The following is a 57,671-nucleotide window of genomic DNA, read 5'->3' on the forward strand; positions in this document are numbered from 1 at the left end:
GTTTTGCGCTGCGTGCCGGCAACTGGCTGGATATGCAGAAAAAAGCTAAATCAGGTTTGATTGACGGGTTAAGCACCGGGGCAGTTCAAGAAGAACGGGAAGACTATCTTAATTTTTCAAATTCATACTCGAGCACACAGAAGATGATGCTTGTTCCTCTAGGCAATCCTAAAAAGATTATGTCTAATCGTGATCTTGATGGTAAAACAATAGCTATTCATAAAGGGAATATGGCAGATGAAAAGCTCGCTACTGACTTTAAAAACTCCCGTATTTTAGAATGTGCAACATTAGAGGAAGTGATTGAAGCTGTTGCAAGTAACAGAGCCGATGCCACTTTTGGAAATGGCGGGACATTATACTATGCAAATAAACTCGGTCTTCCATATATACAGGTTGCTTATCCGTTAGGTAATGAATTGAAGCTTGTTTTTGCTGTTCGCAAAGACTGGCCTGAAGCAATAGGTATTCTTAATAAAGGGCTTGCGGCAATATCTGAGAATGAGCTTGTTAAGCTACGTAATAAATGGCTTCAACCTGATGAAAAGATGTTGCCGGAACCGATGATATCTCTCAATGAATCTGAACAAGAATATCTTTCGTCAGTTGATTATATTTCGATGAGTATAGATCCTGGCTGGATGCCATATGAAGAGCTGAATGAAGAGGGGCAGTATGTTGGACTGACAGCTGATTATATGGATATCCTCTCTAAGCGTATAGGTAAGAAGTTTCGATTGATCCCTACTGATTCTTGGGCGCAGACATTGACTTTCGCTCGGGAAAGAAAGTGTGACATTGTTCCTTCCGCTATTTCGACTCCAAGTCGGCGAGAGTATTTAAATTTCAGTTCAGCTTATTTGCCATTTCCACTTGTTGTTGCAACTGGGCTTGATAAAATGTTTATCGATAATTTTGATAGTGTTGCGGATCAGACCTTCACTGTAGTCAAAGGGTATGCAGCTATTGAACTGCTTCGTTTAAAATACCCGAAGATAAAAATTGTTGAGGTGAAAGATGCGCTTACAGGTCTTGAAAAAGTTCATGAAGACGGGATTTTAGGCTATATTGATACGATTCCTGCAATCAGTTATCAAATCCAGAAAAATGGTATTTTTGATGTTAAAATTTCCGGTCAAGTCGGTTTAAAGTACGACCTGACTGTCGGAGTTAGAAATGACAGCCCGGAGCTATTATCAATTATCAATAAGGCGATAGCTTCTGTTACAAAGGAAGAGCGATTAAATATTATGAATCGCTGGGTATCAGTTCGCTATGATAAAGGGGTTGATTATTGGCTTATTGGGAAAGTCTTAACCGCATTGGTCGTTATTATTCTGTTGTTGCTGTATCGGTATAGTTTTGTTTCGAGGTATAATAAGAAACTTCTTTTAATGAATTCTAAACTAGATTTACTCTATAAGACTGACAGACTTACACAAGTTTACAACAGGTATATGTTAGATAGTGAAATGGAGAGGGAACTTGCAAGGGCTGCTAGATACGACTCTCCTTTTTCTGTGATTTTGCTGGATATAGATCATTTTAAAAAAGTTAATGATAATTATGGCCATCATGCAGGTGATACTGTTCTTGTCGCTATTTCATCACTGCTTTCAATTAATGTGAGAGAGACGGATGTCCTTGGGCGCTGGGGAGGGGAGGAGTTCTTGGTTATTTGCCCTGAAACTTCGCTTGAAGGAGCCGCACTTCTTGCAGAAAAACTTCGCACCAAAATTGAAGAATTACATTTTCCTGCGATGAAAGAGAATGTCACAGCAAGCTTAGGTGTAGCTGCATATGTAAAGGGAGAAACAGGGGAAGACCTTGTTAAGCGAGCGGACGATGCCCTTTACAGCGCAAAAAATATGTCTCGTAATTGTGTGGTAATTGCCTACGATAAATAAACAAATTTTGGCCAGGTTAATTAAATTAAAACGGCTATCCCCATTAAAGGGGTAGCCGTTTTTTGTGTTAAATTGCTTAATAAATGTATTAAAGAGTTTGCTTTGTAATGTAGCTTTAAGTCTTTAACTCAGGTATGTGTGATCAAATGAATCTTTTTTAAATAGAGGCTGGTTGCATATGAGTACAGATAATCAATGGATTAATAATAAGATCAAACTGGGGATTGCTAAGTGTCTTTTAGGGGAAAAGGTCCGGTATGATGGTTCGCAAAAATTGGACCGCTATTTGCGTGATGTTCTCGGTCAATACGTAGAATGGGTCCCCGTGTGCCCTGAGGTTGAATGCGGCATGTCTATCCCGCGTGAGGCTGTCCGCCTCGTGGGGGATTTGGAATCGCCAAGGCTTGTCGGGCGCAGTTCCGGCAAGGACTGGACCGATACGATGCATGAATGGGGAAAAGAAAGATTGGACCGTTTGGCAAGCGAAGGTATCTGCGGATATGTTTTTAAATTCGGTTCTCCGTCAAGCGGTATGAACAGAGTGAAAGTTTATCAGGAAGGGAATCGAGTCCGCCATGACGGAACCGGAATGTGGGCGCGCATGGTCATGGAAAAGTTTACGGATCTGCCGTTTGAAGATGACGGAAGATTACATGATCCGGCTTTGCGTGAGAGCTTTATCTCACGGGTTTTCACGCTGAAACGCTGGCGTGACGCCATGTCTGAAGGTTTTACTGCAAGAACTCTGGTTGAATTTCATACACGGCATAAAATGTTGATAATGGCTCATAATGAAAAGATTTATAGAGCAATGGGAAAAATTGTTGCTAAAGCCGGAACAGATGTTCCTGAGCGTGTTTTTCCTGAGTATTTTGAAATGCTTTTTAACGCTTTGACTTATAAACTTACAGTCAAAAAGCATATAAATGTTTTGATGCATGCTTTCGGCTATTTTAAAAAGGATCTGAATGCAGATGAAAAGCAGGAAATGCTTGAACTGCTGGACCAATTCAGCAAAGAATTGATCCCGCTGGTTGCTCCTGTTACATTGCTTAATCATTATGTAAGGAAGTATTCAAAAGAGTATTTAGCAAAGCAATATTATCTGAATCCTTATCCCGCAGAACTTATGCTGAGGAATCATGTCTAAATTACAACATGAAGTGAAAACCGCACAGTTGTCGGGGAATATCCCTTTCAACGAACGGGGTAAGTATACAATCTGTGTTCTTGGGGCTACCGGTTATGTCGGCGGACGCCTTGTTCCTGAGCTTCTTGAAAAAGGGTGGAGGGTTCGCGCTGTAGGGCGTTCGCTTTCCAAATTAAAATGCCGTTCTTTTGCTTTGCACGAGCGTTGTGAAGTAGTCGCGGCAGACTTATTTGACTCCGCATCATTGTTAACTGCACTTAACGGCTGCCTTGCTGCGTACTATCTTGTTCATTCCATGCAGGCCGGAGTCGGAGACTTTGTGGCAAAAGACAGAACCGCCGCGCACAACGCAGTGCAAGCCGCACAGGATGCAGGTCTTGAGAGGTTGATTTATCTTGGCGGACTTATCCCTGATGATCCACATATCAGCCATCATTTGAAGTCTAGAGCTGAGGTCGGAGATATATTATCAAGTGGTAAAGTTCCCTGCACGGCTTTCAGAGCTGGAGTTATTATCGGTTCCGGCAGTGCTTCATTTGAAATGATACGGTACTTGGTTGACCGTTTACCAGTTATGATTACGCCTAAATGGGTACAGACAGAAACTCAACCCATAAGTATCCGCGATGTTCTGTTCTATCTTTCGGACTGTCTGGAATATCCCGTAACAACAGGCAATTCCTTTGATATTGGCGGCCCGTATATTGAAACATATGAGCGGCTTTTCCGTGTTTATCAGGAGGAGGCCGGACTCCGCAAAAGGATTATTATTCCAGTCCCTTTTCTTACGCCGAGACTTTCGTCTCACTGGCTTGGTTTAGTTTCGCCGATACCTGCTGCACTGGCTAAACCGCTGGTGCTCGGGCTACGCAATCGCGTGGTTTGCAAAGATTATCGCATTCGTGAGATTATGCCGCGTGAATTGTCCAGTTGTCGTCTCGCCATCCGCAGGGCTTTAGATAAGGTTTCGCAACATCTGGTCGACAGTTGCTGGTCGGATGCAGGCGTGATCCGTTCTCCTGAATGGGCTGTTTGCGGTGATGCCGGATATACCGGCGGAACGGTGTTTCATACTGCTTACCGAATCAAATTACAGATATGCAGTGAAAAATTATGGGCGAGTATCTTAGCTATAGGAGGCGCGAACGGTTGGTATGGCTGGAATGCTTTATGGAGCGTTCGCGGCTGGATTGATAAACTTGTCGGAGGAGTGGGACTGCGGCGCGGGCGGAGGAATCCTACCAAAATCGCAGTGGGTGATGCCCTTGATTTCTGGCGGGTGCTTGATGTTCAGGAAAATAAACGGTTATTGCTCATAGCTGAAATGAAACTTCCGGGGGAAGCCTTGCTTGAATTCTCACTGGAAGAGGAAAACTCAGGTAAATCTGTGCTGACCATGACGGCACTTTTTCTGCCGCGCGGCGTTGGCGGATTGCTCTATTGGTGGGCTGTATATCCATTCCACAGTGTTGTTTTTAAGAGCATGGCAAAGGCTATGGCTGAAAAAACAGCGTGTAAAATCTTGGAAGGCCCGATGCTGGTAAAGGGAGAAGCTCCGATGTGCCGGATTCCAAAATCTTAACAATCACTCTGTAGGGAATTTATGCGGGTTCATGCTAGACGTATTCATAGTTTAAACGGTTCTCAGCCAAATATTCATGATGGTCCTGTGATCTACTGGATGAGCCGTGAGCAGCGCGTTCAGGATAATTGGGGACTCCTTTACGCTCGTGAACTGGCAGGTGCGACACAGCCGCTTGTGGTCTGTTTTGCGATGTCTCCGAGCTTTATGTGCGCTTCTTTTCGTCAGTATGACTTTATGCTTAAAGGGCTTAAGGAAGTGGCTGATAATCTGGAAAAATTCAGTATCCCGTTTACCTTGCGAATAGGAGCTCCTGATTGTGAGATAGTGCGTTTGGCAAATGACATAAGGGCCGGAGTTGTTGTTACTGATTTTGATCCTTTGCGGAACGTACAGGGATGGCAGAAAAGTGCAGCCGGTGAACTTAAGGTCCCTCTCATTGAAGTTGACGGACGGAATATTGTGCCTGCGCGAATAGTTTCAGATAAGCAGGAATATGCTGCCCGCACAATACGGCCTAAAATACATCGTTTATTGTTTGAATACTTAGAAGAATTTCCGAAGCTGATACCGCAATCGGTATCGTTGCCTGAAATAGCAACACCTGATTGGAACGGAGCTTATCGCGCTGTTAATGTGGATAGGTCTATTTTACCCGTGGAACTTGCTTCCGGTGAAAATGCCGCGCATAAGACGCTCGCATCATTTCTTAAGTCCCGGCTTAAAAATTATGCTGAAAAGAGTAATGATCCTAATGGAGAATCCACATCCGTTTTGTCCCCCTATATTCAATTCGGCCAGCTTTCAGCGCAGCGGATTGCTCTTGATGTTGCGGCTACAGGAGCAGGGGAGAGTCAGGATAAATTTTTGGAACAATTAATTGTGCGACGGGAATTATCAGATAATTTTTGCTTGTATAATTCTGATTATGACTCATTAAACGGTGCTCCCGACTGGGCGGTTGCTACGCTTGATGATCACATGGATGACAAACGTTCGTATACCTATACACTTGAAGATTTTGACAGGGCTGAAACTCATTCCCACCTTTGGAACGGAGCACAGAATCAGATGCGCAAAACAGGGTATATGCACGGATACATGCGCATGTATTGGGCCAAAAAGATTCTTGAATGGTCAATTTCACCTGAGCAGGCTCTTAAAACTGTGATAACTCTTAATGATCGCTATCAACTGGATGGACGTTCTCCTAATGGATATGTGGGGTCACTTTGGTCTGTTGCCGGTCTGCACGATCGCCCTTGGAAGAAGCGTCCGGTATACGGAGCAATACGGTATATGAATGAGCGAGGATGCCGCCGTAAATTTAAAGTTGATGAATATATTTCCAGATGGATTTAATGATTTTAGACTTGTTTTTTAAGAATAAGGTATTGTTGAATTATTTTTTTATAAAAAGGTGCACAAACTAAAACGTATGTGGTATTCTTAAAACGTTAATAACTTTAAACCGTTTGGAGGACTGTTATGGCGAATATGGATTACCCTGGCCCATGCCCCAGTTGTGAAGGTATTGACGGCTGCAGCACTGAAGATGGAAAAAAGAAAGCTGTAAAGAATTATTGCAGTGGTCTTGAAATGGAACTTAACTCGTGGAAAGCCCGCTTATACGATGTTCTGGCTGATGACAAATCTTCAGATCTCGGCGATAATATTATTCTGATCAAATCAACAATGAAAGAACTCGAATCTGTTATTGATCAGATGAAAGAGATTTGTCCGGTAAATATTGGAGATCAGGAAAAGATGATCACCGGTAAGCTTGAAGATTTGCGTGTCCATTACACCAAAGCCTTAGAAGTTCTCTCTCCCGGTTGGTTCGGCGGTTGATCGGCTTAGAAAAAGCTGAAATGTTAGTAAAAAAGCTCATGCAGATTAAAAGCTGTATGAGCTTTTTTTTTGTTAGCCGATGGCATAATAAATTATCGGCTGTAAAAACAGGCAGTAAGTTATGATATAAGTATAGTGTTCATACTCTTTTGATAAAAATGGTACTAATTATTCGAAAAATATCTTATAAATATAAGCTAGAATGGCATTTAATTCTTTGGGGGAAATGTGAGCGACCTTGAATCTATGACTAAAGAAGAATTGATTGCGGAACTTACGAAAGCTCGCGCAGAGGTTGAACAGTTAGAGGTTAACCGGGCAGTTTCTATTGCCCTGCCTCCGAATCTGTCGGCTTTGCTATATTCTATCAGCCTCGATCGACTGGTTGAAGGTATATGGATAATTGATAAAGATGCGAATACCGTATTTGCCAATAAAGCTATTGCTTCGATGCTTGGATACACTACGCAGGAAATGTTAGGGCGGCATCTGTTTACTTTCATATCCGAGGAAAACATAGAAGAGTGTAGAAAAAATATTTTAAAACGGAAGCGTGGAATTGAAGAAGTTCATGATTTTGAATTTATGAGTAAAGCCGGACAGACAGTTTACACTCGTATTTCTACTTTTCCAATTTTAGGCGAGGATGAGGCTTATGCCGGGGCCGTCGCGAGCCTTGTTGACCTCAGTGATCTCCACCTCATTCAAAAACAGGATCAGAATAATTTTGAGAATGCGCCTATAGGCATGGCGCATATTGATTTGGATGGTCACTTCATTAAGGTTAATAATCAGTATTGTAACCTGATGGGCTATTCGGTTGAAGAGTTGAAGGCAGAGACTTTTCTGTCAATGACTTATCCAGATGATAGACAGGGATGTGTCGCTTACAAAGATCAGATTTTGGCTGGTGAAAGACGGCCTAAATTTATCAAAAGGCAGATTTCACGAAACGGAGAAATAATATGGGTAACTCTTTCTCTTTCTGTTGTTAATGATTCGGCTGGAGAGCCGCATCATTTGATTGCAGCTTTAGAAGACATTTCAGAACAGAAACGATCAGATATGGTTTTGCAGGCCCGTTTAAAGCTTATGGATTTTTCTTTTGACCATTCACTTGAAGAAGTGCTTATTAAAATAGTTGATGTTATTGAAGATTTAACAAACAGCCAGATCGGGTTTCATCATTTCCTTTCGTTTGATCAAAAAATTCTGACACTTCAAACATGGTCAACACGGACCTCTATGGAAGTATGCAAAAGAGAAGGAAAAGATACAGTTTATTCTCTTGAGAGTGCTGGGGTTTGGGCGGATTGTATTCGTAGTAAAGGTCCAGTCGTGCATAATGATTATATGTCACTTTTACATAAAAATGGATTACCTGCCGGACACGCTCCGCTCATTCGCGAACTTGTGGTCCCAATAATTCGTAATGACAAAATTGTCTCTGTGTTGGGTGTGGGGAATAAGTCTACAAATTACACTGATTCAGACATCGAAACAGCGACATTTTTAGCTGATTTAGCATGGGATATTATCGAGCGGAAAAAAGTAGAAGAAAAATTATTACTTAGTGAAGAACGATTCAGAAGTTATTTTGAATTAGGTTTAATCGGGATGGCTATTGTTGATACTGATAAAAAGTGGATAGAAATTAATGATAAGTTTTGTGAAATTATAGGATACAACCGTAAGGAAATAGAAAAATTAACTTGGCCTGATTTTACTCATCCAGACGATATCGATAAAAATAAAAATCTTTTTGAAAAAATGCTTTCCGGTGAACTTGATAGTTACACTATGGATAAACGTTATATCAGGAAAAACGGAGAGGTTGTATACGTTTCGATACTAACAGGTTGTACGAGAAATAATGATGGATCGCTTGATTATCAGATAGCTCATATTATGGATATAACCGACAGGGTTAAGGCTGAACAGGAAGCAGAGTGGAATTTAAAATTGAATTCAACGCTTGCAGGGTTATATCCTTCCCTTGTGGCCTTTGAAGCCAACCTTGAAGAGACCTCAGAGATTATACTGAATGAAGCTATACAGATCACCGGAAGCCTTTTCGGTAATACCCTTACGATTGATGAGTTTGGAGCTACAGTCAAAGCATGTAGTAATTTAACTAATGATTGTGCTGTGTTGAAAAATGATACTCTTTTATTTTCTGTCGCTGAAGATGGAACATATCCTGCCCTCTGGGGGCATTCCTTAAATACACGAAAACCTTTCTTCAGTAATAACCCTGTCAGTCATCCTAAATCTAAGGGGCTTCCATACGGGCATGTAAAGTTAACCAGTTATTTATCCGTTCCAGTTCTTCTCGGGGATAAACTTGTCGGGCAGATTGCAGTAGCAAATAAACCTGACGGTTATAGTCAGCAAGATGTTGATGCAATGATGCATATCGGTTCCTACTACGCTCTTGCTATTCAGCGAGTGCGTTCGCAGACGGACCTTGTTGCCAGTACGGAATTAATGGAAAATATTTTGGATGGTATTCATGCCGGGATTCTTATTATTGATCCTGAAACTAAGATTATAGAATCCATCAATAACGTCGGGTTGGAAATGTTTTGCGCGCGGAAAGAGCAGATTATAGGGCAATCATGTGATATTTTTTGTTGGAGAAATACCAAAGGGAAAATTATTAAAGAGTGTCCTGCAGCAGTAAGTAATCTGCACGAGAGCGAATTCAGGATATATCGGATGAATGGAATCAGTCTTCCTGTGTCAAAAACTGTTCTTAAAAATAAAGTTAATGGTGAAGATAGATTAGTTGAAATTATTTTTGATATTAGCAAGCGCAAAGAACTTGAGCGTCGCTTGAGTCTAGCGCAAAAACTTGAAGCCATAGGAAGTCTTTCGGCTGGAATAGCTCATGAAATAAATACTCCAATACAGTATCTGTCTGATAATTTGATATTTTTGTCTGAATCCTTTGAGCAAATGTCATTAGCCCTCAATAAACATAAAGAGATTTGCCAACCATACAATAATCCAAAATGCGAAGAAGCTTTTCTCTTTTGGAAGAGCATAGATATGGATTACCTTTTAGGGGAGATTCCCTTAGCCCTTACTCAATCACTTGATGGTGTCGAGCGCATAACCCGTATAGTGCAGGCTATGAAAAGATTTTCTCATCCCGGAATGGACTCCAAGCAAATGGCTGATATTAATTTAGCACTGGATAATACGGCAACGGTTTGCAGAAGTGAGTGGAAATATAACTCGGATATTATTTTTGATTTGGGTCCTGACCTCCCGCTGATTCCTTGTTTTATTAATGATCTCAATCAGGCTTTTTTAAATATTTTAGTTAATGCTGCTCACGCTATTACTTCAAAAGTGAAAGGTTCCGATGAAAAAGGGACAATAACTATCCGGACGCGCTTTGCCCGGCCATGGATTATTATTGAAATTGAAGATACAGGGGAAGGTATTCCTGATGAAATTATGCCTAAAATATTTGATCCGTTTTTTACAACTAAAGAAGTTGGGCTTGGCACAGGACAGGGGTTAACGCTATGCTATTCAATAATTACTGAAAAACATGGTGGAACAATAGAATTCAGCAGTGAAATCGGCATTGGAACAAAATGTACAATTAAATTGCCATCAGAGGAAGTTTAAGCAAATGACAAGCAGTAAGATTTGTGTATTATTTGTGGACGACGAGCCAAATGTTCTAGCGGCCTTAAAGCGCATGCTCCGCGGCAAGCGTGATGAGTGGGAAATGAGCTTTACGGACTCCGGTTTTGCAGCTCTTGCTTTGCTTGAAGATTCTAAATTTGATGTGATAATCTCAGACATAAAGATGCCCGGAATGGACGGAGCTGATCTTCTTAACAAGGTCAAAGATGAATATCCAGGAATGATCAGAATGGCGCTTTCCGGACAGGTCTGCCTTAATGAAGTTATGAGAAGTATACGGGCCGTTCATCAGTACATATCAAAACCATGTAAGGCTCAGGAGCTTATTGATAAAGTTGAAGGAGCGATTAAGTCACGTGATATCTTGGTCGATCCCGCAATGCAAAGGCTGGTAACAGAAATTGAATCGTTACCGGTTATTCCCAGTGTCTTTGAGTCAATCGAGAGAGAACTTAAAGCAGATAATCCGTCCATTAAAAAAATTGCGGAATATATTTCGATGGATGTCGGGCTTGTTGCTAAGATTCTTAAACTTATCAATTCTCCTTATTTTGGGCTGTCCACACATGTTGACTCTATTTTTCACGCTATAACAATGCTCGGACTTGAAAGTCTTAAAGCTCTTATCCTGTCCACTCATTTATTTTCTATGTATAATGAAGAAAAACTTCCTAATTTTTCTTTGAATCGACTTTGGGACCACAGCTTCCGGGTATCAAATATTGTGCGGCTTATTTGTGAATGTGAGAATATTGATAAGAATACTGCTATTCAGGCGCGGATGACAGGGCTTTTGCATGATATAGGTAAACTCATTTTAGCAAATTATTTTTCCGATCAATATGCAGAAGTTATAGAGAAAGTTTCAAAAACACATAAGTCGATATATGATTGCGAGCTGGAAGTGTTTGGAACAACTCATGCCCATTTAGGAGCATATCTTATGGGGTTGTGGGGAATCTCCGGAGATATTGTTCACGGAATTGGAACTTATCATCAGTATACGGATTTTGATTTAAGCATTCCTATGTTGGTACGTACGGCCGACACAATTGATCATCAGTGCGTAGTTATCAACCCTGACTATGTCCGAATAGCATTTCAGAAGAATATACTCCCGGAAGGAAAGCATGGACTGTTAATCGAAAAATGGGTCAACTATGTTAAAGACCATTGGGATGGTCTTGACGAATTTCGCGCTTTGGACGCTGACCTGCTTGCGCAACTGAAAAATTAGGGAATATTAATGAAGTTTAAAATATTACTTGTTGACGATGAACCGAATGTTCTTTCTGCGCTCAAAAGACAGCTTCGAGGTGATTATGATGTCGAAACTTCAGAAGATCCAACACTGGCTATACGTGCGCTCAATAACAAGGTTCCATTTGCGGCTGTTATTTCTGACTTCCGTATGCCTAAAATGAACGGTATAGAATTTTTAAAAGAAGTCAGAAAGCGCAGTCCTGAGACAACCAGAATTATGCTTACAGGTTATGCTGACCTTGATAATGCAATACGCGCTGTAAACGATGGTCACGTGTTTCGTTTTTTAACAAAGCCTTGCGAAAATGAAGTTCTGCTTGAAAATCTGAAGGAAGGCGTTGATCAATATGAATTAGTAACCGGTAAACGTATTTTACTTGAGAAGACGCTTAAAGGAAGCGTTGAACTGCTGGGTGAAATTACTTCGCTGGTTAAGCCTGAAGCCGGAGCCCGTATAAACAGGGTCCGCCGTTATGTTCGGTATCTGGCTGAAAAAAAAGGAGTAAAAGATTTCTGGAGATATGATATTGCTACTATGCTCTCTCAACTGGGGACTCTCATACTTCCACCTGGTACATTAGATATACTGCTCGAAGGAAAAGAGCTTAATCCTGAACAGCTTCAGATGTTTGAGATGCACCCGGTTATAGCTAAAAGTCTTGTTGCTAAGCTGCCTAGACTTGAAGCAATTGCTGAAATGATATCATATCAGCTTAAGGGGTTTGACGGTTCAGGAACCCCGCGTGATGCCGTTAAAGGAGAAAAAATACCTTTAGGTGGGCGTATTCTCAGAATTGCTTTGGATTATGATTTGCAATTACAGCATGAGGATAATCCTAAGAAGGCATTTGCAAATATCGAGGAAGTTTCAGAGCTGTATGATCCAGAACTGTTGTATTATTTAGAAGGCATGCTTGGCGTCGAAGCCAGATATGTGGTTAAAGAGCTTGGAATTGATGAATTGTACCCTGGAATGATTTTGTATGAGGATGTTGCATCAACGCAAGGGGCAATGTTGCTTAGAAAAAGTTTAGAACTTGATAAAGATAAAATTGACCGTATTCATATGTTTGCATCCAAAATAGGTATTAAATTACCTTTGTTAGTTCTGACTTCGAAGTAGAGGGATTTTATGCCTGAAAATATAAACTATAATGCAGAACATGTTCTTTTTGTTGATGATGAACCTAACATCCTGCAAAGTTATTTAAGAACTCTTAGGTCCAAATTTTCTGTCAGTATAGCACTTGGAGGTAAGGCCGCTCTTGAGTTGTTGGAATCATCCCCACCGTACACGGTTGTTATTTCTGATATAAAAATGCCTGGAATGGATGGAGTGGAGTTGTTATCCATCGTCCGTGAGCGGTATCCTGATACTGTCAGAATGGTTTTAACTGGCTATGCGGACTTAAATATTGCAATGAGCGCAGTAAACCAAGGTGATATTTTCAGGTTTTTGACTAAACCTTGTCATCCTGATGATTTGACAAAAGCCATAGTTTCTGGGGTTAAGCAGTACAAAATGACGCAGGCTTCAAGAGAGCTTGTTGCAGTCAGACGGATGAAAGAAGCTTTGGAAGGATCATTGCGGGCCTTTACCCGTCTGGTAGAATTTCGCGATCCATATACAGCAGGGCATATGGACCGGACAGCAGAAATATCCTCGCTTATAGCAACTAGGCTCGGCCTGAGTCCTGATATTATCCAAGGGTTACACTTAGCTGCTTTGGTCCATGATATCGGCAAGATAGCTGTTCCGTCAGGTGTTCTGAATAAACCGGGGGTCTTAAGCGATGCAGAATTCGCGCTCATTAAAACTCATTCACTGGTGGGGGCCGAGATTTTTGAAACATTGGCAACTGACTGGCCGATTCAGCGGATTGTTCTTGAGCATCATGAGCGCATAGACGGCTCAGGATATCCAAACGGCTTGAAAGGTGATGAAATTCTGCTTGAGTCAAAAATAATTTCTGTGGCTGATTCTATTGATGCTATTTTGACGACACGCCCCTATCGAGAGGCTTTAAACAAGCAAAAATGTATAGATCTTTTGGAGAAAGAAAAAGGGATCAAGCTCGATACGTCCTGTGTCGATGCCGGTGTTGCTTTACTTAAAGAAGGGGTTATTTTTAAGGATCTACCGTTTTAATTAAGTTGTTGTCCCGCACCTTCTAAAGGCAGTTTGACCGTAAAGGTTGTTCCTATGCCTTCTTCAGTTTCCAAATCAAGCACGCCATTATGCATGTTCACAATCACGTTATGGGCAATAGCTAATCCCTGACCGGTTCCTTTGCCCACTTCCTTAGTAGTAAAGAACGGATCAAAAGCCCGTTTAGCGACATTTTTAGGCATCCCGGTTCCTGTGTCGGAAACTTTTAGAACGGCCCAGTCTTCTTCTTTGTAAGTTGATATGGTAATTTTTCCTTTATGTTCAGTATTTTTACCAAGTTTAGATTCAATAGCGTGCGCTGCATTAATAATGAGGTTAAGCATTACTTGTCCTATTTCGCCTTTTAAACAGAGTAGTTCCGGTAAATTTTCGTCGATATTTAATTCAATTTCTGAAACGTATTTCCATTCATTAGTTGAAACCGTTACCGCGTTGCGAATTATATTGCCTAAATCATAAAGTCCTTTTTTTACCTCACCTGGATGGGCCAGTTGCTTGACTGATTGAACAATCTCAGAGATCCGTTTTAGTCCTGTTTCTGATTCCGAAATAGCGTTTGGAATATCTTCCTCTAAATAGGTAAGCTCATCGTCATCAAGTCCGCTTTCCGCTCTTTTCAGCAATTCATCTTGAGATTCTCCTGACTTGACCGCTGTAATAAGTTCTCTGTAATTATTAGTAATCGCAAGAAGCGTAGTGAACGCTTCCTTCATAAACTGATTGTTTGTACTGACATATTGTGTAGGGGTGTTAATCTCATGGGCTATTCCGGCAGCAAGTTCACCGATTGACTCAAGTTTCTGAGCTTGTCTCAGTTGAGCTTCAACCACTAATTGTTTGCTTATGTCGCGGGATACACACACAAAATTTATGATTTTACCTGTTTCATCTCGGATTGGTCCGATGGAAGCTTCTTGTGTGTAGTGTTTTCCATCTTTTTTGATATTAACAAATTTTCCTTCCCATATATGACCGGCTAAAATTGTGTCCCATAGCTTGTCATAGAAAAGGCTGTCTTGCTCTCCGCTCTGGAGGAATCGTGGTTTTTTACCTATGGCTTCTTCAGCCGAGTATCCTGAAATTTTTTGAAATGCCGGATTTACATAAGTTATTATACCGTCAGTATTCGTGATCATGACAGATTCCGCAGCTTGATCAATAGCAGCAGTAAGTCTTGTGTGTTCTAGTTCTGTAGTTTTGATCTGAGTAATATCTGTCATAGTTATGACATATCCGATCATTTGTTCGTTTTTGTCATTAAGCTCAACGATTTGTCCGAGTATCCATAATGTTACGCCGGAGTTATGGACAATCCGAAATTCTAATCTATTTTTACTTATAAAATTAGCGTTATACCAGTTTGTAATTAAGTTTGATTTATCCTTATTGTGGATATTGTTCATCCATGACAGGCCTGTCTGATCAGTGTAATTTCTTCCAGTAAGTTCCATCATCCTTTCATTTGCGTAGAGAAGACTTCCTTTAATATCGGTAATGATGATCCCTACAGGAGAAGCCTTTGCAATTCCTCTGAAGCGTTCTTCACTTTCTGCAAGGTTTCTTTCAACGTCAATGCGGTCAGATATATCTTCAAGTGTTCCGATTACTTCCGTTGATGTTTTACCTGATCTAACTGGATTAAATACAGCCCGTACATAGCTTGTTTTATTTCCAGTAACGGAAGTATAGAGATCTTCATAAATGCTTGACTCTCCGGCTAATGCCTTTTTAATAGCTTCTTGCATTTTTGGTGAAGCATTCTGCGCCACATTAAAGCCGACTAATTTCTCTCTGGTAGAATCTAATATTTCAATTATTTTGCTGTTACAGTCGAGAATTATTCCTTCAGGGTTGAAGCGGACCATTCCTAAAGGAGAATTCTCAAATATTATCCTATGTCGTGATTCACTTTCCTTTAAATTTTCTCTCGATATATGAGTTGTGGTGATGTCATTGCCTATGCAAAGAAGTTCTTCAACCGCTTCATTTGAGTCCACAATTTTTCTGACTCTCCATGAAATCCAAGCAATCCTTCCATCATTAAGATGAACTGATTTTTCGTGAGGTCCTTCTCCGTCACCCCAAAAAGCTAGAATACTGCTTAGAGAAGATGAGTTGTTTGCATACTCAGATTGCGAAGCAAGCAGTAAAATTGCCGGAAGGCCGACAATATTTTTACCGTCGTGGTTGAAAAAGTTTTTGGAAAAGCTATTAGCAAAACTGATTATGCCCATCTTGTTTATGCGAAGAATAATACTGTTTGATCCTTCAACTAAATTGCGATAGTTCTTTTCACTTTCTGTTATTTTTAAAAGTAGTGGTCCGCTAATTTTAATGAAGAGAAAAAGCCCGATAGTAGTAAGTATAATTCCTAAACCGAAGACTATAAAGTTCGTTTGGATAAAAGGTTTTTTGATTTCAGATAAATTAATCTTTGCGACAAGTCCGATAGTTTGGCCGTCAATATTGAGTGATGTGTACGCTGCCAGAACGTTATGGCCTGCATAGTCCAGAGCGGTTATTGTACCGGATTTTCCTGATAGAGCCATTTGCATGGGGATGCCGCGGTCGCTACCGAAGTGGATAAAGGCTGCTTTTTGACTTGTGGAAACTATTTCTGCATTCAAAATAAGAAATTGTATATTCTCGTCAGCTTTGATTCCTAAAGTGAACTCACCACTTTCCCTGTTAATTTTGTACTTTTTGTATGCATTTGCTAAGTGGTGGAGTAATGTTTCAAGATGTTTGGTTTTACCTATTTTATGATCAAGATTTGAATTTGTAATACTTAATTCGCTGATGAGGATGGCCTGACTTTTAACTAATTCACTAAGTCTGGATTTTTGCTCGATAATGGAGGTTCTGTATAGTAAGCTTGTGCTGATTATGGACACAGCCCCGACAAGCAATACCATTATCATAGCCAGTAATATAAGACGTTTTTTTTGCTGGAGCATGCATTTCCTCTTTTAATATTTATCGTATACACTGACTACGATGGTTTTGTCACTTTTTTGTTAGAATTACTGCTCCGTGATGGAAGGAATCTTTCATCTTTTTAAAAAATATAATTGCATATATTCCCAAGGTGTTCAGAATTGTGTATGTTAATATCTGTTTTATATGGATCAGGTCATAAATTAATTAACAATTTAAAATAAAAGAAAAATTATGAATGCAACTGGCGGAATCATAGGGAAAATATTGGTAGATTCTAATCTGGATAAACAGCTGGATTTTCTTCAGCCCGATTTTTTAAGAGGTCTGCTTGAACAGAGTATCGGGTTTGTAAGTCTTTACGGAGTAAGACTACTTGTCGCTATTTTGGTCCTGTTCGTAGGTAAGCTTTTTGCCCGTCAAGCTTCAAGTTTGATTAGCCGAGTTATGGGAAAGGCTAAGGTTGACGATATCTTAACCTCATTTATTCAAAATATAGTTTACTATGTAATGCTTGCAGCGTTTGTTGTTGCTGCGCTTGGGCAGGCGGGTATCAACATAACTTCATTCCTTGCTGTGTTAGGTGCTGCAGGTCTTGCTGTAGGTTTGGCCTTAAAGGATACTCTTTCTAATTTCGCAGCCGGAGTTATGCTCATAATTCTGCGCCTTTTTAAGAAAGGGGACTATGTAACAATTGCAGGAACATCTGGAACAGTGCAGTCTTTGTCCGCATTTTATACAGAATTATCCACACCTGATAATCAGAAAGTTGTTGTTCCTAACTCTTCAATTCTTAATACCGTAATAATTAATACTACCGCTCATAAGACAAGGCGTATTGATCTGGTTATCGGCATCGGGTACGAAGATGATATTCCAAAAGCCAAAGAGATTCTTGCACAAATTCTTTCTGAAAATACGACTATTCTCAAATCTCCTGCACCTACAATTGTTGTAGGAGAACTTGGCGATTCCAGCATAAATCTGCTTGTCCGGCCATGGGTAAGAACTGCTGATTACTGGACCGTGCGTTGGGATTTGCTGGAAGGTATTAAAATTACTCTTGATAAGGCCGGTATTTCGATCCCATATCCACAGACTGATGTTCATTTGTACAAGGAAGATAGCGAAAGTTAGATTTATTAAAAAATAGAGTTAAAAAAGGGAGCAGACGCTCCCTTTTTTTTTGAGACAGATTCAAAATAGTGTGATTAAATTTAATTAAGAAAGTTGCGCAAAGGTCTCGGACGATCCCGCTTTGATTCTGCTCCGGAAGGGGATTGAATAAAGTTAATGACTTTGGCAACTCCATTAAAATTTTTAAGCGAATTAAGTGCTTTTTCCTGTTCTTGTTCGGTTAATACTCCAAGGGCTACAACTACATTTTGAACTACTTTCACTGTGAGTTTTGATGAAGGGTAGTCCGGCTCCAGCATTCCTTTGATTTTTATTTCAAATGCCGAAGATGTTTCGTAATTTTCACCATTTTTTTTAAGTGGAAGATAGTAGCTGATACCGTTTAGTCCGCTGACATTTTTGGCCGCGTCTACTAGGCTCCTACTCTGCTCTTCGCTGCTTACTTCCCCCACAAGAAAACCGTGTCCAAGATAAACAAATGTACTTATGGCTAAAATGTCAGACGGATTCTCTGCCAATATAGCTTTATGAAGTTGTAATTGAAGTCTTGTATCACTGGCTTGCACCACATATGCACGGTCATCTTTTGCCGCTTTGTACATTCTCCCGAAAGGGAGAAATCCGGCATGGGCAGTACTCTCATGAAACGTGCAGTTAAGAGATAGAGAAAACAAGAGCACAAGGCTGATAGATGATAATATCTTATTCATAAAACGTCCTTAAGTTTTGCTCTTGTTCGGTGTTTATTTTTGATTTTATTCAGGAATTCCATCAATAAAATCATAGAATTCGAGGATTGGGTCTTCTGCTATCAAATCGCTGATTTGTGCGCCGAGGTTTGAGCAGTATTCAGAGGATGAGTGGGCCTCAAACGCTGCCTGATCTGAGTATTTTTCATAAAACAAAAAACTTCCTTGGTTGCTTGTTGATTTATGCAGCCGGTACTCCATTGATCCTGTTTCCTGAGCTGTTTTGAAAACCATGGCGCGGAGTATTTTTTCGAGTTCTGCTTCTTTGCCTATTTTAGCCTTAATTGCTGCGGTCAGGATAATCATTTTAAACCTCTTTGTGAATTGTTGGTAGTATGTGTAGTTAAAAAATATTTGCTTATAGTAACTATGATCGTTAGCCCTGTACATGATGAATTTATAAAGTAATTATTTAAAATTTAATTCTACATAATGCTGAGTTTGGAATATTAAATGCAATAGTCCGTTAATGACAAACAAGCATAACATAAAGAGTAGTAACATACTTGAAAATCGCATCTTTTCGGACAACTTGTCCGGTCAGATTATTGGCACAGGACATAAGCATGATTCTGGGGAGAGTCGTGCGAACTTGTTACCATTTGAATTTTTTGAAAAGAAGAGGGCTGATTCAACGGTACTTATTCTTCAGGGAATATACAATACACAAACGGTAAAGTATTTAAAGACGCGCTTATATGAGTTAGCCGGAGAATGGGATGGCAAGCTTATTATTGATCTTAAAAAGATATTGTTTATAGATGTTGCGTGTCTGGCCGCTTTTTTAAAGGCGCATAAGCTGGCTGAAAGCAGAAATGGGAAGGTCGTTTTTATTAATAGAAACGAAAAGATCAAGAGGGCTTTTCAGATCGCTAAGATTGACAGTATTTTGAATATTGCTTTCAGCTTGGAAGAGGCCGATGATTTATTAAATGGCAAGGTTCATGCTTCATAATTTTGTGTTGGCGCAGGACTCTTTTTAAATAGATTTTGCAGCCGGACTTCTCTTTAGAAGTTCGGCTTTTATTTTTTATAAAATAAAATATCTAAAATTTTTATAGAAGTTATTAGCATAATTTTTAGTGTTTTTATGATATTAATGATACAGTCTGTGATGATCGGTAAAGTGACTCAGGCGATCAGCTAAGGAGGAATCAAATGTCATACACTATACTAGTTCTTGATGATGATCTGCATGTCAGAGAGAGTATGGTAATTGCTCTGGAAGATGAAGGATTCACGGTATATCAGGCTGAAAGCTCTGAAGTAGCCTTCAGGATGCTTGATACTGTTCAGATTGATTTAGCAATTGTTGATTTGCGACTTCCGGGAATGGATGGGGTTGAGTTTATCGCTACGGCTATAAAACTATGGTCTGATTTGAAATTTATTATTTACACAGGGTCTCCTGAGTACGATATTTCCCCTGAGCTTAATTCGGAAATGAACGTGTCAAAAATTATTTTTCTCAAACCACTGATGGATTGCAGGACTATTTTTACGGAAATACATAAAATGCTTGGTTAGTGTTTTTTAAACAGCATAAATTTATACTCTAATCAAGCATGCCGTTTTCTCTGAACCATCTGATAGCGTCTTCAACAGCCTCAATTGCTGGACGATGAGTATAGCCAAGTTCTGTCTCGGCCCTTTTAGAACTGTAAAACATTATCTTGCTGGCCATGCGAATGCTGTCCAAAGTGGCTGCAGGTTCCTTAATAAGATTGAGATTGGCGAGGAATTCGCTGATTACTGCAATCGGGTAGAGTGCCGCTGTCGGAATTTTGTATATTGGACCAGGCATCCCGGCAGCCTTGGCAGTTATCTTAAAAAGTTCTTTCAGGTGAAGGTTGTCACCTCCGAGAATATACCTCCGGCCGATAGTTCCTTTTTCCAGTGCCAGCAGGTGTCCGCGTGCTATATCTTGAACATGGGCAATGTTCAGCCCTGTATCCGCGTAGAATCTTCCACCGTCACGGGCTGTGCCAAGTATCATGGAACCTGTAGGAGTAGGACGGGAATCTCCGGGCCCGACGGGGGTAGATGGATTAACAATGACTGCAGGAAGCCCGTTTTCACGAACCATTCTGGATACAGCTTTTTCAGCTAAAAATTTTGATTTTTTATACGGGCTGATCATGTCCTTAAGATTGGAAACAAGTTCTTCATTAGCTGGAATTCCATCAGATCTGCAACCCAGCGTGCAGACACTTGATGTATATACAATACGCTGGATTCCGGCTTCGAGAGCTTTTTCCATGAGCAGACGGGTTCCGTCTACATTGGTGAGATACATCGATTGAGGGTCAGGAACCCATAGTCGATAGTCTGCGGCGAGGTGAAAAAGAAATCTGCAACCTTTCAGTGCAGTTTCAATTGCTTTTTCATCATTTAAATGCCCGGTATATATTTCTACATCATCATTTAGAAATAGTTTAGCTTTTTCCGGATCACGAACAAAAGCTCTGACTTTGTACCCCTGCTCGATTAAGATAGGTACAAGATTAGAGCCGATAAGTCCGGTTGCGCCGGTGACAAGTGCATGCATTAATGGAACTCGTGTATAAGGAGTTGATATAATGAAAACGGCATAGTTTAATAGGTGTAACAGATTTTGCAATACTGTTAAACTTTAAAATAACGCAGTTTTAGATTTCTTTAGAATGTGATTGTTTAAAATAAAGACCATTACTAAACGGAACAATAGTAAAAAGCTGACTGTCCCCAGCTATTTACTTCTGGGCAATTACTTATCTAAGGATGGGAATATGTCAAGAAAAGCTGTTTTGTGGTTGGTTTAAGAATAGTGAAGATCTTAATTTGTGGAAATTGATTTATAATTTAACGTGTAACTTTATTTAGTGTTTTTCTAAGTAATTCCCATTCAAATGGCTTGCTGATATATCCATTCATTCCCGTTTGCATTGCAATATCTCTGTCTTTATTTGTTGCGTGTGCAGTTAACGCAATTATTGGAATGGACCTGATTGTACGGAATTCTTGAGATGTTCTGATGATACGGGTTGTTTCAAGACCGTTCATTACAGGCATCTGGATGTCCATTAAGATTGCATCAAACGAATGCTTTCGAAGTTCGTCAAGGGCCAGCTCTCCATTTTCGGCGCATACAACTTTGTGGTCAATTTTTTCGAGAAATCTCTGAGCTAAAAGTCTGTTCACTTTTTCATCTTCAACCAAAAGAATGTGCAATGGAGTGTTTATAAATGTTTCTTCTGCTTTATTCGGTTGCTGGAGGGCTGGCGGTTTACCGTTTTCTAAGTAAACGCAGACGATGATTGTCGTTCCGGCTCCTATTTGGCTGTGAATGGATATGTTTCCACCTATCAGGTTTATTAGTCTTTTAACTATGGCAAGTCCCAATCCTGTTCCCTGATATTTTCTGGAAAGTGAGCCGTCTACTTGTGTAAAGGACTCAAATATATGCTCTATTCTGTCGTCAGGTATTCCAACTCCTGTATCTTCAATTGAGAAAAACAACCTTTGTATGTTCGGTTGCTGATGAGGACGTGAAAAAACTCTTATGGTGATTGAGCCGGACTCGGTAAATTTGATTGAGTTTCCTATGAGATTAAATAAAATCTGCCTGATTCGACCCTCGTCTCCAACATAGAAATCAGGAGTGCCCGGGTCAATTTTAGCGGACAGTAGCAGTTTTTTTTCTTCAGCTTGGATTTTAAATAATTCGAGGCATTGCTTAATAAGTTCTGTCAGTTTGAACTGTTCGTTATATAGTTCCATTTTTCCAGCTTCAATTTTACTGAAGTCAAGAACGTCGTTCAACACTTTAAGCAGATTTCTTGAAGATTGAAGGGCTGTAGTGACACAGAATAGCTGTTCGTCATTCAGTTCTGCAACTTGCAGCAGTTGCAGCATTCCCATAACTCCATTAAGCGGGGTCCGTACTTCATGGCTTATATTAGCAAGAAATTCATCTTTGGCTTTGTTTGCTGATTCTGCAGTTTCTTTTGCTTCCGAAAGGGCTTTTTCATTTTCCAGCCTTTCGGTAATATCATGAACAATAGATATCAGTTTGGTTTTTCCATTAACTTCAAAAGGACCGGAAAAAATTTCGACATTTCTGAATTCTCCGCTGGCAAGTTGGTGTTTTCCTATTATGCTGGATATTTTATGTTCAGATATATCTTTAACTATTGTAGATATTTGTTCTTTCGATAAGTTGTTTATATCTGAAATTTTCATGTTAAGAAGCTGCTCGCGCGTGTATCCATAATATTCTGCAGCAGCTTTGTTGGTATCAAGAATTTTTGCGTTATCAGTATCCAAAATATACATGACGGAGTGGTTGTCTTCGAAGAAAGCTCTATACTGTTCGTTACTTTCCAGTATAAAATTTTCGGCACGTTTTTGTTCAGTTATGTCTTCAAGAGCAATTCCCAGTTTATCACTCGGCAGCAGAAATGTTCGCACACGATATGTTATGCAAAATTGATCACCGTTGTATACAAGCTCATCGGCTATGAAGTCTTGCCCGGTTTTGAAAGGGGAAAGGAATTGTTGCAATATTTCTTCAGAATTTGTTCCTTTCCAGAAATCTAAAAATTCGTGCCCCTTCCACTTGCTTAATTCTATTCCGCTAATTTTTTCCGCAGCCGGATTTGCATCCAATAATTTAAGCGAATCCGGTTTTGTGTATTGGTGAATAAATAATCCGGATGGAATGTTCATAAAAATATCACGCGCTGATTTAGAAAACTCATGATTATTTTTGCGTTCAATAGCTAAAGAAATCTGATCCGAGCAAGCTGCAAAAAGGTGTAAATCCTCTTTAGAGTACGCGTTTGGAGTGTCATAATCCTGAACAACTAAAACTCCTATAGGAACACCGCGGGTTCGCAGCGGAATTCCAAGCCATATTTCAGGTATATCTTCACATTGTTCAATTATTCCAAAGTTTGTTAACCTTATAATTTCTGCTTTGGACATATGGACAGTTTCGTTTCTTTTTATAGGTAAAAGATTTAACCTTTTACGTGAAGTCGTGCTGATGTTTTCAATAGTGGAGCATGATATTTTTTTCTTATCAACACAGTATTTAAACTTTAAGGAGTCTTGATTCTTATCAATAAGGGCTACATAAAAATTTTCTGCGCGAAGCTCCTTAATCATTATCTTATGTATTGATTGAAGCAGCTCTTTTAGATTGTCGGTAGATTGAGCATGACTGATTATATCGTACAAAACATTTTGAATATGGCGGGAATGTTTAAGTTCTTTTACTTGTTTCACCAATTGTTCATTAACGATATTGAAATCGTGCATTCTTTCAGCTACTTCGGATTCAAGCTGCTTCAGGTAAGTTATTTGTGTTTTTTCAGCTTCTTTCCTAACGGAAATATCTCTTACAATTGAAAGGATCATAGGTGTACCGTCGTAATTAAATTTTCTGGCACTAACCTCAACAGGTATTTTTTTACCCTCTTTAGTCGTATGAATTAATTCAAATATTTTAATTTTTTTTTGAGAAAAAATTTCATCTACACTTGGTATTGCCAGATCTGAATCTGTGGTACTGAACTCCTCTACAGTCATTTTCAAGAATTCAGCTCTGGTATAGCCTAGGCGGTTGCAAGCTGCTTTATTGACATCGCGAATTAGTCCCCGGTTTCCATTCGGCAAAACTTCAAATACAAAGACGGAATCGACAATTGCGTCAAAAAGTAGATGAAAGTGATTTTTGCATTGGGCAAGATCAGCTTCAAGTTGTTTGATTCTATCCTTCTCATTCACTGGATCCCTCAGCGTTTGCCATTTAGATAATTATATAGTGCGTATTGTTATTGTTAATACATCAGTCTTGGGATTTATGCTACAATCAGTTAACTGCTATTTGAAAAAAATCGTGTGATTGTATTGTATACTTAAATAATCTGGTTGTTTAGGGTGTGGACTGTAAATATTAATGTTAAAACTAATTAAATAAATCAGTTTATAACAATTTGAAGTTCCCATTAATTACACATAAAAGATAGGAGAGTTTTATGACGAAATACTGGCTTATGAAAACTGAACCGGGATGTTACTCTATTGATGATCTTGCTACTGAAGATAAGCAGATAACTCCTTGGGATGGCGTTCGTAATTATCAAGCACGCAATTTTATGAAGGATGATATGGAGCTTGGTGATATGGTGCTTTTTTATCACAGTGTTACAAGTCCTTCGGTAGTCGGACTTGCTGAAGTGGCCAGAGAGAGTTACCCTGATCATACCGCCTGGAACCCTGATGATCCACATTTTGATCCGAAATCTCCTGAAGATAATCCGCGCTGGTTTATGGTGGATGTTAAGTTCGTAGAAAAATTTTCAAATCCTCTACCTTTAAAATTTTTGCGTACAGTTAAAGGTCTTGAGGGAATGGAACTCCTTAGGAAAGGATCAAGGCTTTCTGTTATGCCTGTTACAGAAAGTGAGTTTGATATTATCTGCAGGATAGCAAGAGAATCATAAATTTAGCAGTCAGTTCTATGGTCCACATTTTTACAAGGGACTATTTTGATAATTCACTTAAACTCTAAGATCCAGACTGTTTCAGTTTGTGTTATGTTAAGCACTGCCTGCATTGGCGGGGCTGATGCTCGCAGGCAGCTTTTTGAAGGGGTTGGTTGTTGTGCTCCACTTGTTCTATGGAGAAATAATGTCCGAAATCGTGATGCTGAGTAGTAGCTGCGGTTTCGGTTTTTTATGTAATATTTTCTTTTCCCATTGACATGTGGTATTATTATATTACTTAACTAATAGTAATAGTTATTATTGAGAGGTTTGCAGTGAAAATTAATAAAGTGGAATTACTCAGTTTATCTGTATTCATAATATTAGCCCTCGGTATTTTTTCGCCTTGGCTTGTAAGCAGTGTGGAGTCTAAAATGGAAAACGAATCGAAACTTGAAGTTGCTACAGTTGCCGGAGGATGTTTCTGGTGCGTGGAATCTGATCTGGAAAAAGTTGCAGGAGTTGAAGAAGTTGTTTCAGGATATGCGGGAGGAAATGTTGATAACCCCACATATGAACAAGTCAGCTCTGGAACTACTGGGCATCGGGAGGCTGTACAGATCTTCTTTGATCCCAAGCAGATAAGTTATGAAAAAATTCTTGATATTTTTATGAAGCATCATGACCCAACTGATCCTGGTGGATCATTTAATGATCGTGGTTTTCAATACACTTCCGCAATCTTTTACAGCGATGAAAATCAGAAAAAGATTGCTGAAAAGGTGCTTGAAGAATTTGATAAATCTGGTCGATTTGAAAAGCCTGTTGCAACACAGTTGATACCGCTCACTAAGTTTTTTGATGCTGAAGGGTATCATCAGGATTACTATAAAAAGAATCCGGTGCGTTACAATTGGTATCGGTACCTTTCCGGCCGGGACTCCTTTATCAAGGATACTTGGGGAGATGAGGTTAATGTAGCCACTCCTCCTGTTCAGGAAGGAGCCTATACAAGGCCGGGCGACAACGAACTTGAAAAGGTGCTTACTCCGATTCAGTTTGAAGTTACGCGCAAGAGCGGAACAGAGCCGGCTTTTAAAAATGAATACTGGGATAACCATAGAGAAGGTATTTACGTAGATATTATATCAGGTGAACCTTTGTTCAGTTCTACGGATAAGTTTAAATCCGGCACTGGGTGGCCGAGTTTTATTCGGCCAATTGATAAGGAAAATGTAATTGAACGCGAAGATAATACCTTTTTTACGAAGCGTACAGAAGTCCGCTCAAAAGAGGCTGATTCGCATCTTGGACACGTATTTGCTGATGGCCCTGCTCCGACAGGACTTCGTTACTGCATTAATTCAGCTTCATTGAAATTTATTCCGAAGGAAGAATTGAAGGAAAAAGGATATGAAAAGTATTTGAAGTTATTCAAGTAAATATATAGTTAACAGTTTAAGCCGCCTTCGGGCGGCTTTTTTTATTGAATTGTAGCTAAAGCTGCATGTAATTAGTTCTTGTGATCAGGTAGATTTTTTTGTCTGTTTATTGCGATAATCGCGGATGTTTATTAGGTATCAGTTCTGTGGTGTAATGAATGTGTAATAAGCCGTAACAAACATTAGTTTCCATATCAGGCAATTTATCTATGACGCTACTTTCGATCATTATACCAAATTATAATTACGGACGGTTTGCCGATCGATTTTTCCGCTCTGTCATAGCTCAAACTATGGATCTTCAAAGTGTAGAGATACTTTTTGTAGATGACGGCAGTACAGATGACTCAATTAAACAAGCGCAGAAATGGGCTGAGAAGATTGAATGTGATAAGTTTGAAATATTGACCCCGCCAAGAACAGGAAAACCGGGACTTGTCCGTAATTACGGTCTTGAGCGTGCGAAGGGTGATTCTTTAATCTGTATTGACCATGACGATATCCTCCATCCTGAATTTCTCTCTACATGCCTTGAAACTCTCAATAATAATCCTGAAATAGGTTTTGTTTATACTGACTATCTTGAAAACTCCTTGGAAGGTGCGCGGGAAGTTCATCTTCCTAAATTCTGCAAAGCTCATTTACGAACACAAAATACATTGTCACCTTCTGCTATGTATCGCCGCGAATTATGGGACAGCGGAATAAGATACCGAGCTAATACAGCTTATGAAGACTGGGATTACTGGGTGCAATGTTTAATGACCGGAGCAGCGTTCCAGTTAATCCCGAAGGTTTTGTACAATTACGAAGTTCACGGAAATAATTTTTCTATCGGGGCCGTTAAAGATGACGGCGTAGCCAAGGCTCAGATTGTACTCAATAATCCATCTTTTTTTCATCCTATGGTTGTGCACTGGGCAGAAGATCACTTGCGCGGCAGGGTATATGCTGCTGCATTTCAACGCGGATGCATCCCTAGACCGGAAGATATTAAGGCTCTTTTAAATAAAATTGAAGCCGGTATTCGTTGATTTTGTTTTTATGTTTACGAATATATGAAAAATTTAGTAAAAATTATCCGATAAATTTAAAATTTGTAAAAATATTTAATAAAAGTTTAAAAATACCGCACAAAAATTATCTTTCATGTAATATTTGCAGCTACCTTGACACAATAATTCTCGCAGTGCAGTATTCTTGCAAGTTTTGGCCATATTAGTGACATTGCCGAAATTGTAAATTAAAATGCAGGAAGCTCATATGAAGATAGGATGCATCGGCCCTTCAGATTCGATTGAACTCATTAAAGAAGTTGTCGGTCGATGCTGCCCTGAGATCACCCTTTTAACATATGTAAGAGAACGCGCTGCGGATTCGTGGGAAGTTCTGGAAGAGTGTCAGCGAGAAACAAAAGGGATACTTTTCAGCGGAATAGCTGTTCAAGAAGCGGCTAGAGCTCACGGTGGCTTAACACATCCTTATGAGCATATCCCGCGCGGTGGTTACAGCCTGCTGCGTGTCCTTTCCGAAATGCTTCGGCTGGGCATAAAGTCCGGTAAAGTCAGCATTGATGTCGTCAATGATGATATTCTTACCGAAGTTGTTAAAGAATTCGGTGTTGAATTTGAAAATATCCACTCTATGCCTTTCGCTCTTCATCACGGTGAACAGGATTATCTTGATCGCCACGTTGAACTTTATGAAACCGGGCAGACGGACGCCATAGTAACCGGATTCGGATATATTTATAAAGAGCTGAAGGATAGGGGACTGCCTGTTTTCAGGCTCTATGCCAGTACTCTCCAGATTCGCGATTCTCTCGAAAAACTTGTAGATCGCATTAATTCCCGCAGCTTGCGTTCTGCCGGCATAGCTATTCAGCTTATCAAGCTTAAATCAATCACCCGCAATTCTATTAATCAGTATGATGATATGAAAAACGGCGGGATATTCTATCTGGAACTGCTTGAGTATGTTCGAGCTATTCAAGGCAGCCTTTTTAATTTCGGCACCGAAGAATACGTTATCTTTTCTACCCGCGGTATAATCGAAAGCCAGCTTCACCTGAATCATTTTAAGAATCTTCTCGACTGGGGAAGAGAGCGCAATATTATATTTTCTTCAGGCATCGGCATCGGTTCTACAGCGTTTCAAGCTGAAAAATCCGCCCGTAAGGCTCTCGATAATGCCGTTAAGCTGAATAAAGGCGGTTTTTATATTGTTGAAGGAAAGCATATCCGTGGCCCTGTAGGCGAATGTGATGAGCTTAAATACAAGACTCACATTGTAGATTCTCAGTTTCTTAAAATGTCCAGAGAAATAGGCATCAGCCCTAGTTACCTTGATAAAATTAAAGCGATCATTGCCGATAGTCATAAGGACACCTTTGATTCTGCTGATCTTGCTGCCTGTCTCGGTATCGGAGAGCGCAGTGCCAGACGCGTGCTTAAAAAATTTTTGGACAGCGGCTATGGTGAGCTGAACGGAAAGGAAATGTCCACTCAGGTGGGGCGGCCTAAAAAAATGGTGCGTATTTTGATTTAAGATACGGTTTTAATTTTGGCATAATTACGGACATAATTATGTCGTGTCCGTAATTGTATGTAGTTTTTGGATTTTATTGTTTTATGGTGTGTAGAGGAACCGTTGTTAATTGACGGAGTGAGTCTAAGATACGCAAGTTGTTTAATTTTATTATGCAATTTGCCTTAATCGGAGTTAATTATGAATGATGCTGTGAAAAATGTGAAACTGCACCTGCTTGTGTTGGCATTGGTGGTAGTTTCGGAGTTAATCGGAATTATTACATTCAAGGTCGGGCCGGGGAAACTCGTTCTTTTGCCTCTGTTGTATGCAATGTTTATGGGTATTTTTACGGGGCCTAAATTTTTAAAACTTGCCAAAGAAAAAGATATGTTTCAGGCAAGTACACTTGTCGGTCTTGCTTTGCTTTTGCTTATGGCAAAATACGGAACACTTGTCGGACCTAAGTTTTATGACATATTGGAAGCCGGTCCTGCGCTTATTTTGCAGGAATTCGGTAACTTGGCGACACTGTTTTTAGGTATTCCTTTAGCTATGTACCTCGGCCTTAAGCGTGAGGCTGTCGGTGCGGCGCATTCGATTGCCCGTGAACCTAACGTTGCACTTATCGGCGATATTTATGGACTTGATTCAGCAGAAGGTCGCGGCGTAATGGGCGTTTATATCTGTGGTACAGTTTTCGGTACTATCTTCTTCGGACTGATGGCTTCTTTTCTAGCCGCATTTCAAATTTTCCATCCGTATGCGTTGGCGATGGCTTCCGGTGTAGGTAGTGCGAGTATGATGACAGCCGCAGTCGGAACTCTCAGTGCAACCTATCCTGCAATGGCCGGGCAGATTCAGGCCTTAGGCATAGCAAGTAACACCCTTTCCGGTCTTGACGGGGTGTATATGTCTCTTATTATTGCGCTCCCTCTCTCTAATAAGCTCTACCGCTATATCTACAAGCTTAAGTATAAAACCAGTCCGGAGAATGTATAATGACTAAACATACACTTATAGAATCAGTTGTAGTGCTCATAATTGTGGCCATTATGACTCTTATCGGAAATTATGTCGGCTTTCATAACAATATGGTTGAGGCACTGCCTGGTATGGTAATATTGTTGCTGCTTTGTATCGCTGGCGTTGCAACAAATATGTTCCTGATCAAAAAAATACCTTCAGTCTTATTTGTTATCACATATGGTGTAATTATCAGCCTTCCTTCCTTTCCGCTTTCAGTAGTGACTAATGCCTACCTCGCAAAAGTCAGTTTTCTTGCACTTACCACTCCTATTCTTGCTTACGCAGGTGTTGCTATCGGTAAGGACCTTGCTGCATTCAAGAAAAGCGGATGGCGTATTGTTATTGTAAGTTTGGTTGTTATGTTCTCAACATATATCGGTTCTGCTGCTATTGCTCAGGCCGTATTGAAGTACATGGGAGCAATCTAAATGGCATTAAATGCGGATGTGATTGCATTGCTGGATGAATTTAAAGACATACGTCATAAGATTCATCAGCATCCTGAAGTTGGTCTTGAAACAGCTCAGACTGTAGTTTTGATTAAATCAAAACTGGATGAGTACGGTATTTCTTATGAAAATATCGGAGTTAATTCTCTTGTTGCTGAAATCAAAGGCAAAGCAGGGGACACAACTGTAGCTTTCAGAGTGGACATGGACGGGCTTGAGATGAGCGAAGAAAACGACTTCTCTTATAAATCTCAGGTTGAAGGTCGCATGCATGCTTGCGGACACGACGGGCATTGCACCTCGCTGATTGCGCTTGCCGCTTATCTCTCTAAGCACAGAGATTTCAACGGTACGGTTCTGTTGCTTTTCCAGTCCGGAGAAGAAGGGTATGAAGGCGCGTTGCGCGTCATTGAAGATTCATTTTTCGACAAATATAAAGTCGATTATATGTTCGGTTTTCATGCATGGCCGGGGCTTGCTTCCGGTAAAATTGCTGTTCACAACGGCGCATGCATGGCTTCTGAAGACCGTTTTGAAATTATGGTGACCGGTAAAAGCGGTCATGCATCTATGCCTCATGTCTGCAACGAACCTTTTGCCGCAGTAGCGGATATTATTAAAGGTTTGCAGACAATAGTAGGACGCAAAGTTCCTTCGCATGAACGCGGAGTTGTCAGTATAACTCAGGTTCACGGCGGCAGTCTGCGTAATGGAATCCCCGATAACGTAATGGTTCAGGGTAACGTTCGTACTTGTAATGAAGATGTGCAGGATTTAATTGAAGAATCAATAGCACAGACAGTTGCAGGAGCATGTGCCATCTATGGAGTGAAAGGGGTGCTGGACTATGTCCGTAAACATCCTGTACTTATAAATTCCACTCCTGACGTTGCAAGAAAAGCGGCTGAGAAAGTAGTTGGCCCAGAAAATGTTGTAACAGATTTGGAATCATCAATGGCTGCCGAGGATTTTGCCTTCTTTATGAAGCATACCAAAGGCTGCTATGTGTGGATCGGAAACGGCGTTGATTCGCCTCCGCTGCACAACAGTAAGTTTGACTTCAATGATGAAATACTGCCCGTTGCGGCAAGCTTTTTCATCGCAGTGATTGATGAACTTTTATAAGTCTCATTAATCGGGTTTGTGTAAATTGCCGGGATAATCGTAAATCTCTGATTCTTTAACGAGAGTCAGGGATTTACGTATTTTAGAGTCTAGGCATTTAAGTTACTGTATTCACATTGTTTGGCCTAGTACTGCGTAGACAAACACGCTCGCTATGCGTAACAATTTAGCCTTATTAAATAATAATATCAGAATCGGTTACTGCAGATATGGAGCTTGGCATGAGAATTATAATGATCGGCATTTTAGCCGCATTTTTTTTCAGTACAACTTTTGTTTTGAATCGGGCAATGAGCCTTGATGGCGGGCACTGGGTCTGGTCGGCAAGTCTGCGGTATTTCTGGATGCTTATATTTTTGTCTGCGGGGCTTTTGGCAGTAAGGCGGAAACTTTTCATTGAAACTTTGAAATTGTATTTCCGGCATTGGTTTTTCTGGACTATAGCCGGAGGAATCGGTTTCGGGCTGTTTTACGCTTTGCTATCCTTTAGTGCTTCTTACGCCCCCGGATGGGTGGTTGCCGCAACATGGCAGACAACTATTCTCGCCACCCCGATAGTACTACTGCTTTTCGGCAAAAGGATTCCGCTGCGGGCCATGCTTTTGACTTTAATAATTTTTGCAGGTGTCTTGCTCGTAAATGTTGAACAAGCCGGATCAAATCCAGTAAGTGAAATTCTGCTGGGAGCTATTCCCGTTTTTATCGCAGCTTTCGCCTATCCGTTCGGGAATCAGATGGTATGGGAAGCCCGGCAGAGTGGTTCGCGTTTTATTCCTCACCTTGAGAGTCCTGCCATGGATGACCCGTTTTGCAGAGTGCTGCTTTTGACATTAGGATCGCTTCCGTTATGGGCGGTGCTTATAGTCGTATTATCGCCACCTGCACCTGCTATGAATCAGATTCTCAACACTGCTCTAGTCGCGATTTTTTCCGGAGTTATTGCTACGAGTCTGTTTCTTTATGCCCGCAACAAAGCCACTTCTGCCGCAGAACTGGCTGCGGCAGACTGCACTCAGTCCATGGAAGTGGTTTTTTCTTTGCTCGGTGAAGTCTTTCTGCTTGGCGGAGCATTGCCGGGGCCGATGGGCTGGGCTGGAATCGTGCTCACCATGCTCGGCTTAGCGCTTTATATCCGAGTGCAAAACGTCCGCTAATTTCAGCCTTCAGCTATAAGCTCTTCTGTAGAAACCATCTTTGCGTAGACAGAACCAAGAGCAGCCATGAACGATGCGTGTACTTTGTTTGATGATACTTTTACTCCGTCAAATTCAAGCACTGCCGCGGCGCAACCGTCGTGAACTACAGTGCAGGAATATCCTAAATCAAACGCGGCTCTGGTTGTTGCATCTACACACAGATTGCTCATCATGCCGACTATGGTTAAGTCTGTAACCGCAAGCGAACTTAGCACTTCCCCCAGTTTTGTTTCACGAAAGCTGTTCGGAAAATGTTTCACAATTACATGTTCCCCTTCATCAGGTTTAACCAGCGAATGAAATTCCATTCCATATGTGCCGGATATAAAAAATGTTGATCCTTCACGAATCGATTCATGTTGCACATGAATGATCGGAAGCTTTTTTTCTCTGAAAAAATTTAAAACTTTAGCTGCATTTTTTCCGGCAACTTTGCTCTTTTTAAGTTCCATTTTGCCACCGGGGAAATAATCATTTTGGATATCAATAAGGATAAGTGCTTTTTTACTCATTTTGACTCTCTTTCAAGTTTATAAGGTGTTTTCTAAATGCGTCCTGAAAAATAGAATGCACTTTGGTTGCAAAAATGAATAGTGTCGCTATTGACAATATACATGCTAAAAACGACAGTAACTCCATGCCATCAATTACAATACTGAACTTAAAGAATAGCCTGCTCTCAGGAGTCCTTGGACCGCTGGAAATATTCACGATTGCTAACACAATAGCACAGCAAGAGAATTTAAGCACTGCCGGGAATGTAGCGCTACTAGAACCGCTGGAATTAGCCTCCATTGATGGAAATGCGGTCAGCGGATTTACAGGAGTTTCGCTCGCAGTTCATAAATCTATTTCACAAGTTAAAGCTGATATTGTAATAATTCCACCCATATTCGGTGAGCTTGAGTCCGCTAGAGAAAATAAATATCTCATACAACAGCTTGGTAGAATGAGCAGTGAAGGAACAATTATAGCAACTGTTTGTGCGGGATCATTTTTGCTGGCAGAGACAGGTTTTCTGGATGGGAAAATTGCAACAACTCATTGGAAGCTAACCCGTGAGTTTGAGAATTGCTACCCCAAAGTAGATTTACATTCAGAGCAAATGTTGATTGACGGCGGAAATTACATTTGCGCAGGAGGCGCAATGGCATGGCAGGATTTAGCCCTGCATATTGTTGCCAGGTTTATGAATAAGGAAATAGCCTCAAAGTGTGCTAAAACTTTAGTGATGGACAGTACCCGAAACGTGCAGACTCCTTACTTTATGTTCGATCAACACCTCAAGTCCGGTACTGGATTTACTGATCGCAATATTGAAATCGTGCAGAAATGGATGCAGCAAAATTATTATCGACACGTCGAACTTCTTGAGCTTGCTGAAATCGCTGAAATAGGAGTGCGCAGTTTTCTACGCAGGTTCAAACGGACGACAGGTCATACTCCTGTGCAATATTTACAGCAGTTGCGGATTGAATCGGCAAGGCATCTGCTGGAAGTCAGCAATATGAATATTGAAGAGATTACTGAAAGAGTCGGATACGAAAACGGGTCCTCATTTAGAAGATTGTTTAAAAAGAAAACAGGTCTGACTCCTCTTGAATACAGAAAGAAATTCAGTAGAATTGTTTAAGTGGTGTTTTGAAAATTTTTTGTACGGGAAAATGATTTGTCCTTATATTTCACAGAATTTCTTATAACTCATCGTGATTTATTTAGAAAAGGGTGATTAAAAAGTTGGTGCATTAACGCTTTAATATATGTACATTTTTTTCAATTATATAATTCACTGTTCTTAACAGTAAGTATGGGCCGATTAAGTCATAATCCGGAGTACAAAGGAATGAAGATCAATTTACTTAGTAAAAAGGTTACATGGATGGTTGTGATCGTTATCGCTCTACTTCCATTGCCTTCTATTGCTAATTATATGCAACGGTTTGTCGTTCGCAATGGAATCGTCACTGCATTTCGGTATGAAGTTCATGCTCCCATTGACGGAGTCGTTGAAAATTTATCGGTCAGACCGGGGTCTGTTCCGGGAGTTAAGCCTGTTCTGCTGCTGGGCAACAGGCGAATGACAGGGCAACATGAAGCTTTGGAGCAAGAACTTACTTCTCTTGAGCAAAGCCTTAAACAAAGCATAGAGATTCGCGTAGAATATTTGGATAGAATCTCAAGGGATCTTGATCAGAGCCTTGGCATATTACGGGCCCGTTTGATTGGAGAAAAAGCCGCGCAGGAAGAATCTGAACATCGTCGTGACAGGACACTGAAACTTGTCAAATCATCTGTTGCAACTAAGGAAGATGCAGACAGGGTTGAATCTGAATATCGAAAAGATGAAGCAAAGGTAAAAACTACTCAACTGGAAATAATACAACTTAAGGAGCGTCGGCAGATGCTTGATAAGGGGATGATTCCACAAGATTTGTCTGATGGAGTACTTCAGGTTCAGAGTAGAATTAATATATTGCAACAGTCTATTCTTGCATGCAAAAGGCGGATGAGTGAAACCGAGACCGGCATTATCGATAATTCAGTTCCTTCTAAAGATTCTAAGCAGAATATAAACAATCGATCTGCCAGAGCCTCTGTTATGATACCTGACACATCCGTTATATGGGAAGTGGATGTGCAAAATGGTATGGAGGTCTCCAAAGGAGACCGGATTTTGTCTTATATTGATCGCAGCAGACTTATGGTTGAAGTTTCGGTTGATGATGCTGTTTTGGAGCTTCTTAAACCGGGGCATCCTGTTAAAATACGTTTGTTCGGTAAAACAAATTTTATTGAAGGAAAGGTCAGCAGGATAATGGGTTCAGCTGGGATTTGGCATTCCAGTTTGCTGGCTGCAAGCATCAAGCAGAGGGCTGTCCGTGACGGTCGTGTTCTTGTTCAGATTGAAGATAAAGAGCTTTATAATGATGTTGAGAAATTTTGCGGTGTCGGGCGTACCGCTTATGCTGAGTTTGAGGGAATAGGACTTCTGGAACAGTATTTCGGAGTATTTCTGCGATGAGCCGCAAAGTCTACACACTGTCTCAGCAACAGCTGGATAAAGAAAGTGCTGTATTCTGGGCAATTATTCTGGATACGACAATTCTGACTTTTTTAACGATTGTCGGAACTCTCTCCGGATCAATGACAGCATTATCGGAGATTGTACGGTTCGCATTGCTGCTCTCAATAGAATATATTTCTTATGTAGTGCTGAGGCGGGCCCACAGAGGTAAATTCAGTGAATTTGAATTCGGAATAGGTAAGATAGAACGGATTACTAATTTAGTAGTTGCTTTCGGGTTGCTACTGAGCAGTATGTATATTTTTTCAAAAGTAATCTCAATGACTGAAAGTGCTCCTATATCCACAAATAATCTGATGCTTACAATTGTCGGAGCAGATCTTAACCTTCTGGTTAATTACTATTTTTCTATCATGTTCATCCGCTCCAATCAGACTGAAAGTTCGGTCATCATTTCATCTCAAATTTCTGCGCGTATTGCCAAAACAGTTGCCTCATTTGTTGTTTTAGGTGTTTTGATGCTCACACTGTGGATTCCTGATCCTAAGATGGCTAGAATGGTTGATTTGTGCGGATCATTATTTCTGACAGTGTATATGGTAATCATCGCCTACGGCCTGATCAAAGAAAGTCTTCCTGAAATTCTTGACCGCACTATTCCGGAGCCTGATCATTATCAAATACTCAGAATACTAGCTGAAAATTTTGATCAGTATGACGGCTTTTCCGGATACAAAGCCCGCAGAGCAGGTAAGGATTTATTTATACTTTTAAAATTGTGCTTTTTCTCAACACAGACCCTTGAGCAGATCGAGGCTCGTCTTCAGCCGGTACGAAAAGCTTTTGAAGCTGAAATGCCCGGATCAAGTATCACCATAGAAACTGAAATGATGTGTAAAAAGTAATTTGTCAGATTAAAATAATCTTACGCGATTACGCTTGAACATATAAATAAATTCAGCAGGACTTATAAGGAGATATTAAAACCTTCAGTCCTTTTCAATATCCAGCTTACGCTTGGTGGAATAGAGGAAGCGTATAAGGTCATATTCGAATGGTGAACCTGTCTGATAGTACTTGAAAGGAGTGTTGGCTCGTAAGTTCAGTCCGCGTATGGTAGTATCAACAGCCCCGATAAGAGTTCTTCCGTCTTTTATTTGGAGCAGATTGTAGAGTTGCACCGTTTCCACCCAGAGTAGAGCAGAGTCTGCAGCAAGCCCTACGGAGTCACGCACATTGGAAGGTCCGAACAACGGCAGAACTACATACGGTCCGTCGCCGATTCCCCATACTCCAAGTGTGTCAGCTGTACTTGTCACAACTCTTTCAATTCCCCAGCCGGTAGCCACATCAAATATTCCTAAAATACCGAATGTTGAATTTATAATCACTCTGTAGCAGGACCTTAAAGCTTTTTCGCCTCGCCCTTGCAGGGAACTGTTCAGAATAGCATTAAGTTCATTCATATTATTAATGGTGTTGCTGACTCCCTTGCGAACAGGGGTAGGCAAAACCGTGGTATATAAATCTGTGGCAGGAAGGAAAATGATTCTGTCAAATATGGCATTGAACGCGTATATATTGCGGTTCATCGGCCCCCATGGATCGTAAACATCAAGGAAACCCAGATCGGCCTCTTCGCGCGCTATGTTTGCAGATGTAGGAGAGTGTGACACTGGTGTCATAAAGCGTGTCGGCGGCAGTGTCATCATAGGATCGTCTTTTTGAATAGTCGCGCAGGCAGGGAGAAGCGCGAGAACCACGGTCAATAATAGCAATTTTATGCGGGTAGTCATAATTTCAACATCTCCTGCGCCTTAGCCGCAAAAGGCTTGAACATGATGTTCCCGCAATGCCCGCCGTGAGCGAAAAATACAGCTCTGCTGCCGAATGTTTTTTGCAGAAAACCGACTTCACTTTTATCCAGAATAACATCGTCCAGATTTCCCAGTACAAAAATTTTATTTGAAGTTTTAAGATACTCTTCAATGCTCTCCAGACTGCAGCGACGGATGAGTTCTTCTTTTGTTATGCCGGGCGTAATAAATTGCTGATACGGCAGCAAATATTCATCTACGTATCTTTCAAAAGTGATTGCCGCGGCGATTTTTGTGTAAGGCAGCAGGTCGTCTCCGGTGGACAGGGTTTTGCTTACAGGGACAATATACCCGGCATTGATGCACACATCAGAGGTGAAAATCATATTTGCAGAACTAAGTCTGAAGGATGCGGCAATAACGGCTTTGAGATCCATTTTTGAAAAGTTGTTATGATTAGATAACGCATAAAGAAAGTTATCATCAAAGTCTGTTACATCTGTATTCAGATACATTTCTGAAAAAGAATGAATCAATTCATCAATAACCTGGCGCGGTTCTTTGCCGCCGAGATTTTCAGGGGTCAGCCATGAATCAAAACGCAGCGCAGAGTTATAAAGATTTACAGGCGGATTGATCATAAGTACTTTTTTGAAAGAGAAATCTTTACGAGTTTCATCAAGGTGAGCAATAAAAGCTGAGTGCATAGCTCCTAGACTGTAACCTGTGATTTCGTAACCGTTTATTTCGTATTCATCTTCAAGTTCGGTTTTGATCCATTTCATAACGCGGTATAAATCTTCAACATCGTTTGGAACATAACCCGGCGCAGCGTATCTTGATGCGCTGACTACAAAATTCATATGAGTTGGAGATGAAAGCGCAACAACATGAAATCCGGCCGCGTAAAAAAGCTGAACTAAAAATTTCATTTTCGTGGAGTTATGCTCTGATCCGGTTCCGGCTATTATAAATAGAAGCGGAGCTTTTTCTTTCTGCATAGCTGTAGTGTAATTAAATTCTTTACTATACCAAAAAATCCCCGGGATTCTACGGTCTTCTATTTCTATTTGGCATTTTTTAGTTTCGGCAGGTTCAGAAAAAGTCTGCATAAGATCTGGAGGAGTTCCAAAGATGGTAGCCTTGTATGGATCAACTATAGGGAACTCTGTCGTAGAGTTTGAGCTGGAAGCAAAAGCTGTGCTGTAAAAAAACAGCACAGATAAAAATATTAAAAAATAAGCGGCGATGCTTTTTTTTTCTATACTATGTTTTAAAATTATCATCTTTGTTTGATATCATTTTGCATTAAATTTGTAAATGTAATGATAAAAGTAGCTGTAAAGTACTTTATGTGAATTCATTTTTACAGTTTTTTAAATCAAAATATATAGAATTAATATTCGCATTGCAGTGTAATCACTTTATTGAATTGTTTATTAAAGTTGCAGGCAGGAAGTAAATTGCAATATTCATATAAGTGTAATAACTTATGTTGCTGAAATTATTCACTCTCAGAGTCCTGTTCATTATCAAGCGGAGTTCTTTATGCCTAAATTAAAATTTCTAGATTATATAAAACCGAAAACGATTCAGGCTTATCTTGTTTATATGGTAACCGGTATGGTCCTGGTCCAGATCGGTATTACCTGGTTTCTGGTTTCAGATCTTACATCGAATACTCTTAAGGAGCAGATCGGGCTTCGTGCAATGCAGACTTCGCAAACAATAGCCGAAGTTCCCATGATTCGCGAAGCTTTGCTGGCGGAAGATCCGGGCGGAAATATTCAAGTGATGGCTGAAAATATCCGGAAAAAAATAGGGGCGACATATGTTGTTGTCGGTGACGCTACAGGTAAACGTTACTCTCATCCTGTTCAGGAACTGGTGGGGAAGTATTTTGTAGGTGGTGATACTGGGCCTGTCTTAAAGGAAGGAAAGTCATATGTTTCGGAGGCGGTCGGAACTCTCGGACCTTCTATGCGCAGTTTTGTTCCTGTTTTAGGGGATAATTCTAAAATATTGGGTTTTGTCTCAGTTGGATATCTGACAGAAAATGTACAGAAAAACATTACCGATCATCTGAATAGACCCTTGTGGTTCATTTTCGGGCTTACTTTGATCGGCCTTTTCAGTACTGCATATATTGCCCGCCATTTGAAAAGGGTTACGCTAAACCTTGAGCCTGCCGAAATTACTAACCTTTATCTGGAACGCGGAGCTGTATTGGAAACTATCCGCGAGGGTGTAATCGCAACTGATGATAAGGGTGAAATCAGGCTGGCAAATAAAGCCGCACTCAACTACACCTGCTTTAATTCAGCTGAACTTGTCGGCAAAATGATGGGGGATGTGATTCCCTGTGCAGGTCTTGATCATGCCCTTACGACAGGGGAAAGTGAATATGATCAGGAGCGGATTGTTAACGGTCAGGAACTGATTTTTAACATAGTTCCGGTATTGCAGGGCGGCGAGGTAAAAGGGTTGGTTGCCAGTTTCCGGCGTAAAGATGAGCTTGATAGAGTCTCGCATGAATTATCGAGTATTCAGGCATATTCTGAGCTTTTGCGTGGTCAGACCCACGAATACTCTAACAAACTGCACACTATCGCCGGACTTATCCAGATAGAAGCGTATCAGGAAGCTCTTGATCTCGTTAAATGCGAATCGTCCGGGTATGAAGACCTGATTATGTTTCTTAATAAAGCTGTTCCGCATCCAGTAATTGCGGCAATTGTGCTGGGAAAATTCAATAGAGCTAAAGAACTGAAAGTACCGTTTGATGTTGATCGCGAAGGAACTATGGTAGATGTTCCGGATTGGATTAAACAGGAAAAAATTGTTACTATTGTAGGCAACTTACTGGATAATGCTTTTGAGGCCGTGGTCGGGTGCGGGAAAAAAGATTGCAAAGTGCAACTTTCTTTTACAGATCTCGGAAATGATATTGTATTTGAAGTTGAAGATTCAGGCCCCGGCATACCTCCTGACAGGATCGATCATGTTTTTGAGAAAGGTGTTTCTTCTAAAGGGACAGGGCGGCGCGGATTGGGTCTTTATCTGGTTAAGCAGAGACTTGATGAGCTTGGAGGTTTTGTCTCGGTTTCATCTGACGGGGCGGAAGGAACTTTGTTTTCTGTAATCATTCCTAAAATAAAGCGTAGTGGAATATGAATCCGATCAAAGTCATGGTTGTAGAAGATGATGCCAAAATAGCGGATCTTCATCGTAGGTTTACTGAAAAAGTAGAAGGTTTTGAAGTTGTTGCCATTGCGCAGGGTCTTGATGATGCGAAAGAAATGATCGAATTATTCGAGCCTGACCTGATCTTGCTGGACCTCTATTTTCCGGAAGGTACAAGCCTTGATATGCTGCGCGAAATTCGCACAAAAGGGCTTGAAACTGATGTTATACTAATTACTGCCGCGCGCGAAATGGGGCCGCTTAAAGAAGCTCTTCGTGGTGGAGTTTTCGATTATATTATAAAGCCGGTTATTCTGGAAAGATTTAAAGCCTGTCTTACAAAGTTTCGCGAGTATTACAGCCGTTTGCATAATTCAGAAACATTGGAGCAGAAAGATGTCGATAATATGCGGCATCCCTCCGCGGCAGCTTCTACGCCGCCTCTGTCTGTAGATCTGCCGAAAGGTATAGATCCTCTCACTTTGAAGAAGGTAAAGAACGTTTTTAAAGACCCTGATACCGTGAGCGGTTTAAGTGCCGAAAATGTCGGAGAGCTTATCGGAGCAAGCAGGTCGACTACCCGTCGTTATCTTGAATACCTTGTCTCAATCGGTTTTATTTATCCTGACTTAGTTTATGGAACAGTCGGGCGACCTGAGCGCAGGTATTTCCGCAATTAATTCTTACGTGAACATTATGAACAAAATCACCGTAAAAAATTAAAAAGTCATTAAACCCTCAATAAGTTTTTTAATTGTTTTTTCTATAAAGTCCGGTTCATAGCCAGATTTTATTTTAAAATGTTCCGTTAATTAAAGAACTTAACATCTGTTCAGTCAGAGGAGGGTCCATGAAACGTTTGATCACAATCATGTTTGTTGCTTTTTTAGTAGTAACAATGTCAGTTCCCGCATTTGCAGGAAAAGTTGTCCTTAAACTCGGTCACATTGCTGAGCCTGTTCATCCTTACGGACAGGGTGCTGAAAAATTCGCTGAACTGGTTAAAGAAAAATCAGGCGGCGATATCATTGTCAAAGTATTCCCCTCCTCACAGCTCGGCGGACAGAAAGACCTTATTGAAGGTCTGATCTACGGAACCATAGATATGGCTCTGGTCGGTACTGCCGTTTTAGGTCAATTCCAGCCGCAAATTTCTCTTTTTGATATGCCTTTCCTTTTCGAAAACAGAGAACATGCTTACAAATCACTCGATACTGTCGGTATGGAAATAGGTAAGCCTCTTGAATCAAAAGGCATCAAATTGCTCGGTTATATGGAAAACGGTATCCGCCACGTCACCAATAATGTTCGCGAGGTAAAAACACCTGCGGATATGCAAGGGCTCAAAATCAGAGTCATGACCAATAAAATCTACATTGAAATGATGAAGTCACTCGGCGCATCTCCTACACCCATGGCATTCGGAGAACTTTACTCTGCAATGCAGCAGGGAACTGTTGACGGTCAGGAAAATCCAAGTGCACACATCTGGACCAAACGGTTTTTTGAAGTTCAGAAATACGCTTCCAAAACAGCACATTCCTACGCACCGGAGCCTCTCGTAATGTCTATGATCAGCTGGGGAAGGCTCGATGCAAAACAGCAGCAGGTTATCATGGACGCAGCTAAAGAAGCCGTTGCATGGCAGCGCGACCTCTCAACCCAAAAAGATGAAGAATACTGGAAGCTCATCGAAGCAACCGGGAAAATCAAAGTTATTGAAGTTGATCGTTCACTCTTTGTGGAAGCAACCAAGCCTGTTTATGAAAAGTTTGCACCTATCGTAGGGCAGGATAATATTGATAAGGTTAACGCCCTTAAAAAATAGTCATCATAATTCAGGGCCGGAAGTGCTTTTCGGCCCTGTTTTTTAAGGAGGGGGTCTGATGGATAAATTATTTGATAGATTGCGCGCAGTTCTTTACTGGATTTCAGTATCCTCAATGACCATCATGCTGGGGTTGATTTTTTTTCAGGTTGTATCCCGTTATTTCTTCGGGCACACATTTGAATGGTCTGAAGAACTTGCAAGATTCTTGTTCGTATGGGTCGTCTTCCTGGGGTCAGCGCTGATCATGGGTGAAAGCGGGCATCTGGCAGTACAGATTCTGCCTAATAAATTTAAGGGTACAGGGGTAGGCGTCGCTATAGAGATTCTTATTAATCTTTGCAGTTATGCTTTTACATTGCTTCTCCTTATACAGGGAGCGAAAATGACCTCGGTAATGACATTTCAGATGGCCCCCGGGCTTGGGATTTCAATGAGCGTAGTCTATTCAATTATCCCGATCAGTGCCTCACTTATGATGCTCTACCTGTTTAAAGATACAGTGCGAATTGTCAAAGAAATCTCAGCACGGAAAAACTAGGAGCGCATCATGGAAGCAGTATTATTATGCACTTTCTTAGGATTGACTTTCCTCGGAGTTCCGGTCGCTTACGCACTGGGACTTTCCGTTTCAGTAATTTTATATCAATATCTTAATATTCCGCAGGTCATGATTACTCAGGTCATGTATTCCGGAATTGATTCTTTCTCCTTTATGGCTGTTCCTTTTTTTATGCTTGCAGGGGCATTCATGTCAGCCGGTGGTGTAACTAAGAGACTGGTAAACTTTGCTCAGTCGCTGGTCGGCTCCTTTACCGGAGGTTTGGCTCAGGTTGTTGCTGTTTCCGGTATGTTCTTTGCGGCTATTTCAGGATCATCAGCAGCAACAACTGCTGCAATCGGTTCAACGATGGTCGATGAAATGGAAAAGAAAGGATATCGCCGTGAACTTGCAACAGGGATTGTTGCCGCCGGAGGAACTGTAGGGATTGTTATTCCGCCTTCTATCACATTGGTCGTTTTCGGTGTTATTGCCGGAACATCAATCGGTGATCTCTTTGTAGGCGGTTTGGTTCCCGGACTGCTCATGGGTTTTACCATGTGTATAGTCAGTTATTTTATTGCGAAAAAAGAAGGAATTCCTGCTGAAGGTTCATTTTCAGTTATGAATGTTCTCAGGTCTTTCAAAGAATCTTTCTGGGCACTTATGACTCCGGTAATTATTATCGGAGGAATTTATGGCGGTATTTTTACACCGACTGAGGCTGCTGCGGTTGCAGCCGTTTACGGCATCTTCGTCGGATTCTTTATCTATAAAGAACTTACGCTGAAACAATTCCCTAAAATTATCTTTCAGGCTGTAATGGGAACGACAATGATTATGTTTATTGTCGGAGCAGCAAAAGTTTTCGGGTGGATGCTCACCAATCTGGAAATACCTCATCATATCGGTGAATATATTGTTTCCCTTACAAGTTCTCCGATTGTGTTCCTTTTATTGATGAACGTATTGTTGCTGTTCATCGGAACGCTCATCAATGCTTCGGCAGCTATCGTTATTCTTACTCCTATCTTCCTGCCGGTAGCAATAAAACTTGGAATTGATCCTTTGTTCTTCGGAGTGTTGATGGTTGTCAACCTTGCAATCGGGTGTATTACTCCTCCGGTCGGATTGGATTTATTTGTTGCCAGTGCAATAACAAAAGTTCCACTGGAAAAAGTAATGAAGGCCTCAACCCCTTACCTTATTGCTTTGCTTGCCTCATTGCTTTTGATGACATTTTGTCCTGCAATTATCACTACTCTCCCTAATCTCTTACGCTAGAGTAAAAAGATTAGAATCAAAAAAAGGCGTTTCGGTATTACACCGGAACGCCTTTTTTAAGTTTAAGTGAAGTTATAAGCTATAGAATTACGTGAGGCTCAGGCAGGTATTCCACAATCCATTTGGTCCACTTTTCCGGTTTAACTATTTCGAGAATTTTAGCGGAAATTTCAAACGGTTCAAACGGATCTTTATAATCATCTAGAATTACAGGCCCCTTAAAAACAGGCGAAAAATCACCGCGGCAAAATGGCTCTATCGTGAAATCAAACATATCAATTAAGTAGCCGTCAAGGTTGCCCTTAGCTATCCAGTCAAAACAAATTTCAAACCCCGGCTTGCTGTGCCGTGAAAATCCGATAACATAAGCCTCTTTTTCAATTTCTCTATCTTCGTCTTCCATTTTAAATGATGATTCAGTCACTTCAACATAAGGCTGTAATGATATCACTTCTAAAACTATGTCTTGAAATTGCTTAAGCGTTAAAACCTTTTTCATATATGGAAACCTTAGCTTTTGTCTTGTTGTTGTAAAAATCTGTGTAAGTTGAATACAGTTTTATACAGCGCATGCCAATCAGCAAGTTGAGTATAAAAGTCAAGTTAATGATCCTCTTTTCAAAATTGTATTTGTTCTTGTAGACATATTAGCTCATGAATAATAAAGATATTACTAGTTATATTTCTTAGGGGTCGAGCTGTGCCAGTCTTCAATAATAATAAGATGAATGACTAGTAAGTCTAGTGGAGGATTTATGCTCAATTGGATTTCGAAAAGTCTTTTAAGAGTTATTTTAGTTCCGATCATATTCTTAATAGCCATAGGAATAAGTGTACTGATTTTTTACGTACAAAGTTCTTCGTATAAAATGGTTTTGAAAAATGAAGTTCGGTCGGCAACAAGTCAAGCTGAATTAGTGACTTCTGCATTGGGATTGTTCATAAATGACTCTGTCTCTGCTGTTAAAAGTTTGGCAAGTCGTGAAGAAGTGATAGCTCTACTTAATGGTGATTCTAGTTCGGCGAAGTTTTTTTTCAAAGAGAAAGTAAGAACAAACCCTGAAATATGGGGCATTGTCGCATTCGATAAAAATGGTAAAATCGTTGCCAGCGCTGATAAAGACGGCGAAGATTTAACTGGTTTTGATATAAGGTCCAGAGATTACGTCAAATCAATATTAAACGGTCAAAAAACGTATATTACCAAGTCTATTATTAAATCAAAATCAAATGGTGATCTCCTTTTTGGCGTAAGTTCAGGCGTGTACACTGCAGAAGGTTCTTTGTCTGGCGGGGTCGCCGTCTTTGGCGACTGGACAAAATTCACATCAACTTTTGTGACTCCTGTTGTTATAGGAACGGAAGGTTATGCCGCTGTTTTAAATGAATCAGGCATAATGCTGGCCCATCCGTCAAAGGATTTGATTTTGACAGATTTAAGCAGTGCTTCTTTTATAAGTGAAGCTTTGAGCAAAAAAAATGGAGAGAGCTTCTATGATTGGAAAGGTCGCTCCAAACTAATGACTTTTAGAACAGATCCATCCACAGGATGGGTGGTATGCCTCACTGCGTATGAATCAGATCTTGCCTCTGCAGCATTGCAGCAGCGTAATGTTCTCTTGTTTATGGGGATAGGAATTATTTTACTCGTTTCCATATTAGTTATCTATTCTTTACGGAAATTAGTGGTTGGACCGGTAAAGGATGCGGTAGAAGCTTCTGGTTCAATGGCTAAAGGAGATTTGACTCAATCAGTCTCCAGTTCTGCGCAAAATGAAATAGGATTGTTGATGCGTTCTTTGGGGAGCATGGTATCTTCACTGCGAAGAGTTGTTGCTGATGTTCAAACGGCTACTTATCAGGTTTCCGGCGGAAGTGAAGAAATAGCCGCAGCTTCACAGGATCTGTCTAGCGGTAGTTCAGAACAGGCCGCTTCTGTCGAGGAAGTTTCTGCTGCAATAACCCAGATGAACGGGAATCTTGAGCGAAGTACAGTTCTAGCTGAGAAAACACGTAAAGTAGCTGTTAAAACAGCCAAAGATGCAGTTGAAGGTGGTAAGGCTGTTACTCAAACGGTTGCAGCCATGCGTGATATTGCAGAGCGGACATCCATCATTGAGGAAATAGCCAGACAGACAAATTTATTGGCACTTAATGCTGCTATTGAAGCCGCAAGGGCAGGTGAGCATGGCAAAGGTTTTGCTGTAGTTGCTTCAGAAGTAAGGAAGCTTGCAGAACGAAGCGGTGTTGCAGCCGGAGAGATTAGAGAGCTTACCGGCTCAAGTCTGGAAGTTGCTGAGAAAGCAAGACTTATGCTTGATGGAATTATCGTTGATATTCGCAGCAATGAAGAGATGGTTGCAGAAGTCGTTGCTGCCAGCCGTGAGCAGCATGAGGGAGGGGAGCAGATTTCTGTGTCAGTGCGCCAGCTTGATGAAGTTATTCAGAGAAATGCTTCATTTGCAGAACAGCTTTCGTCAACTGCTCAGGAGCTATCGGCTCAGGCTGTTAAGTTGCAGGAAACAATGCAGTTTTTTGATGTTGATGGAACAAAGAGAGTTTATTCAGGTGAGGTCGAGAGCGATGATCGTTACAATCACATAGCACTACCGGGGTCTGATGAAGACGGGTTTTAGCAAATGTAATTTATTAGCATAGTTGGCAAATTGTTTGAGTAAATTTTATTTTATGAATCTCTGGGTTGATTTAAAACCAATATTTAAGATCAGATTTTTCTTAACTTCTTTTAGTAAGTTTTGCGTCTGTTTTATGCTGTGTTTTATTATTTTTCCTGGATATGCACTGGCTGATGCTGATAAAAAAGTTGTTCTAAGCACGCTTGAATGGCCTCCTTATACTGGAGAAAAATTACCTGATAAGGGCAGAATTTCAAAATTGGTAAAGGCTGCTTTTAACGCTATGGGATATAAGGTAGAATTCAGATTTACCCCATGGAAGCGAGCCATCCGCAATGTGCAGAAGAGTCAAGATATACTTGGGTATTTTCCAGAGTATTATTCAGCAGCGCGGGCTCAGGACTTCATATTTTCTGACAGCATAGGATGCAGCCCCATAGGGGTCCTGATGAGGGTGGAAAAACCTGTCCTATGGGACAGTGTTGCTGATCTCAGTAAATATAGAATTGGTCTTGTTTCCGGATACGTTAATACTGCTGATCTTGATGAACTGGTTGTAAAGGGTAAAATGGATATTGACTATGCGCCAAGTGATGACAGCAATATAAAGAAAGTAATAAGAAACCGGATTCACGGTGCTGTAGTCGATGTTAATGTTTATAATTATATTTCTCTTGCAGATTCAGATGTTACCAAGTTTCGAACTAAGCTAACTTTTTTTAATAAATTGCTCGGGATTAACAGGCTGTATGTGTGTTTCAGAAATAATAAAAAAGGGCAAAGATTGACCCGTATTTTTAACGAAGGTTTGAAGAAAATAGGTTCTGCAAACCCAAATTATGACAAGTGTAACTAAAATTATAATTCTAGTTTTCCGCTGATTTTTTGTGCTGAAACGTATGCAATATTTTCAGCGTGTGTTTCTTTGTAAAAAGAAGTCAGCGATTCAGTTATTTCAATTTCTTTTTCATTTATAAGATCGTTCAGATATTTTAAATTCTGAGTAATTATTTCAGGTCCGCCGGTCGCTCCATGAGCAGGTATAACTGTTTTAAGTTTTGTATTGTCTTCCCATTTTTCAAGTTCAGTTATCCAATTTGTAATGGGTGAATTTTTGTTGATACACGGAAAAGGTGTTTCCACACTGTCGCCGGCTAGAAGAATCCCTTTTTCAGGAATAAAGCAGACAATTGAATCCTCAGTATGCCCTGCAAGACGGTTAATTTGAAGTGTCATCCCGCCTAAATCTATTTCCAGTTCATAATCAAAAACAACATCAGGTGGAATCAGTTTGACTGAGTTATATAGTTCAGGTTGATTTTTTTGATATTCTTTTAATGTTTCGGGAACGTCATGTGAAAACCTTTTGAAACATAAACGATGAGCAATGATTGATTTGATAGGTCTGGTAACACCCGCAGTTCCCCATATATGATCCCAATCAGCATGGCTGTAGATGATGGAAAGTTCCCGGTTACCGATAATTTTTTCATACTCAACCATGTCATACGGTCTGGATAGAGTATCGAAGATTACTGCTTTTTCCGTTCCTAAAATTAAAGCTCCGCGGACGGCATAGCCTTCGAGCTGAACAATCTTGAAATAAATTTCATCATCAAATCGGTTAAGCAAATTGAGTACCCCATCATGGCGTGTAGATAACATTTTTTACTACGGTAATTTCTAAAAGGAATAAGCGCAATTGAAACTGAATCAATGGTTGCACGGTTGATTTAAGAAATTCAGTATTGAGTTTGATTCATTCTTTCATTTGTGCTGGCAACAGGGTAAGTCCTAAGTAAAAGATAATGCGTTATGCACTGATAACATTAGGAAACTGAAATAAGGATGTTGCAAATGTATTCAGCCGGATTGACCTCACTTAGTTACGAAAAACCTGCTCTATATCTTCTCTCAGTTTTGCTAGGTAGCGGATTTCAGCTTGGTACAAAGTTGACAATTCCATCAGATATGGGGGAACTGATTTTTAAATCCATCGATTTGATTCAGGTGCGGGGAAAAATCCCGTTGCTTAAAATTGATTTTGAAGAGGCAATGGATCAAACCTCATTTGAGTTTCAATATTTCGGTCATGTCGCACCGCAAAAGTTCCATTCAGTAAAAGTTGAGAAAAGTGATAATGAATTGATCGAATATACTTTTGCAGATGTGAACAAAATTTATGGAAAGCTTGAAGCTGATTATGATCAAAAGATAAGTATTGATTCAATAGATATTAAGCTTTTATGCGGCAGTCTTTATCTGTGGAGATCATGTGTTGCATTGCCTAAAATCTGTGAGGAATCTTTATCTAAATATTTTAAAAAAATGAAATCAGTTTCACGGTATGAATGGAATCTTGAATTATATTTTGTTGATGTAAATAAGATTATTGAGAAATGGTCGTGCGTTGTTCCGACTGAAAGCCATGGTGATAAATGGGTTTCAGTAGAGCTTTGTAACGGTATCGTTGAGAATGTTTGTGTTTAGAAGACTTAGCCGCAAAAAAAGCCCTCATAAATTTTATGAGGGCTTTTCTATTTTAAGCAAAGAGCAAATACTTAACGGGTAAGTTTGCGGTACTTGATGCGGTGAGGCTGGTCAGCTTCTTTACCAAGTCTTTTCTTCTTATCTTCTTCATATTCAGAATATGATCCTTCAAACCAATATGTCGTAGAATCCCCTTCAAAAGCGAGAATATGGGTAGCTATGCGGTCGAGGAACCAACGGTCATGGCTGATTACCAGTACACAGCCGCTGAAGTTGTTCAGTCCTTCTTCAAGGGAGCGCATGGTGTTGACATCAAGGTCGTTGGTAGGTTCATCGAGCAGAAGCACGTTTCCGCCTTCCTGCAACATCAGCGCAAGATGTACGCGGCTTCTTTCCCCGCCGGACAGGACAGAACATTTTTTCTGCTGTTCAGATCCGGTCAGGTTGAATTTTCCTACATATGCGCGTGCGTTAATTTCCCGGTCACCAAGTTTGATGAATTCATTACCGCCGGAAATAATTTCATAAACAGTTTTGTCAGGATCAAGAGCGTCACGGTGCTGGTCTACATGAGTGACCTGTACTGTTTCACCAACTGATATTTCACCTGCATCAGGCTTATCCTGTCCTGAGATCATTTTGAAAAGCGTAGTTTTACCGGCTCCGTTAGGGCCGATAATACCGACAATAGCTCCGGCAGGGATCATGAAGTTTACGTTATCGAGAAGCAGCTTGTCTCCGGCCTGTTTACGGATTCCTTTTGCTTCGATAACTTTTTTACCAAGACGCGGTCCCGGTGGAATGTAAAGTTCAAGATCTTTTGCCCGTTCGTTGGATTCTTGATTAGCCAGTTCTTCGTAGGCCTTAACTCTGGCCTTGCTCTTAGCATGGCGTCCTTTGGGAGACATGCGTATCCATTCAAGTTCGCTGGAAAGTGCTTTGATTCTTTTTTCGTCAGTTTTAGCTTCGTTTGAAAGTCTTTTCTCTTTCTGCTCAAGCCATGAAGAGTAATTACCTTTCCATGGAATGCCGCGGCCGCGGTCCAGTTCCAGAATCCATCCCGCAACATTGTCGAGGAAGTAGCGGTCATGTGTCACGGCAATGATTGTTCCTGCATAGGTTTGCAGATGTCTTTCAAGCCATGCAACTGATTCAGCGTCAAGATGGTTTGTAGGTTCATCAAGAAGGAGGATGTCCGGTTCTTGAAGTAGTAAACGGCAGAGAGCTACGCGGCGTTTTTCACCACCGGAAATAACGGATACCGGAGTATCTCCGGGAGGACACCGCAGAGCATCCATGGCCATTTCTAATCTGGAATCAAGATCCCATGCGCCGTTTGCATCCATTTGTTCCTGAACGTTTGCCTGCCTTTCAAGCAGTGCATCCATTTCTTCAGGTTCCATCGGCTCAGCAAACTTGGCGTTGATTTCATTAAATTCGTTAACAATTGCAGCAATATTAGCAACGCCTTCTTCGACTACCTCACGGACAGTACGGTTTTCGTCAACCAGTGGTTCCTGTTCAAGGAAACCGATTGTGTAACCGGATGAAACATGAGTTTCACCTTCAAAGCTTTCGTCGATTCCTGCTAAAATTTTAAGAAGCGAACTTTTACCGGACCCGTTAAGGCCGAGTACTCCGATTTTAGCTCCATAAAAATAGGAAAGAGATATGTCTTTAAGGATCGGCTTCTTGTCATAATATTTGCTGACCCTGACCATTGAATAAATGATCTTATCAGGTTCGTTACTCATTTTTAATTACCTCTTTAAAATACGTTTTGAAGAATACACTTGTGGCAGAAAAACACTTTGTAAGCAATGGAGGATTGTCTCGCCGATTTGTTCGGCAACTAATTTTTGTTTTATATCATTTAAATTTTTTTCCTTAATATCTTTTAAAAAAAAATACTGGAAATTAATTATGCTGTGTTGTAGTTTTATTTAAATTATAGTTTTAATATTTAATAGTTATACGAAGGCTAAGTAAGAATGTTATCTTGAACAGGGCTTTTGCCGTTGTGCAAGTTGAAATAATAAGTGGAAAATACGGGCAATTTAACTGGAAAGCCACAAATGGGAGATTTTATGAAAATTAAAAGCATCAACACTGTGATAACTATTGTAATATTCGTACTGGTTGCAACAACTTTTTCCGTTTGTGTGTGGTGGGTTGCAGGCGATACTTATGATGCACTTTTTAAAGAGCAAAAAAAGTCGATGGCTAGTATGGTTGATGAGTCAATGAACGCCCTTGAAATGTATATAGGACAAGGACAAGATCTTGCAAATGTTATTGCAAATGATCCGAGGACTGTTTCAGCTCTCAGCGGGGGCAGCCTTAATGAAGCTGACAGTTTTTTGAAATCTTTGATGGGGGTTTCAAGAGATTACGCGGTTGCAATGATTTTTGATAAAAAAGGTATTATTGTTTCCGGGTACACTAATACAGGTAAGAGTGCAGCTGGCGGGGACAGGTCTTCACGTGAATATGTAAAGAAAATTCTTTCCGGTGATGACCAATATGTTTCGCATGAAATTTTAAAATCAATGAGTGCCGGCGGAATTCTTATTTTTTCCATTGCGAACAGTGTCCGTGATGCAAACGGAAATATTGTCGGAGGTGTTGCGGTATTTCCAAAGTGGGAAAAGTTTACCAGTACTTTTGTAGATCCTTTCCGCGTTGGTAAAGATGGATACTGTTTAATGATTGATGGCAAAGGGCAGATTATTGCCCATGCTACGGATAAAAGTTTGTATTTGAAGAATTTTTCCGATTTGCCTTTCATGAAAAGTGTTATGTCAAAAAAGAACGGTGGTGAATATTATGAATGGCAAGGGCGTGAAAAGTATATGGAGTACAAAACTATTCCACTCACAGGTTGGACTTTTATTGTAAGTGCTTATGAATCTGATTTAACTGCTGCAGCTACCAATCAGCGAAATGTTTTGATTGTTGCAGGAGCTGCAGTTGTTCTTTTGCTTAGTGGATTAATGGTTACACTTTTAAGATTTCTTATTATTAAACCTGTTTCAAATATTCTTGAATTTTCCGGTGAAGTAGCCGGCGGCAATCTCCAAGCTGAGCTTCATGGGACTTACAGATATGAATTTAATGCGCTGGCTGAAAAAATAAGCCATATGGTTTATGAGCTAAAAGAAAAACTGGGCTTTTCCGAGGGAGTTCTTAAGGGACTGGTTCTTCCATGCGGTCTTATAGGACCGGATGGTAAAATTCTGTGGACTAATAAAGAGTTGTGCGAACTCGTTGACAGTCCGCACACTCCGGAAGGGGCTGTCGGTCTTTCTGCCGGCGAGTTTGTGTTCGGTGATCCAAACAGAGAAACTCTGGCGCAGGCCGCATTTAGAACGCAGGAGAAACAGGAAGGAGAGATTGAACTTAAAACTTTCTCCGGTAAGCTTAAGAATATAAAAATCTCAACGACTCCTTTCTATGATATGGACAAGAAGCTGCTTGGTGCGATCGCTATCTGGATTGATATGACAGATCTAAAACAGCAGGCTAAGAAGGTAGCTGAGCAGAATGCGAGAATGACCCGTGCTGCTAAGGAAGCGGAATCTATTTCACAAAATCTTTCAAGTGCATCCGAAGAGCTTTCTGCCCAGATTGAACAGTCAAGCCGAGGTGCTGAAGATCAGCGAGATAGAGTAGGCGAGACTTCTGCCGCAATGGAAGAGATGAACGCTACAGTTCTTGAAGTTGCGCGTAACGCCGGAACTGCTGCGGAAGATGCCGACAGTGCAAAAGAGAAAGCTCAAAACGGGGCTAAAATCGTAAGCAGTGTTATTGAGGCTGTAGAAGGTGTTAAGAAACAGGCCGATGCCCTTAAAAGTTCAATGGAGCTCCTTGGGGTGGAAGCTGCTGAAATAGGCACCATTTTGAGAGTTATTAATGATATCGCCGACCAGACGAACCTGCTTGCTCTTAATGCGGCTATTGAAGCTGCAAGAGCCGGTGAAGCCGGGCGCGGATTTGCCGTCGTTGCGGATGAAGTCCGTAAACTTGCCGAAAATACTATGGCGGCAACCAGTGAAGTCGGTGGAGCTATCAATAAAATACAAGGTATGACTACTGAAAATATTAAAGCTACTGAAGAAGCTGCCAAGTCAGCTCATCGCAGCAGTGAACTTGCTAATGAATCCGGCAAAACTCTTACTGAGATTGTTCACCTTGTAGAGAGCGCCGCTGATCAGGTAAGAAGTATCGCTACTGCCGCTGAACAACAGTCTGCAACCAGTGATGAAATCAACAGAGCTACAGAAGATATCAGCAGAATCTCCATGGAAACATCGCAGGTTCTGGACGAATCCGCTAAAGCTATTCAAGAAGTTGCTTCCATGGCATCAAGGCTGAATTCGGTGATTGAAGACATTCAGTCTTAGTAATAGTTCAAGTTTAAATTGTTTTAAGGATGAGAAAACCCTCCTGCTGATGCGGGAGGGTTTTCTTTATATAAAAGCATTTCTTGCAACTATACTGTAGAATATATAAATTAAACTTAATCGAATCGGCTGTTTTTATCGGCTTAAATTTTTCACGCTATTTCCGAGAGTATAGTTCAGGAGTTTAATTTGGGAATCGCCTCTGATCTTGTAATACTTATTTTAGCCGGGTTACTCGGTGGATTCGCGGCTCGCTTACTACGCCAGCCGCTATTGCTTGGCTATATTGTCGCCGGAGTTATTGTAGGCCCGTATACAGGCGGAATAACAGTCTCAGGTGTTCATGATATAGAGTTGCTCGCGGAAATAGGGGTTGCGCTGCTTCTGTTTACCCTCGGCATTGAATTCTCTATCAAAGAATTAAAACCTGTCAAAGCTGTGGCGTTGCTCGGTACACCGTTGCAGATAGTTTTAACGATGGCTTTCGGGTGGGGAATAGGGTCGCTTATGGGTTGGGATTCGCACCTCTCGCTGTGGTTCGGTGCTTTTATATCCCTTTCAAGTACGATGGTTGTCTTAAAAACCCTTGAAAGCCGTGGGCTGGTGGGAACTCTTTCCAGCAGGGTAATGATCGGAATGCTTGTTGTTCAGGATCTGGTTGTGGTCCCGATGCTTATCCTCATGCCTCAGTTAGGCTCAGACGCTTTCGGACTGGGGCAGGTTGGTTTTGCCGCGCTTAAAACGGTCTTGTTTCTGGCTTCAATGTTTTTATTGGGAACGCGTATTATTCCTCACGTTATGAAAATTGTTGCAAGCTGGAATTCCCGTGAAACATTTATGCTTACTTGCAGCGGTATCGGTCTAGGGATCGGATATGCTACACACATGCTGGGATTGTCCTTCGCTTTCGGGGCATTTGTCGCGGGCATGGTACTTAGTGAATCTAAATATGCTTACCAGGCTTTAAGCGATATTCTTCCTCTCCGTGACGTATTCAGTCTGATATTTTTTGCATCAATAGGGATGCTTATAAATCCTGTATTTATTTGGCATAACTTAACTACCATTCTTTTGCTGACATTTTGTATTTTTATAGGCAAGGGGATTATTTTCGGATGTATCTCGTACTTATTCAATTATAAGAATGTGATACCTTTAGCCCTTGGTCTTGGCATGTTTCAGGTCGGTGAGCTCTCTTTTCTGCTGTTGCAGCAAGGGGCTGAATCAGGTTCATTTCCCAGAGAATATTTTCCGCTGTTTATGGGGACAGGAATTCTCACCATGATGCTGACTCCGATTCTCTCATCACTTACTTCGCCGCTATATTCTTTTTTTAAAAAACGTACTGGGTGGAACCCGTTACAAACAGTGCATATTCCCATAGAAGGTTTGGAGCAGCATGTAGTTATTCTAGGCGGTGGAAGATTCGGTTCTTATGTTGCTGGAGTTCTGGAGACAGTCGATATCCCTTATGTCATTATTGAGCTTAATTCCAACAAAGTTGAGGAGGCAGTTGAGAGGGGGCAGGATGTTATTTACGGAGATGCCGCACAGGAGATAGTATTAAATGCTGCGGAAGTTTCGCGTGCACGTATGGTGCTTATGACAATACCCTCTATTAACGGGTCCGGTGCTGTTTTTGAAAAATTGAAAAAGCTCGCTCCTGGAACGCCTGTTGTGGCTCTGTCCAGAAATCAGGAGCAGTTAGAGGTTCTTAATAGTTTAGGAGTGCATAATATTATTATGCCTGAATTTGAAACCAGTCTCGAAATGATTCGTCAGATACTGCGCCATTTCAGTCTGCCTGCAGCAGAAGTTCAGAATGTAATGGATTCCATGCGCAGAGACAGGTATACAACAGATGTTGAACGGCAGAACCCCGAGCATGAGCTGCTGTCTACTCTACGAGCAGCATCTGACTCTATTGAGCTTACTTGGGTGCAAGTAGGAGATAAGTCGTGTCTAGCAGGGCAGACTTTGGCCGAAAGCAGGATAAGAACTGTTACAGGCGTTTCCGTTGCCGGTGTTCTCAGGGGGGAAAAGTTCAGTATTAATCCTGATGGACATTTTGAGTTACACGCTGGAGATTTTGTCGGAATTATGGGGTCAAAGAATAATATTATTAAATTTAATGAATTTGCAGCTGTTGCGGGAGTAAGCTCTGTTTCTGAGTAAGTTACTATAATAATATTAAAAGGTATTTATGAATAATTTAAAAAAGAGTTTTTTGAAGGCATTTGTCGGACTTAGTTTTTTAGTCTCTATGGGGTGTGCTGTAGTAAATATTCCAACTCCGCACGGCATGACGGATGGTCCTGATTCCGGAGCCTCCGCTGAAAAAGTTTTATCTTTTTTCGACTCCATTCCTTATCGCGAAGATGGTGCTATCAATAAAGCAGGGGACTTTACTCTTTTTGCGGATCAGCAGGCACGTTTTGACACTTCAGGGCTTAATTGCAGCGGCTTCACTGTGGCTGCTTCCCGTTATTTTTTTAAGCGTGACTACGTGCTGAATGATGTTATGATTGACCGGCTTGCAGACAGTGGTCCTGATGCTGAAAATGGCGAAGACTGGGATTTCGGCTATGATGTTATTTTGAACCTGACCGAGGGAATGGACCGTAAAGTAATGCTTCCTTTCGGCAAAAATGCGGATATTTCCAGCAGTAACGGGATGACCCTGCGTGGTTTTGATTTGCATGATCTAAAGGCATGGACCGACGTGATTTCTAAGATGAAAAAAGGCAGTGTTTACCTGTTTTCTATGAGTAAGCCTGTCAGTTTTAAGAATTACAAGCTGCTTCATTACCACGTAGGAGTGATTGTTCCTGATGGAGAAGGACATGTCTGGCTGTGTCATGCTACTCATAAAGCAGGTGTTAACAAGGTGGATATAACTTCACTAGAGAATCTTAAACGTGTTGTTGATGCGAACCCTGACAGTAAGCTTGGGAAACGCATGATTCTTATTGTTGAGGCTCCCTTGAAATAAGAGATCTTTTTTCTAGCAATTGGTATCGGTATTTTTGTGAGGAACTGAAACTATGTTTTCGGAAAATGTCAGCTTTGCATTAGGACTCACTCTGTTTGCGGGGCTTTCTACAGGGATTGGTTCTGCTTTGGCTTTTTTTGCCAAAAAGACAAACACCCGTTTTTTATCTATTTCGTTAGGATTTTCAGCCGGAGTAATGATCTACGTCTCTTTTATGGAGATTATGAATAAAGCTAAAACAGCTTTACAGGCTGATCTGGGAAATATTGTTGGAACATGGGTGGCAGTCGGAGCTTTTTTTGGCGGTATATTGTTTATTGCCTTAATTGATAAACTAGTTCCAAGTTACGAAAATCCTCATGAAATGCACCGCGTTGAGGAAATGAACGAGAACGATCCGTTTGCCGGAAAGAGTAAGAAAAAACTTTTACGAATGGGAATGATGTCGGCTCTTGCAATCGGTATTCATAATTTCCCGGAAGGTCTTGCCACGTTCACAGCAGCTCTGAAAGACCCGCACCTCGGCGTAGCTATCGCAGTTGCAATTGCGATCCATAATATTCCTGAAGGAATTGCTGTCTCCGTTCCCATCTATTATGCAACCGGCAGTAAGAAAAAAGCTTTTGCTTATTCATTCTTGTCCGGCATTGCAGAGCCGGTAGGAGCTCTTGTCGGGTATGTGCTGCTTATGCCTTTCATGTCTGATACTGTCTTCGGGGTGATTTTCGCCGGGGTTGCCGGTATTATGGTTTTTATTTCCTTTGATGAACTCTTGCCTGCGGCTGAAGAATACGGGGAGCATCACCTTTCAATTTATGGATTGATT

General features: G+C 40.8%; 46 protein-coding genes (2 of these 46 only partly in view). 35 read left to right on the forward strand and 11 right to left on the reverse strand.

The window, feature by feature from the left end; all coding sequences use genetic code 11:
- The 9 genes from B9N78_RS06500 to B9N78_RS06540 all read left to right on the forward strand — a co-directional run.
- Nucleotides 1-1,907: the 3' portion of a diguanylate cyclase gene (locus B9N78_RS06500; RefSeq protein WP_085100128.1), read on the forward strand. Its footprint begins 256 nt before the window's first position; the window shows 1,907 of its 2,163 coding nt (coding positions 257-2,163); its start codon lies beyond the left edge, outside the window; it ends in the stop codon at nucleotides 1,905-1,907.
- A gap of 178 nt (nucleotides 1,908-2,085) precedes the next feature.
- Nucleotides 2,086-3,057 (forward strand): YbgA family protein, encoded by a 972-nt coding sequence (locus B9N78_RS06505; RefSeq protein ID WP_085100131.1) that lies wholly within the window; start codon nucleotides 2,086-2,088, stop codon nucleotides 3,055-3,057.
- The gene (locus B9N78_RS06510) at nucleotides 3,050-4,639 is read left to right on the forward strand and encodes an SDR family oxidoreductase (protein WP_085100134.1); all 1,590 of its coding nucleotides are present in this window, start codon (nucleotides 3,050-3,052) and stop codon (nucleotides 4,637-4,639) included. The genes B9N78_RS06505 and B9N78_RS06510 overlap by 8 nt, the downstream gene beginning before the upstream one ends.
- A 21-nt stretch (nucleotides 4,640-4,660) precedes the next feature.
- The gene (gene phrB / locus B9N78_RS06515) at nucleotides 4,661-6,001 is read left to right on the forward strand and encodes a deoxyribodipyrimidine photo-lyase (protein ID WP_085100137.1); all 1,341 of its coding nucleotides are present in this window, start codon (nucleotides 4,661-4,663) and stop codon (nucleotides 5,999-6,001) included.
- Nucleotides 6,002-6,127: 126 nt separating this feature from the next.
- On the forward strand, nucleotides 6,128-6,490 hold the full coding sequence (locus B9N78_RS06520; protein WP_085100140.1) for a hypothetical protein: 363 nt from the start codon (nucleotides 6,128-6,130) through the stop codon (nucleotides 6,488-6,490).
- Nucleotides 6,491-6,718: 228 nt separating this feature from the next.
- Nucleotides 6,719-10,132 (forward strand): PAS domain S-box protein, encoded by a 3,414-nt coding sequence (locus tag B9N78_RS06525; RefSeq protein WP_085100143.1) that lies wholly within the window; start codon nucleotides 6,719-6,721, stop codon nucleotides 10,130-10,132.
- A gap of 4 nt (nucleotides 10,133-10,136) precedes the next feature.
- Nucleotides 10,137-11,390 carry a response regulator gene (locus B9N78_RS06530; protein ID WP_085100146.1) on the forward strand — a complete coding sequence of 418 codons (1,254 nt, stop codon included), beginning with the start codon at nucleotides 10,137-10,139 and terminating at the stop codon, nucleotides 11,388-11,390.
- Between the two features lie 9 nt (nucleotides 11,391-11,399).
- Nucleotides 11,400-12,539, forward strand: coding sequence for an HD domain-containing phosphohydrolase (locus tag B9N78_RS18445; RefSeq protein ID WP_085100149.1), 1,140 nt, complete (start codon nucleotides 11,400-11,402; stop codon nucleotides 12,537-12,539).
- Nucleotides 12,540-12,548: 9 nt separating this feature from the next.
- Nucleotides 12,549-13,565, forward strand: a complete 1,017-nt coding sequence (locus B9N78_RS06540) for an HD domain-containing phosphohydrolase (RefSeq protein ID WP_085100152.1) — start codon at nucleotides 12,549-12,551, stop codon at nucleotides 13,563-13,565.
- Here the strand turns inward: B9N78_RS06540 and B9N78_RS06545 are convergent.
- The gene (locus B9N78_RS06545; protein WP_085100155.1) at nucleotides 13,562-16,543 is read right to left on the reverse strand and encodes a PAS domain S-box protein; all 2,982 of its coding nucleotides are present in this window, start codon (nucleotides 16,541-16,543) and stop codon (nucleotides 13,562-13,564) included. The genes B9N78_RS06540 and B9N78_RS06545 overlap by 4 nt on opposite strands.
- A gap of 214 nt (nucleotides 16,544-16,757) precedes the next feature.
- Between B9N78_RS06545 and B9N78_RS06550 the strand changes: the two genes are divergently transcribed.
- A complete protein-coding gene (locus B9N78_RS06550) occupies nucleotides 16,758-17,660 on the forward strand; it encodes a mechanosensitive ion channel family protein (RefSeq protein WP_085100158.1) in 903 nt (300 codons plus the stop codon).
- Between the two features lie 80 nt (nucleotides 17,661-17,740).
- Here the strand turns inward: B9N78_RS06550 and B9N78_RS06555 are convergent, their stop codons facing one another.
- A complete protein-coding gene (locus B9N78_RS06555) occupies nucleotides 17,741-18,370 on the reverse strand; it encodes a BON domain-containing protein (protein WP_085100161.1) in 630 nt (209 codons plus the stop codon).
- A 45-nt stretch (nucleotides 18,371-18,415) separates the two neighbouring features.
- On the reverse strand, nucleotides 18,416-18,715 hold the full coding sequence (locus B9N78_RS06560; RefSeq protein WP_170921383.1) for a putative quinol monooxygenase: 300 nt from the start codon (nucleotides 18,713-18,715) through the stop codon (nucleotides 18,416-18,418).
- Between the two features lie 163 nt (nucleotides 18,716-18,878).
- On the opposite strand from B9N78_RS06560, the gene B9N78_RS06565 reads away from it, so the two are divergent.
- Nucleotides 18,879-19,364: an STAS domain-containing protein gene (locus B9N78_RS06565; RefSeq protein ID WP_085100167.1), complete on the forward strand. Its 486-nt coding sequence runs from the start codon at nucleotides 18,879-18,881 to the stop codon at nucleotides 19,362-19,364.
- A 203-nt stretch (nucleotides 19,365-19,567) separates the two neighbouring features.
- Nucleotides 19,568-19,936, forward strand: a complete 369-nt coding sequence (locus B9N78_RS06570) for a response regulator (protein WP_085100169.1) — start codon at nucleotides 19,568-19,570, stop codon at nucleotides 19,934-19,936.
- Between the two features lie 28 nt (nucleotides 19,937-19,964).
- Here B9N78_RS06570 and hpnA read toward each other — a convergent pair whose 3' ends face one another.
- Nucleotides 19,965-20,957: a hopanoid-associated sugar epimerase gene (hpnA, locus tag B9N78_RS06575; RefSeq protein ID WP_085100172.1), complete on the reverse strand. Its 993-nt coding sequence runs from the start codon at nucleotides 20,955-20,957 to the stop codon at nucleotides 19,965-19,967.
- A 293-nt stretch (nucleotides 20,958-21,250) separates the two neighbouring features.
- On the reverse strand, nucleotides 21,251-24,178 hold the full coding sequence (locus B9N78_RS06580) for a PAS domain S-box protein (RefSeq protein WP_085100175.1): 2,928 nt from the start codon (nucleotides 24,176-24,178) through the stop codon (nucleotides 21,251-21,253).
- Nucleotides 24,179-24,429: 251 nt separating this feature from the next.
- On the opposite strand from B9N78_RS06580, the gene B9N78_RS06585 reads away from it, so the two are divergent.
- The 8 genes from B9N78_RS06585 (at nucleotide 24,430) to B9N78_RS06620 (ending at nucleotide 32,604) form a co-directional block, all read left to right on the forward strand.
- Nucleotides 24,430-24,897, forward strand: coding sequence for an EVE domain-containing protein (locus B9N78_RS06585; protein WP_085100178.1), 468 nt, complete (start codon nucleotides 24,430-24,432; stop codon nucleotides 24,895-24,897).
- A 416-nt stretch (nucleotides 24,898-25,313) separates the two neighbouring features.
- Entirely contained in the window at nucleotides 25,314-26,321 is a 1,008-nt protein-coding gene (msrB, locus tag B9N78_RS06590; protein WP_170921384.1) for a peptide-methionine (R)-S-oxide reductase MsrB, read from the forward strand.
- A gap of 209 nt (nucleotides 26,322-26,530) precedes the next feature.
- Entirely contained in the window at nucleotides 26,531-27,355 is an 825-nt protein-coding gene (locus B9N78_RS06595; RefSeq protein ID WP_085100184.1) for a glycosyltransferase family 2 protein, read from the forward strand.
- A 229-nt stretch (nucleotides 27,356-27,584) separates the two neighbouring features.
- Nucleotides 27,585-28,868, forward strand: coding sequence for a hypothetical protein (locus B9N78_RS06600; RefSeq protein WP_085100187.1), 1,284 nt, complete (start codon nucleotides 27,585-27,587; stop codon nucleotides 28,866-28,868).
- Between the two features lie 180 nt (nucleotides 28,869-29,048).
- Nucleotides 29,049-29,849: a DUF3100 domain-containing protein gene (locus tag B9N78_RS06605; protein WP_085100190.1), complete on the forward strand. Its 801-nt coding sequence runs from the start codon at nucleotides 29,049-29,051 to the stop codon at nucleotides 29,847-29,849.
- A complete protein-coding gene (locus B9N78_RS06610) occupies nucleotides 29,849-30,304 on the forward strand; it encodes a hypothetical protein (protein WP_085100193.1) in 456 nt (151 codons plus the stop codon). Before B9N78_RS06605 ends, B9N78_RS06610 begins: the two co-directional genes overlap by 1 nt.
- Nucleotides 30,305-31,450, forward strand: coding sequence for an amidohydrolase (locus B9N78_RS06615; RefSeq protein WP_085100196.1), 1,146 nt, complete (start codon nucleotides 30,305-30,307; stop codon nucleotides 31,448-31,450). It begins immediately after the preceding gene.
- Between the two features lie 221 nt (nucleotides 31,451-31,671).
- Nucleotides 31,672-32,604: a DMT family transporter gene (locus tag B9N78_RS06620; protein WP_085100199.1), complete on the forward strand. Its 933-nt coding sequence runs from the start codon at nucleotides 31,672-31,674 to the stop codon at nucleotides 32,602-32,604.
- Between the two features lie 2 nt (nucleotides 32,605-32,606).
- Here B9N78_RS06620 and B9N78_RS06625 read toward each other — a convergent pair whose 3' ends face one another.
- The gene (locus B9N78_RS06625) at nucleotides 32,607-33,158 is read right to left on the reverse strand and encodes a cysteine hydrolase family protein (protein ID WP_085100202.1); all 552 of its coding nucleotides are present in this window, start codon (nucleotides 33,156-33,158) and stop codon (nucleotides 32,607-32,609) included.
- A gap of 74 nt (nucleotides 33,159-33,232) precedes the next feature.
- On the opposite strand from B9N78_RS06625, the gene B9N78_RS06630 reads away from it, so the two are divergent.
- From B9N78_RS06630 to B9N78_RS06640, 3 genes are all read left to right on the forward strand, one after another.
- Nucleotides 33,233-34,279, forward strand: a complete 1,047-nt coding sequence (locus B9N78_RS06630; RefSeq protein ID WP_245805486.1) for a GlxA family transcriptional regulator — start codon at nucleotides 33,233-33,235, stop codon at nucleotides 34,277-34,279.
- A gap of 210 nt (nucleotides 34,280-34,489) precedes the next feature.
- Nucleotides 34,490-35,668, forward strand: coding sequence for an HlyD family secretion protein (locus tag B9N78_RS06635; RefSeq protein ID WP_170921385.1), 1,179 nt, complete (start codon nucleotides 34,490-34,492; stop codon nucleotides 35,666-35,668).
- Nucleotides 35,665-36,576, forward strand: coding sequence for a cation diffusion facilitator family transporter (locus B9N78_RS06640; RefSeq protein ID WP_085100207.1), 912 nt, complete (start codon nucleotides 35,665-35,667; stop codon nucleotides 36,574-36,576). The genes B9N78_RS06635 and B9N78_RS06640 overlap by 4 nt, the downstream gene beginning before the upstream one ends.
- Nucleotides 36,577-36,660: 84 nt before the next feature.
- On the opposite strand, the gene B9N78_RS06645 is transcribed toward B9N78_RS06640, so the two are convergent.
- Complete coding sequence (locus B9N78_RS06645; RefSeq protein ID WP_085100210.1) at nucleotides 36,661-37,467, reverse strand: MlaA family lipoprotein; 807 nt, start codon at nucleotides 37,465-37,467, stop codon at nucleotides 36,661-36,663.
- Nucleotides 37,464-38,774: an alpha/beta hydrolase family protein gene (locus tag B9N78_RS06650; protein WP_137982500.1), complete on the reverse strand. Its 1,311-nt coding sequence runs from the start codon at nucleotides 38,772-38,774 to the stop codon at nucleotides 37,464-37,466. The genes B9N78_RS06645 and B9N78_RS06650 overlap by 4 nt, the downstream gene beginning before the upstream one ends.
- Nucleotides 38,775-39,036: 262 nt before the next feature.
- On the opposite strand from B9N78_RS06650, the gene B9N78_RS06655 reads away from it, so the two are divergent.
- From B9N78_RS06655 to B9N78_RS06675, 5 genes are all read left to right on the forward strand, one after another.
- Nucleotides 39,037-40,662: an ATP-binding protein gene (locus tag B9N78_RS06655; protein ID WP_085100213.1), complete on the forward strand. Its 1,626-nt coding sequence runs from the start codon at nucleotides 39,037-39,039 to the stop codon at nucleotides 40,660-40,662.
- Nucleotides 40,659-41,351, forward strand: coding sequence for a response regulator (locus B9N78_RS06660; RefSeq protein ID WP_085100216.1), 693 nt, complete (start codon nucleotides 40,659-40,661; stop codon nucleotides 41,349-41,351). The genes B9N78_RS06655 and B9N78_RS06660 overlap by 4 nt, the downstream gene beginning before the upstream one ends.
- 170 nt (nucleotides 41,352-41,521) lie before the next feature.
- Nucleotides 41,522-42,499 (forward strand): TRAP transporter substrate-binding protein, encoded by a 978-nt coding sequence (locus B9N78_RS06665; RefSeq protein ID WP_085100219.1) that lies wholly within the window; start codon nucleotides 41,522-41,524, stop codon nucleotides 42,497-42,499.
- Between the two features lie 58 nt (nucleotides 42,500-42,557).
- The gene (locus B9N78_RS06670) at nucleotides 42,558-43,040 is read left to right on the forward strand and encodes a TRAP transporter small permease (protein WP_085100222.1); all 483 of its coding nucleotides are present in this window, start codon (nucleotides 42,558-42,560) and stop codon (nucleotides 43,038-43,040) included.
- Nucleotides 43,041-43,049: 9 nt separating this feature from the next.
- On the forward strand, nucleotides 43,050-44,324 hold the full coding sequence (locus B9N78_RS06675; RefSeq protein WP_085100225.1) for a TRAP transporter large permease: 1,275 nt from the start codon (nucleotides 43,050-43,052) through the stop codon (nucleotides 44,322-44,324).
- A gap of 79 nt (nucleotides 44,325-44,403) precedes the next feature.
- Here B9N78_RS06675 and B9N78_RS06680 read toward each other — a convergent pair whose 3' ends face one another.
- Nucleotides 44,404-44,823 carry a hypothetical protein gene (locus B9N78_RS06680; RefSeq protein ID WP_085100228.1) on the reverse strand — a complete coding sequence of 140 codons (420 nt, stop codon included), beginning with the start codon at nucleotides 44,821-44,823 and terminating at the stop codon, nucleotides 44,404-44,406.
- Nucleotides 44,824-45,079: 256 nt separating this feature from the next.
- Here B9N78_RS06680 and B9N78_RS06685 point away from each other — a divergent pair, with 256 nt between their 5' ends.
- Together B9N78_RS06685 and B9N78_RS06690 are read left to right on the forward strand one after the other, a co-directional pair.
- Nucleotides 45,080-46,960, forward strand: coding sequence for a methyl-accepting chemotaxis protein (locus B9N78_RS06685; protein WP_085100231.1), 1,881 nt, complete (start codon nucleotides 45,080-45,082; stop codon nucleotides 46,958-46,960).
- A gap of 133 nt (nucleotides 46,961-47,093) precedes the next feature.
- A complete protein-coding gene (locus tag B9N78_RS06690; protein ID WP_170921386.1) occupies nucleotides 47,094-47,816 on the forward strand; it encodes a substrate-binding periplasmic protein in 723 nt (240 codons plus the stop codon).
- Between the two features lie 2 nt (nucleotides 47,817-47,818).
- Here B9N78_RS06690 and B9N78_RS06695 read toward each other — a convergent pair whose 3' ends face one another.
- A complete protein-coding gene (locus B9N78_RS06695; RefSeq protein WP_085100236.1) occupies nucleotides 47,819-48,625 on the reverse strand; it encodes an MBL fold metallo-hydrolase in 807 nt (268 codons plus the stop codon).
- Nucleotides 48,626-48,817: 192 nt separating this feature from the next.
- Between B9N78_RS06695 and B9N78_RS06700 the strand changes: the two genes are divergently transcribed.
- Complete coding sequence (locus B9N78_RS06700) at nucleotides 48,818-49,450, forward strand: hypothetical protein (RefSeq protein WP_085100239.1); 633 nt, start codon at nucleotides 48,818-48,820, stop codon at nucleotides 49,448-49,450.
- A gap of 71 nt (nucleotides 49,451-49,521) precedes the next feature.
- Here the strand turns inward: B9N78_RS06700 and ettA are convergent, their stop codons facing one another.
- Nucleotides 49,522-51,204 carry an energy-dependent translational throttle protein EttA gene (gene ettA, locus B9N78_RS06705; RefSeq protein WP_085100242.1) on the reverse strand — a complete coding sequence of 561 codons (1,683 nt, stop codon included), beginning with the start codon at nucleotides 51,202-51,204 and terminating at the stop codon, nucleotides 49,522-49,524.
- A gap of 333 nt (nucleotides 51,205-51,537) precedes the next feature.
- On the opposite strand from ettA, the gene B9N78_RS06710 reads away from it, so the two are divergent.
- The 4 genes from B9N78_RS06710 to zupT form a co-directional block, all read left to right on the forward strand.
- Nucleotides 51,538-53,853: a methyl-accepting chemotaxis protein gene (locus tag B9N78_RS06710; RefSeq protein WP_085101293.1), complete on the forward strand. Its 2,316-nt coding sequence runs from the start codon at nucleotides 51,538-51,540 to the stop codon at nucleotides 53,851-53,853.
- 189 nt (nucleotides 53,854-54,042) lie between these two features.
- Nucleotides 54,043-56,028, forward strand: coding sequence for a monovalent cation:proton antiporter family protein (locus B9N78_RS06715; protein ID WP_085100245.1), 1,986 nt, complete (start codon nucleotides 54,043-54,045; stop codon nucleotides 56,026-56,028).
- A 28-nt stretch (nucleotides 56,029-56,056) separates the two neighbouring features.
- Nucleotides 56,057-56,845 carry a hypothetical protein gene (locus tag B9N78_RS06720; RefSeq protein ID WP_085100248.1) on the forward strand — a complete coding sequence of 263 codons (789 nt, stop codon included), beginning with the start codon at nucleotides 56,057-56,059 and terminating at the stop codon, nucleotides 56,843-56,845.
- A gap of 52 nt (nucleotides 56,846-56,897) precedes the next feature.
- Nucleotides 56,898-57,671 carry the 5' portion of a zinc transporter ZupT gene (gene zupT / locus B9N78_RS06725; protein WP_085100251.1) on the forward strand. The gene runs 45 nt beyond the window's last position, so 774 of the gene's 819 nt are visible here — the first part of the coding sequence; it begins with the start codon at nucleotides 56,898-56,900; the stop codon falls past the right edge of the window.

The sequence above is a fragment of the Desulfovibrio gilichinskyi genome, from assembly GCF_900177375.1.
Lineage (GTDB): Bacteria > Desulfobacterota > Desulfovibrionia > Desulfovibrionales > Desulfovibrionaceae > Maridesulfovibrio > Maridesulfovibrio gilichinskyi.

Coding starts and splice junctions, on each gene's coding strand:
- B9N78_RS06560 (WP_170921383.1), bottom strand. CDS start 18,715: ATGATTATCCTGACCGCAGCAATTAAGGCTAAAATAGGCAAAGAAGCA.
- B9N78_RS06645 (WP_085100210.1), bottom strand. CDS start 37,467: ATGACTACCCGCATAAAATTGCTATTATTGACCGTGGTTCTCGCGCTT.
- B9N78_RS06720 (WP_085100248.1), top strand. CDS start 56,057: ATGAATAATTTAAAAAAGAGTTTTTTGAAGGCATTTGTCGGACTTAGT.
- msrB (WP_170921384.1), top strand. CDS start 25,314: ATGGAAAACGAATCGAAACTTGAAGTTGCTACAGTTGCCGGAGGATGT.
- B9N78_RS06650 (WP_137982500.1), bottom strand. CDS start 38,774: ATGATAATTTTAAAACATAGTATAGAAAAAAAAAGCATCGCCGCTTAT.
- B9N78_RS06540 (WP_085100152.1), top strand. CDS start 12,549: ATGCCTGAAAATATAAACTATAATGCAGAACATGTTCTTTTTGTTGAT.
- B9N78_RS06680 (WP_085100228.1), bottom strand. CDS start 44,823: ATGAAAAAGGTTTTAACGCTTAAGCAATTTCAAGACATAGTTTTAGAA.
- B9N78_RS06710 (WP_085101293.1), top strand. CDS start 51,538: ATGAAAATTAAAAGCATCAACACTGTGATAACTATTGTAATATTCGTA.
- B9N78_RS06555 (WP_085100161.1), bottom strand. CDS start 18,370: ATGAATAAGATATTATCATCTATCAGCCTTGTGCTCTTGTTTTCTCTA.
- B9N78_RS06585 (WP_085100178.1), top strand. CDS start 24,430: ATGACGAAATACTGGCTTATGAAAACTGAACCGGGATGTTACTCTATT.
- B9N78_RS06670 (WP_085100222.1), top strand. CDS start 42,558: ATGGATAAATTATTTGATAGATTGCGCGCAGTTCTTTACTGGATTTCA.
- B9N78_RS06595 (WP_085100184.1), top strand. CDS start 26,531: ATGACGCTACTTTCGATCATTATACCAAATTATAATTACGGACGGTTT.
- B9N78_RS06685 (WP_085100231.1), top strand. CDS start 45,080: ATGCTCAATTGGATTTCGAAAAGTCTTTTAAGAGTTATTTTAGTTCCG.
- B9N78_RS06620 (WP_085100199.1), top strand. CDS start 31,672: ATGAGAATTATAATGATCGGCATTTTAGCCGCATTTTTTTTCAGTACA.
- B9N78_RS18445 (WP_085100149.1), top strand. CDS start 11,400: ATGAAGTTTAAAATATTACTTGTTGACGATGAACCGAATGTTCTTTCT.
- B9N78_RS06640 (WP_085100207.1), top strand. CDS start 35,665: ATGAGCCGCAAAGTCTACACACTGTCTCAGCAACAGCTGGATAAAGAA.
- B9N78_RS06605 (WP_085100190.1), top strand. CDS start 29,049: ATGAATGATGCTGTGAAAAATGTGAAACTGCACCTGCTTGTGTTGGCA.
- B9N78_RS06510 (WP_085100134.1), top strand. CDS start 3,050: ATGTCTAAATTACAACATGAAGTGAAAACCGCACAGTTGTCGGGGAAT.
- B9N78_RS06690 (WP_170921386.1), top strand. CDS start 47,094: ATGCTGTGTTTTATTATTTTTCCTGGATATGCACTGGCTGATGCTGAT.
- B9N78_RS06675 (WP_085100225.1), top strand. CDS start 43,050: ATGGAAGCAGTATTATTATGCACTTTCTTAGGATTGACTTTCCTCGGA.
- B9N78_RS06600 (WP_085100187.1), top strand. CDS start 27,585: ATGAAGATAGGATGCATCGGCCCTTCAGATTCGATTGAACTCATTAAA.
- B9N78_RS06530 (WP_085100146.1), top strand. CDS start 10,137: ATGACAAGCAGTAAGATTTGTGTATTATTTGTGGACGACGAGCCAAAT.
- B9N78_RS06655 (WP_085100213.1), top strand. CDS start 39,037: ATGCCTAAATTAAAATTTCTAGATTATATAAAACCGAAAACGATTCAG.
- B9N78_RS06545 (WP_085100155.1), bottom strand. CDS start 16,543: ATGCTCCAGCAAAAAAAACGTCTTATATTACTGGCTATGATAATGGTA.
- B9N78_RS06520 (WP_085100140.1), top strand. CDS start 6,128: ATGGCGAATATGGATTACCCTGGCCCATGCCCCAGTTGTGAAGGTATT.
- B9N78_RS06625 (WP_085100202.1), bottom strand. CDS start 33,158: ATGAGTAAAAAAGCACTTATCCTTATTGATATCCAAAATGATTATTTC.
- B9N78_RS06615 (WP_085100196.1), top strand. CDS start 30,305: ATGGCATTAAATGCGGATGTGATTGCATTGCTGGATGAATTTAAAGAC.
- B9N78_RS06700 (WP_085100239.1), top strand. CDS start 48,818: ATGTATTCAGCCGGATTGACCTCACTTAGTTACGAAAAACCTGCTCTA.
- B9N78_RS06570 (WP_085100169.1), top strand. CDS start 19,568: ATGTCATACACTATACTAGTTCTTGATGATGATCTGCATGTCAGAGAG.
- phrB (WP_085100137.1), top strand. CDS start 4,661: ATGCGGGTTCATGCTAGACGTATTCATAGTTTAAACGGTTCTCAGCCA.
- B9N78_RS06695 (WP_085100236.1), bottom strand. CDS start 48,625: ATGTTATCTACACGCCATGATGGGGTACTCAATTTGCTTAACCGATTT.
- B9N78_RS06565 (WP_085100167.1), top strand. CDS start 18,879: ATGACAAACAAGCATAACATAAAGAGTAGTAACATACTTGAAAATCGC.
- hpnA (WP_085100172.1), bottom strand. CDS start 20,957: ATGCATGCACTTGTCACCGGCGCAACCGGACTTATCGGCTCTAATCTT.
- B9N78_RS06635 (WP_170921385.1), top strand. CDS start 34,490: ATGAAGATCAATTTACTTAGTAAAAAGGTTACATGGATGGTTGTGATC.
- B9N78_RS06505 (WP_085100131.1), top strand. CDS start 2,086: ATGAGTACAGATAATCAATGGATTAATAATAAGATCAAACTGGGGATT.
- B9N78_RS06630 (WP_245805486.1), top strand. CDS start 33,233: ATGAATAGTGTCGCTATTGACAATATACATGCTAAAAACGACAGTAAC.
- ettA (WP_085100242.1), bottom strand. CDS start 51,204: ATGAGTAACGAACCTGATAAGATCATTTATTCAATGGTCAGGGTCAGC.
- B9N78_RS06660 (WP_085100216.1), top strand. CDS start 40,659: ATGAATCCGATCAAAGTCATGGTTGTAGAAGATGATGCCAAAATAGCG.
- B9N78_RS06610 (WP_085100193.1), top strand. CDS start 29,849: ATGACTAAACATACACTTATAGAATCAGTTGTAGTGCTCATAATTGTG.
- B9N78_RS06550 (WP_085100158.1), top strand. CDS start 16,758: ATGAATGCAACTGGCGGAATCATAGGGAAAATATTGGTAGATTCTAAT.
- B9N78_RS06665 (WP_085100219.1), top strand. CDS start 41,522: ATGAAACGTTTGATCACAATCATGTTTGTTGCTTTTTTAGTAGTAACA.